This is a genomic window from Vicinamibacterales bacterium, assembly GCA_036496585.1.
Classification (GTDB): Bacteria; Acidobacteriota; Vicinamibacteria; order Vicinamibacterales; family 2-12-FULL-66-21; genus JAICSD01.
The window spans coordinates 1-45119 of the sequence record DASXLB010000051.1 but is presented as its reverse complement, the minus strand read 5'-3'; the positions used below and the strand labels follow the sequence as shown (position 1 = coordinate 45119).

Below are 45119 nucleotides of genomic sequence, written 5' to 3'. Positions count from 1 at the left end.
AAGCCGACGCAGAATGCGTACATCGAATCGTTCAATGGCCGGTTCCGCGATGAATGCTTGAACGAGAACTGGTTCACCAGCCTGGCGCACGCCCAGGTCGTCATCGAAACCTGGCGGCGTGAGTACAACGAAGAACGGCCGAAGAAGGGGCTCGGCGGGCTCACGCCCACCGCATACGCAAAGCAATTGACGGCGACGACGAAGACGGCGAAAGTAACCGCCGGACTCTAAGCGGATCCGCTACTGAAGGCGGGGAGACGTCAGCTGCGCTGGATCTATCCAGATTTCCCAGTACGAGCGACCGACAGACTCATCGAAGATCTCCGGCTGGATCCAGACGATATCGACCTCGATGTGTTGGCCGATGTAGCCTCACGAACCGGTCGCTCAATTCGTGATACAAAGTCAAACCCATTCCGCGGTGGAGTGAAGACCGCCGGCGACTTGGTCGCCTTCTTCTGCGCCCAACCGTCAGAGCGCTGACCGTCGCTTCTACCGTAACTGTGCCGACGGCGGATTGACGCTCCAACATCCGCGCGGTATCCTGTCTATCTCTAGCCGGTGCTCCAGAGCACCCATCCGCTTCGCGCACTTCCGCCTGCGGACTTCGTTCGCTCGTCGCTCTTGGGCCACGAACCGGACGCCCCACCCTGGTCGCCAGCAAACTCAGTCACGTCATTGCGCGTGACATCGTCGCGCGATGGATCGCGCGACGTGTGATGACGGCAGAAGCCTTCGTCAGCGCATTAACTGGGACGTCTCGGCAAATCCCGCGACGGCCTGAGCGCAACACCACAACAACCATTGCCAGATTGTGGAGTGCGTTGCGATGGACGAGATCTTTCCAGCCGGCGAAACCAACGACGAGATCTCGATGGAGCGGTGTCGCGAGCTGCTCGGCGAGGAAGCGATCGACTTGCGCGACGACGAGGTCGATCGAATCCGCCGCTGTGCCGACACCGTAGCTCAAGCCGTGATCGAGATGTTCCTCGACGAGAAGCGCCCGACGATTCACTAGCGCATGCGCACGAACTTGCGATCGCCGCACGGCGGGTCTATGCTGCCGGACATGGTCGGCGCGGTGATCTACGTGCGCGTCAGCACCAAGGAGCAGACCGAGAACCTGAGTCTGCCGACCCAGCTGAAGGCCTGCGAGGAGTACTGCCAGCGCCAGGGCTTCCACGTGCTCGCGCGATTCCGCGAGGAAGGGGAGAGCGCGAAGACCGCCGACCGCACCGAGCTGCAGAAGCTGCTGCAGTTCTGCCGCACGAACAAGGGGAATGTCCAGTTCGTTGTCGTCTTCAACCTGACGCGCTTTGCGCGAGACAAGTACGACCACTTCGCGCTACGCGCGCATCTGAAGTCTCTCGGGATCTCGCTGCGCTCTGCGACGGAACCGATCGACGACACGTCGACCGGCAAATGGATGGAAGGTGTGCTGGCCGCGTTCGCCCAGTTCGACAACGACGTGCGCTCCGAGCGAACGCGCGGCGGCATGAAGGCGGCCCTGGAGCTCGGACGCTGGACGTTTCTCGCTCCCCTTGGTTACTTCAACGCACACCGGACAACCGGGACAAGTCTGATTCCCGATCCGGAGCGCGCGCCGCTCATGCGAAGAGCCTTCCAGGATTTCGCGACGGGAAGGTTGACCAAGCACGAGGTACGCAAGAACGTCAACGCTCTCGGCCTAACGACGAGACGTGGCAAGCCGGTCCCGTCGCAGACATTCGACGCCATGCTGCGGAACCGCGCCTACATCGCGCAGATCGACGTGCCCGAGTTCGCAGTCTCAAGACGCGGCGACTTCGAACCGCTCATCACAGAGAGGATCTTCTTCCGCGTGCAAGGAATCCTCGATGGTCGCTACGAAGTGACCTCCCCGAAGCAGCGCAACGATCCGGACTTCCCGCTCCGCGGCTACGCCCGTTGCGAGACGTGCGGCAAACCGCTGACGGCGAGCTGGTCGAAAGGACGCAGCGACTACTACGCGTACTACCACTGTCGCGGCCGCTGTCGTGCGGTGAACATCACCAAGGCCAAACTCGAGGAGCTGTTCGTCGAGGAACTCGCGCGCCTGCAGCCAACAGCTGGCTTCATGCGCCTCGTCAAGGACCGGGTGATGCCCGCCTGGCGGGAACTGAAGACCGATGCCGCCCAACGGGTCGCTGAGATCGAGCGCCGGCAGAAAGCGATTCGCGAGAAGCTGGACCGTTTGGAAGCCGCGTTCCTCTACGAACGGTCGATCGACATCGACACGTACGACCGCCACCGCGACAAGCTGCGCGAGGAGCTCACGATCGCGCAGATGGACCGGCACTCTACCGAGCTCGAAGAAATGGACGTAGAAGGCATCCTGGCCTTCGCAGAACGCGTTCTACCGAGCGCGTCGAACCTCTGGGTCCAGTCGTCGTTCGCTCAGAAGCAGCGCCTGCAGCACGCGTTTTTTCCGGAGGGGATTCGTTTCGACGGGAAAAGGCTTGTTGGAACCGGCGTAACGCTGCCGGTTTTCAACTACTTGAGCGCTGTTTCGGGGTCGGAAAAAGAATTGGTGGACCTGACCGGGATCGAACCGGTGACCTCCTGAATGCCATTCAGGCGCGCTCCCAGCTGCGCTACAGGCCCATTTCGGGGAAAGTCGAACCCTCAGTGTACCCCAATTGACACCGGCACTGCCAGCCAATCGCGGTGGTACGCAGTGTGCTCTCAAGCGGCGCCACCGGGGCGCTAAGCGAGCAATTGCGGAGGAATCCGCTCCGCGGGCGCGCGGCGGTCTTCGGACACCTACGACATACCGGAGCCGGTCCGCGCCGGCAGCGAGGAGCGCAGCATGTTCGGTCACAGATTCTCACCCCGCGTTGGTCTGATCAGTGTCGCCACCTGTCTCGTGGCAACGGCGAGTCTGGCGCAGGCTCCGGCGGATGCTCCGAAGCCGAGCGCCGCTGCCTCCGCCGCCGCGAGCGCCAGTCCCGATCTGACGGCGAACCTGGCGAAGGAACTCGGCTCGACGCCGGAGCAGGCGGCCGGCGCGGCCGGCGCGCTCTTCGGCGTGGCGAAGACAAAGATGAGCGCGACTGACTTCGCGCAAGTATCGAAGGCGGTGCCCGGGATGCAGGCGCTGTTGAAGGCCGCACCCGCCGGCGGGAAAGGCGGCGGCAAGTCCGGAGCAGCGGCACTGGCGCAGATGGCCGGAACCGCCGGCGGACTCGCCAACGCCGCCACCGCATTCCAGTCGCTCGGCCTGAGCCCAGACATGGTGGGCAAGGCGATACCTGTACTCACCTCGTTCGTCACGAAATCGGGGGGCGCGGACGTCGGCAAGCTACTCGCCGGCGCCCTCAAGTAATTCGGATCCGCCGGAAGCACGCCTCCTCCGGAAAGCCGTGGCGGATCTCCGGTCCGCCGGAGGCGGCGCCCTCCCGCGGCCGTTCGCGCGCTGACGGACCCGATCCTCGGTGCGGTCCCCTGTCCAAACGGCTCCTCAGCGGGCGGACTCACAGCGAGCCGTCCGGCCGTCGAGTCCTCTCGGCGCCCTCGCTGCCGGTTTGACACGCGACGGCCGGGGCGCTAGTGTGATCGCGGGCGCGTAAAGGGCGCCCGCGGGTTCGCGCGAAGGGCCAAGCCCACCATCATCGCTGCTCAACAACGGCCACTGACCGCCGTGCCACCTGTCTGCGAACCACAGGGCCAAAGCATGGAGGTCGTATGCCAACGCGAGTACTGCCCGCCCGTCCGAATCTCGACAACCTGAAGAAGCAGGCGAAGTCGCTCCTCGACGCCGCACAGGCGCTGGACGCGACGGCGCTGCAGCGATTCACGGCGCTGCCATCACTCGTGGACCGCCCGGCCGCCGCAATCGACGCGGCGGCGCTGGCGCTGCACGACGCGCAGTCGGTCATCGCGCGGGAGTACGGCTTCGACTCGTGGAACGCGCTGCGCGAGGAAATCGAGGCGCGGACGCTGTCGCTCGACGCGGCCGTCGACGAATTCGTGCGTTGCGCGACCGACGAAGCAGCGGGGCGCGCCGACCGCCTGCTCGCGCTGCACCCCGGCATCACGATCGCGACCCTGCAGACCGCCATCGTCCTGGGCGACGCCGCCGCCGTCGACGCGCGGCTGACGCGGGATCCCGCTCTCGCCACGCAGGCGGGCGGCGTGCAGAAGTGGGAGCCGCTGCTCTACGTATGCCACACCGCAATGCACCGGGGCGAGCCCGCCCGGCTCGAGGCGCTCGTCGCCATCGCACGGCGCCTGCTGGACCTCGGCGCAAACCCGAATGCCGAATATCACTGGAACTGGCATCCCGAGCTGCCCCGCACCGCGCTCTGGGGTGCAGTCTGCGTCATCGGCCATCTGCCGCTCGCCGAACTGCTGCTCGACGCCGGGGCCAATCCGACCGACGGCGTGACGGCGCACATTGCCGCCGGAAGCGCCAACATCGCCGCGCTCGAATTGCTGCGCCGCTACGGCCTCGACCCCGACCGGAGTCCGCGCGGCGTGCCGCCTCTCGTATATTCGATGACCTGGGCGCGTCCGCCAGAGGGGGAATACTGGCTGCTCGACCACGGCGCCGATCCGAACCTCGCATGGGGCGAGGACGACGAAGCGCCACTGCACGTGGCGGCGCGCCGGTGGAACGCCGCGATGGCGGAACAGCTCATCGCGCACGGCGCCGATCTCGGACGCCGGCGAAAGGACGGCGCCACTCCGCACACCGTCGCCGCGCTCTACGGCAATGGCGAGGTGGCCGCGTGTCTGCTAAAGCACGGCGCGATCAGTGAGCTGTCGCCCCTCGAGCAGTTCCTCGCCGCCTGCGCGCGCGCTGATCGATCGGCCGCCGACGCGATGCTCGCGGCGGATCCGTCGCTGCCCCGGCAGCTCACTCCCATCCACCACCAGATGCTGCACCGACCCGCCGAAAGCGGTGACGCCGCAGCGCTCGACACGATGCTCGACTGCGGATTCGATGTGAACGCCCGCGACAAGGATCAGGTCACCCCGCTCCATCGCGCCGCGATGGGCGGACATCCCGACGCCGTTCGCGTGCTGCTGGCGCACGCCGCCGACGTGCACGCCGTGGACGGCATGTTTTCCGCGCCGCCGCTCGTCTGGGCCGTCGAGGGTCGGAGCCATAGCTCCGGGAACCACGATGACGGCTTCGTCGCCGCGGCCCGGCTGCTGATCGAGGCGGGTACGCCGCTCACATGGACGCCGCCGCCGGCCGCGCCGGACGTGGAGCGCACGCTCGACGGACTCGCGGCGCTGCTGCGCGACGCCGGGGTTACCGGATGATGCGCAGGTTCGTCGGCGCGCTCGGCACCGAGTTGAGCATGCCGAACGCGGCGACGCCGGTCGGCGTGCCGACGTAGACGTGGCCGTTCACGATCGTCGGGGTGATGAACTTGTTGCCGGCCCCGAAGCCGTCGCGGCCGCCGGCCGCCTGGGTGGAGTTGTACAACTCGAGTGCCAGATTCGCCGCGTCGTAGGCATGCAGGACCGCGGGATTCTTGTTCTCGACGGCCCAGACGATGGCGTTCACCGACCCGGACGCCGACACGCCAGGCGTGGTGCCCGGATACGCGAACGAGACCGCCGTGCTCGAGGACGCGGTCGCACCCACTCGAGCGTTGACGATCGGAAACGCCTTCAGCTTGGCGCCGCTGGCGCCGTAATAGAGGGTGTTGCTGAAGTAGGCGGGCATCGAGAAGACGGATCCGCCCAGCGCGCCGGCGATGTCCTGATAGTTCTGGTTCGCCGACGCATTCCATTTGCCCATCGCGTCGCGATCGACGACGTAGATGTGGCCGTCCTTGCCGGCACCGACCGCCAGATGGCGCGTGACGCCGTTGACGTCGACGAGATCCGGAAACACCATCGCGCCGCCGGAGCCGAGATCGGTGTCGGCGTTCGAGGCCGACACGGTGTCGAACGTCGCGAAATAGTCGGCGACAGACAGTCCGCCCGCCGTCGCCAGCTTGATGAAGGCGTTGCCGAAATCGCCGCTGCCCGGGAATCCGGCGCCGTTGAGGGTGGTGTCGAACGTGCCGTTGCCGTCGAGCACGTAGACATTGCCGAGCGGATCCGCCGCCGGGCCGGCGCCCGCCATCCACAAACCGCCTCGTGATCCGTTGGGGGTGAGGTTGAGGACAGCCGTTCCGGCCAGCGTGGCCGGATCGAAAGCCATCACCCAGCCGGTGTAGGGATCGATGTCGCAGTGGGACGTCCAGACGGTGACGATCCGTCCATTCACCTCGAGCAGGCCCGCGCGTTCTTCGTACTGCTTGGGATCGAAGGGGACCACTCCTCCAGAGCTGCCCGCGCCTGATCCCGGATACGTGGCCTGGACCGTCTGCGGGCCGCCGAACAGCTCCGTGCCGAGCACCACGTCGAGCGCGTGCAGCCGCTGGACGTAGCCGCCGGCCGACGTCTTCGACATCGCGATCACGTAGATTGCACCGTTGGGTCCCCGCGTCCGATCGATCACCGGCGTCGACGTGATGCCGATCTCCGGGGTCACCTGCGAGCAGCCGCGCGCATCACTGGTCGTCTCGCCAGCGCCGAGCAGCGACACGGACCACAACGTCGCGCCCGACGCGGTGTCGAAGGCATAGACCGAGTCGTGTTCGGTCGCGACGTAGATGACATTGCGGGCGCCGAGCCCTGGAATCGACACGCCGCTCAAATGAAGCGGCTGCGCGTCGACCTTGCCGTCGGTGTTGAAGAATGTCTGCTTGCCGAAGTTGGTCGCGTTCACCGTCGCCGGCGCCAGCGTGGTCTCGTTGAGGTTCCGGCCGGTACGTGCCACGTCGTTGTGATACGTGACCACGTCGGCGCCGCCGGCCGACATCATGTCGGGCCCGGATAGAACGAACACGGCAGCGATCGCCATCCACGCGAAGCTTCGGCGAAACTTGAACATGCCGACCGCGCACGCAAGCACCGGGCCGCGCGCCCCCAACCCGTTTTCCGGCCCGCGCAGGTCGCCGGCCGTCCACACCCTTACAGTTCTGAGTCGGGCGATCACGATGTTTAGTGTACGCTCTGCCCCAACCCGATGCGCATCACATATTCCATACTCCTGCTGTTCGGCTGGCTGCAGGCCGGCACGACGACGGTGAAAATTCTTCCTTACCCGCTGGCGCTCGAGGCGGCGCAGGCTGCGCTTGCGAGCTGTCAACCGGCCGGTCCGGCGGTCGTCGAAGTGATGGACACCGGGTCGAATCCCAAGGTGATCCTGGTCAGCGACGGCAGCCGCGCGAATTTGATCGAGTTCGCACGGCGGAAGGCCTACACGGTGATCAAGAAAGGTATGTCGTCCGGCCAGTTCGGAGCGCAGGTCGGACCGCAGGGACGTGGCGCGCCGCCGATCGAGGGGGACGCCAGTCTCATTACGTTTGCCGGCGGATTGCCGATCAGGATCGGCGACGAGATCGTGGCAGCGATTGCCGTGTCAGGGCCAAACGGGCCGGCGGCGGACGAAGCCTGCGCCACGGCGGGTGTGGAGAAGATCCGCGATCGCCTGAAGTAACGCGATCGGCTGAACCCGATGGACGAGCGGCGGCGACGGACGGGAGGAGTAATGCGAGCGATCCGGGCACCCGCACTTGGGGCCCGAGGCCACCGCCGCTCATCCTGGTTAGACTCCTCCGTCACTCCGGCCGTTTACTTCGTACGTGCTAGGCTCACCGCGTGATCGTCAGCAAGCCCCATCTGCAATTCTGGTTCGTCACCGGCAGCCAGCACCTCTACGGCGCGGACACACTGGACCGCGTCGCGCGCGACAGCCGCGCCATGGTGGACGGCCTGAATCGCGGCGGCGCGCTGCCCTATCCGCTGGTGTGGAAGCCTACGGTCACCACCGCCGATGACATTTCCGTGACGCTCGAAGCGGCCACGGCGGATCCGGGCTGCGGCGGGGTGATCACCTGGATGCACACCTTCTCCCCCGCCAAGATGTGGGTTCGCGGACTGTCGGCGCTCACCAAGCCGCTGCTGCAGTTTCACACCCAGTTCAACCGCGACCTCCCGTGGGCGGCGATCGACATGGACTTCATGAACCTCAATCAGAGCGCGCATGGAGACCGCGAGTACGCGCACATCACCGCGCGGCTCGGCCTGAAGCGGGCGATCGTCGCCGGCCACTGGGAGGATCCGGACACCGTCCGTCGCCTCGGCGTCTGGACGCGAGTCGCCGCGGCGGTGAGCGAAGGGCGCCGCGCCCGCTTCGCGCGGTTCGGCGACAACATGCGCGAGGTCGCAGTCACCGACGGCGACAAGGTGGCGGCGCAGATCCGCTTCGGCTGGAGCGTCAACGCCTACGGCGTCGGCGAACTCGCGCAGCGGGTCGCGCGTGTCTCCGCCGGCGAGGTCGACGCGCTCATCGACACCTACCGGAGGACGTACGCCATCGACACGGCGCTCCTCGACACGCCTCGACAGCTCGAGCGGCTGAAAGTGCAGGCACGCCTCGAACACGCGCTCCGTGGATTCCTCGAAGCTGGCGGCTATCTCGGCTTCACCACCAATTTCGAGGACTTGTTCGGCCTCGATCAGCTTCCCGGTCTCGCGGCGCAGCGGCTGATGGCCGACGGGTACGGGTTTGCGGGGGAAGGCGACTGGAAGACCGCGGCGCTCGTGCGCGCCATGAAACTGATGGCCGATGGCCTGCCCGGCGGCACCAGCTTCATGGAGGACTACACCTACCATCTCGAGACCGGCCGCCAGATGGTGCTCGGGTCGCACATGCTCGAGATCTGCCCGTCGATCGCCGCAGGGACGCCGCGCGTCGAGATTCATCCGCTGGGGATCGGCGGCAAGGACGACCCGGCGCGGCTGGTGTTCAACGCTGCCGCCGGCGAAGCCGTCAACGCCTCGCTGGTCGAGTTCGGCGATCGCTTCCGGCTGGTCGTCAACGAAGTGACGACGATCGACGCGCCGCACGCGATGCCAAAGCTGCCCGTCGCCCAGGCGGTGTGGATCCCGCATCCGGACTTCACCACCGGCCTCGAGGCGTGGCTCTGGGCGGGCGGGGCGCATCACACCGGCTACTCCACGCAGATCGGCGCCGAATACCTGCAGGTCTATGCCGACCTGCTCGGCATCGAGTTCGTGCGCATCGGGCGCGGCACCTCGCTCGAGCAGGTGCGCACCCAGATCGCGATCCAGGAACTGCTGGCTCGGCGTCAGAGCTAACGACCGGTTCGCGGTCATCGTCTAAGCGACGGGGGCTCGTGTGCGAACAATCACATCCGACATCCGTTGGGCGTTGCGGCTGATCCGCCGGCGGCCCGCACCTGCCGCGGCAATCATCCTGACGCTGGCCGGCGCGATCGCCGCCGTCACCACGACGATCGCGGTAGCGGCGGCCGTGCTCTGGCGGCCGCTGCCGTTCGCCCATGCCGATCGCCTGGTGTTTGCGTGGGAAAACACCGGGGCCAGCGGCGGGACGGAACCGGCCCGGGTCACCGGGTCCCGTTTCGGCGAGTGGGAACACGAGACGCGCGCCCTGTCGTCCGTCGCCGCGTTCGGCAGCGTCGGTTTTCTTGCCGAGGGAGCGAGCGGGCCGGCGATCGTCGACGGGGTCCGCGTCACGACCAACTATTTTTCGACGCTCGGCATCCGCCCGGCTCTCGGACGCGACTTCACGGCGGCCGATGGCGAGCCCGGCGCCACGCGCGTCGTGATCCTGTCATCCGGGCTGTGGCGCGATTGGTTCGGCGGCCGCGCCGACGTCATCGGCGCCGACGTCAGGCTCGCGCGCCTGCCCTTCACGATTGTCGGCGTGATGCCTGACGGCGTCTATCCCGCGTGGCCTGAGAACCCCGCCACCGTCACGCTCGAACCGGAGTCGCGGCGGCTGTGGGTGCCGATCGCACGGACGGCCGCGTTTGCCAGCAATTCGCGGGCGCACGTGCTCGGCGTCGTCGGGCGCCTCGCCGACGGCCGATCGATCGCCGACGCCGAGTCGGAGCTCACCGGGATGGCACACGCCTCGGACCCGGACGCGCACGGCGCCACACTGCGGCCGTTCCGCGATCAGTTCGTACGTGACGCGCGCCTCCCGCTCTTCGCGCTGCTGGGCGCGGCCGCGGCCGTGCTCCTGGTGGCGGCGGCCAACCTCACGGCGCTGCAGGGCTCCGGCATCGAGCAGCGCCGTACGGAACTCGGGGTGCGCGCCGCCCTCGGCGCCGGCCGCGCGAGGCTGGCGCGGCAACTGGTCACCGAGTCGGCGATGCTCGCCGCGGTGGCCGCCGCCGCCGGCCTTGCGATGTCGAAAGCGGCGCTCGCATACATCCCGTCGCTGCTGCCACCCTCGGTCCCGCTCCTGACCGCCCCCTCCCTCGATGCACGCACCCTGCTCTGTGTGTTCGCCGTGTCGGCGTTCGGCACGGTGATACTGGCGGCGTGGCCGTTCGTGCGGATGCGCCAATCGACGTCGCCGGCGCCGCGCGGCATGGCGCCGCTCGCCCGCAGCCGCTGGTTTCGAGTAGCGGTGGTCGCGCAGGTCGCCTTCACCATGGCGCTCGTATCGGCGGCAGCGCTCCTGCAGCAGTCACTGGACGCAGTTCGGCGGCAGCACGCCGGGTTCGCCGTCGACAACGTGCTGGTGGCCCGCGTGACGCTGGCCGGAACGGCTTACAACACGTCGACGGCGCGGGTGCTCACGGTCGAACGCGAGTTGACCGACGCGCTCGGCCACCTTCCTGGCGCCGCCGGCGCGGCGTTCGCCTACGACCATCCGCTCGAGGCGAGCTGGGTCGATGCCTTCACGCTCTCTGGTTCCGCCGCCAGCCGCGACGACGCCTCGAACGCCGCGCAGCTTCGCATCGTCAGCCCGTCATACTTTGCGACCATGGGCGTCACCCTCGTCAGCGGCCGCAGCTTTACCGAGCAGGACGACTATTCACACGACGGGGCCGCGCTGGTCAATGAGGCGTTCGCCGCGCGCCTGCAGGACGGTCCGGCCCTCGACCGCGTGCTGCGAACCGGATCCACCGCGGGAGCCCGGCCGGACGTCCGGCTGCCCGCGGCGTTCCGCATCGTCGGGATCGTCGGCAACGAACGGTTCAGGGGACTCGAGGCGCCGTCCGAGCCGGCCGTGTACATCAGCACGCGCCAGTTCCCCCAGCTGCAACTCGTGATGCTGCTGCGCACGGTCGCTGATCCAATGGGGCTGGCCGCGCCGGCCCGACGGACGATCCGGCGGATCGACGCCGGCCTGCCGGTCGACACCGTGTCGACGCTGTCGGCGATCCTGGCGGCACAGATGGTGACGCGACGGGCGACGACGCACGTGCTGAACGGCCTGGCCGCCGCGGCGGTGGCGCTGGCCGCGCTGGGCCTTTACGGGCTGCTCGCGCTGCTGGTGGCAAGCGGTATCCGGGACACCGGGATCCGCCTCGCGCTCGGATCGTCGCCGACGATCGAAGCGCGGCGGATCGTCCAGACTTGCCTCGGGTGGACGCTGCTCGGAGTCGCCGGCGGACTCGCGCTCGCGGTTCCGGCAGGGCGGCTCGTGCAGGCACTCCTCGTGGGCGTGTCGCCGGAAGACGGGCCGACGTTGGTACGAGCCGCAGCCGTGATCGCCGCGGCGGCGCTGGCGGCGGCGATGCTGCCCGCCTGGCGGGCGGCCCGCGTGGATCCGTCAGCGGCGCTCCGACAGGGGTGACTCAGGCCGCCTCGGCGCCTCGGCGCCTGTCGTCAGTGCGTCAGACCCGGCAGCAGACCGCCGATGCCGCGGCCGAGCAGACCGAAGCCGGTCGCGGCGACGAGGATCCCCATGACGCGCGTCACCACGTTGAGGCCAATCGGACCGAGGCGGGGCGCGATGCGGGCAGCCGAGCGGAACGCGATCCACATGATGAGCGCCGTCAGACCGCAGACGGCGGTAATGATCGCCAGGTCGCGCAGTGCCTTGAACGTCGTCGCTTCAACGATCACCGTCGTGATCGAGCCGGCGCCGACGGTGCCGGGGATGGCCAGCGGCACGATCGCCAGCGTCTTCCAGTGCGCTTCCGGCTCCTCCTCGGCCGAGGCTTCCTCGGCCGGTGTCAGCTTCAGTTCTTCGACCGACACCATGCGCAACCCATACTGCAGCAGGATCAGTCCCCCCGCGGCCTGCAGCATCGCTACGTTGATGCCGAGAACCTGCAGCACGAACCGTCCCGTCCACGCGCAGATGAGCAGGATGACGAGCACCGCGAACGCACTCTGGTTGGCCATCCGAGGCTGGATCGCTGGACCGAAGCGAGCCGACATCGAGGCGAACAGCACCGCGGAACTGATCGGATTCAGGATCGCCAGAAGCGTCGTTGAGAAGAGCACTACTTCGCGCAGGTGCACGGCGCCGCCATTCTAGTCTCATCCGAAAGGCGTCGCCGCACGCCCTATCGTGCGTCGCGCCCGATCAACCGCTGGTAGTCGTCGGGCGTGTCGATGTCGCGCATGATGCCCGGATCGGGGACCTCCAGGTTGTCGACGTCGAATGCGCGCACGACCGTCTTCGCACCGGCCGCCAGATCGGCGGCGCGCAGCGCGGGAAACACACTTCGCGAGAAGACGACCGGGTGGCCGTGACGGCCCCCGTGAGTGGCGCGGACGATTGGCGCGCGCGACAACGGCACTCGCGCGAGGAGAGCTGCAATCGTCGCGGCCGTGATGAGCGGCGTATCGACCAGGGCCACGAGGACGGCTTGGACTTCCGGGCCATCGAAGACGTCGAGGCCGGCCAGCAGAGACGAAAGCTGCCCCCTGTCAGGATTGCCATTGATGACGACCCGTCCAGGAGGGGCGGCGGCCACCTCCGCGACAATCGCGTCAGACCGGGGACGGACGACCACCGCGGTCGCCGTCACGCCACCCTCGCGCAGCGTGTCGAGAATGCAGCGAAGGAATGTTCGATCTCCGGTGCGCAAGAGCGCTTTGGGGGAGCCCATCCGGCTCGACGCGCCGGCGGCCAGGACGATGGCGGGGATCACCGAGTGGATGGTAGCCGTAAAGGGGTAAGACGCCCTAAGCCCTCGATTTTGTTGACTTTCGTGTAGGGATCTCCCTACACTGACGGCGTTTTGAGCTCAGCGTGTGGCCCGGGATGTTCCTGGGAGTTCGCACACCAGCGCTTCGGAGGACACGGGTTATGCCAACCGGGACGATTGCTCGGCTCCTGATTGACAAGGGCTTCGGCTTCATCCGCGACGAAGGAGGCATCGAGCACTTCTTTCATCGCAGCTCGGTCCGTGGGGCGGTGTTCGAGCTGCTGCGCGAAGGGCAGCGCGTGGAATTCACGCCGGAGGATTCCGGCAAGGGTCCCCGTGCCGGCGAAGTTCGTCTCATCGAGGACTGACGCGCGCACATCTCATGCCCGGTGCGGTGGATCGTTCACCGCACCCGGGTCCTTCCCGTTTCTCCTCTCAATCCACTGATTCGTGATGCAACCGGCCGTCCGCCGCCGCCTGGCGGGCCTTGCAGCGGCATTGCTCGCGTCCGGTGTGTGGGCGTTTCTCCACGCGGGGACGTACCTCCAGCACGAAGACGATCTTCGCCATGCAGACGCCATCTTCGTCCTGGCGGGGACGCGTTTCGAACGGGCGCTGGAGGGCTGGGATTTGTACCAGGAGGGGTACGCGCCCGCCATCCTCCTCAGCCCGGGGCAGGACGACGCGGCGGCGGCGATCGTCCGCGCGAAAGGGGTGCACGTCCCGGGTGAAGCCGAACCGGTCCGCGACGCGTTGATCGCGCTCGGCGCTCGACGCGACGCCGTCACGATCGCGGAGGGCGTGGTGGACAATACGGCGGCCGAGGCGCTCATGCTCGGTGAGACGGCGCGGCGCCGCGGCTGGCACGACGTGATCGTCGTCACATCGAAGTACCACACGCGGCGCGCCGGGTTCGCGATGCGGCGCGCGCTCGCGGGAACGGACCTGAGAATCATCATGCGCGCGAGTCGCTACGACGGATCCGACCCGGCGCACTGGTGGCGGCACCGGGGCGACGTCCGCTGGCTCATGCAGGAATGGCCGAAGCTGCTGGCCTATCGCCTCGGGCTGGCCAGCTGACGAGGACCTGGCGCGACGTGGCGGAAGCGCCTGAGAGTCGAACTCAGCCCTCCCGCTCAACGCGGGAGACAACCGGTTTTGAAGACCGGGAGGGCCACCGGGCCCCGTTCGCTTCCTCTTTATCCGAGGGGCTTCGCCCCTCGGACTCCCCTACACCGTCGCTCGCTCGCCGCTCCGCCGGCTCGCGCCGCTCCGGTGGCTCGCGTCGCTGCGCTCGCTCGCGATTTGGATCGCATCGGCCGCGCGATTTGGATCGCATCGCTGCGCTCGCTCGCCGATTGGATCGCGGCGCTGCGCTCGCTTGCCGATTGCCTCGCATCGTGCGCGTGATTATCCATCCAGGAGACGCAAAAAGGCATTGGTGTCTCCGAGATCGTCAAAAACGATGTCTGCTCCGGCCGAGCGGAGCTGCTCGACGGTATAGCTGCCGGTCGCGACGGCGACGGGGGTGGCGCCGGCGACGAGGGCGCACTCGATGTCGTTCGGCGTGTCTCCGACGACGAAGACGTCGGCGGGTCGGATGACGTCGACGTCGATCCCGTGGTCGCGGGCGCGCGCCGCGGCAATCGGCACCAGCTCGTTTCGATTGGCGGCGTCGCCGCCGAAGGCGCCCCACGCAAAGTACTTCCAAAGATCGAAGTGCTCCAGCTTGATGCGGGCCCCCTCGACGAAATTGCCGGTGAGGAGACCAGTCCGCACGTCGGCGCGCGCGGCGAGCGCGTCCAGCAGGGGGCGAATCCCGGGCATCACGTCGTTTACACCCTCGCCAGGGAACTGGATCTCCTCGGCAAGATGCGCGACGTAGCGGCCCCGCAGCTCGTCGAGCAAAGTGGCGTCGAGCGTGTGGCCGTGATTGCGGAGGATGTCGTCGAGAATGCTCCAGTCGGTGCGGCCGGCAAACGTGACCCCGGCCATCGCGTTCTCGGCGCGTACCAGATCCGCGCAGGCTCGATTCATCGCGCGCATGCCGGCGCGGCCGGTCAGCACGAGAGTCCCGTCGATGTCGAAGAGGATCAGATGCATTACTCGGTGAGGTCTGGAGCGTGAGACATCCCTTGATTCTACTTGCGGCGCATCGGGCGGCGTGGCCGACCGGCGAGGACGTTCACCACCCGAACAGACCTCGCCGGCGGGCCTGGAGCTCGCCGCTCGCGGCGTGCAGCACGAGCCGGCGCGACGCGGCGGCGGCGGCGAACCCGGCGTCTTCCGAGATAGCGAGCGTCGCGAGCGCACGCGCCCCGGCAACCCGGGCGACGGCTTCTCCGAACAGCCGTCCCTCGCTCTTCTCGAGCGTCGCGGTGGGGTGTTCCAGAATCAGCAGCACCGGATTCAGCATGACGGCGCGGACCAGGTGCGCGCGCATCTTTATCGCCTCTGACAGCGCGGCCAGCGGCTGATCGAGCCAGCGCTCGTCGATGCCAGCTTCGCGGGCGACCGAGGTCGCGCGGGCCGCCGCGTCGGCCGGCATTGGATCGATCTGCAGCGTCAGCGGCATCGCCAGGTTCTGCAGGAGGGTGACCGCATCGAGCAGGACGGCGCGGGGGCTGACGATGCCGAAGCGATCGAGCCAGGCGAGCCAGTCGTCGCCATCGGCAATCGCCGCCGTGCGGCGGCCGCCGACGCTCACTTCCCCTTCGTCCGGCACCGAGGCCCCGGTCACCAGATTGACGAGGACCTCTGCCGCGCCCGCGTCGAGCCCGGACAGCGAGACCCGCTCGCCGGGGTCGATCGAGAGTTGATTGATTCGCAGCGGGCGCAACGCGCTGTAGTGTTTGCGCACACCCGCGACGTGCAGGACCGCCGCCATTCAGCGGACGGCCCGCCGCCGCTCGGCCACAACGCGAAGCGCCTCGAAATCCGCCGGCGGCAGCACCACCGCCCCGAGCATCCCGGCGCGCCGGCCGACGTTACCGTGATAGTCCGACCCGCCGGTGACCGCGATGCCGAGCGCGGCGGCGAGCGCGCGGTACCGCGCTTCGGTGGCGGCGTCTTGATCGGAATGCCGCACCTCGATGGCGTCGAGTCCGCCGCCGACGAGCCCCGGAATCAGATCGTCGCGATCCGTCAGGCCCGGGTGCGCGAGCGACACGACGCCGCCGGCCTGGTGCACGACGTCCACCACCTCGGCCGGAGTGGCACCGCAGCGCGGCACGAACGCTGGAGCGCCCGGCGTGAGATAGCGCGTAAACGCCTCGTCGCGATCGGCGGCGTAGCCGCCGCGTACGAGCGCATCGGCCAGCTGCGGACGCCCGATGGTGCGGCCGCCGCCGGCGCCGCTGACGATAGCCTCGACGTCGACAGGACAGCCGAGCGCCGCCAGACGGTCGCCGATTTTACCGGCGCGTCGCAGGCGCTCCCTGCGCTGCCGATCGAGAAAGCCGCGGAGCGGCGCCGACTCGACGTCGATGAAGTAGCCGAGCATGTGCACGTCGCGGTCGTCCGCGACCGCGCTGATCTCGATGCCGGCAACCAGTTCGATGCCCGCGGCGCGCGCCGCCGCCCGCGCGGCGCATGAGCCGGCCGTCGTATCGTGATCGGTGATGGCGATGATGGTGAGGCCGGCGGCGCCGGCGCGCTCGACGAGCTCCGACGGCGACAGGCTGCCGTCGGAGGCGGTCGTGTGGAGATGGAGATCGATCAAGCGGAGCTTCCGCGTCGCGGAAGCTACACGCTGAACGACGAGCCGCAGCCGCAGGTCGACTTGGCGTTCGGGTTCTTGATGGTGAAGCCGCCGCCGGTGACGTTGTCGACGAAATCGACTTCCGCGCCGCGCAGGTAGCGCGCGCTGATCGGGTCGACCAGGAGCTTGACCCCGTTCGATTCGATGACGGAGTCGGTCGAGGCGTCCCCTTCGCCCTCGTCGATCATCAGGCCGTACTGGAATCCGGAGCAGCCGCCACCCTGGACGAAGACGCGCAGCCCCGCCTCGGTCTTGTGCTCCTCGCTGAGGAGCTCGCTGATCTTGGTCGCGGCAGATGGTGTCACGTTAATCATGATGCATAGATTATACACTGGGCCTATGGCAGATGCCCTCGCCTACGGACCCCCCCGCCGCACGGCGTCCGCGACCTGTTTGCGGGATAGAAGGCAGCTGGCAGTGGGCCGTCGCCGGTTACCGCCCACGGCTCACTACTGACGAGTTACTCGACCCGTTCCAGCCTCGCGTTCGGGCGTAGGCTCCGGCCGGCTTTGGCAAGGGGCCGGCCGTCCACCATGACAATGTCGGCGGTAAAATCGAAGCGGCCGGCAAAGAGCGACGAGCCGACGCCGTAGGAGTCGACCGGAACGCCCTCGCGTTCGAAACGGCGGATCTTGTCCGGATCGAAGCCGCCCGACACGGAGATCTGGACGCCGCGGAAGCCTTCGGCGTCAAGCGCGGCGCGGACGTTGCGCACCAGGCGCGGATTGACGCCGCGCGGATCGAAATCCCCCATGCCCGGCACGATCGAGCGATCGACCATAGCCTCCGAGGTGTCGAGGCGGACGCCGTGCAGGCGCTCGCCGAGCGCGCGTGCCACGGCCAGCGACGTGCCGACGCAGTCGTTGTCGAAATCGACGAGCGAGATGATCTGCACGTCAGGCGGCATCTGCTCGGCGACGGCCTTCGACGCCGCCACCGTGTCGCCGCCGAACGCGGCGATCAGCGCGTGCGGCACGGTGCCGATGCCCGACGAGCCCCACCATGACGCCTGCGCGTCGGTCGACACCCCGATCGCGCCGGCGATGTGCGCCGCGTAGCCGTCGCCGGTCTGCACCAGCCAATGGTCGAACCGCGCCGGGAAGAACATCACCGGCTTGGGCCACGCCGCCTCGACGACCAGCCGCGTGTTGGTGGACACGCGCGTGCGCCGCGCCAGCACGCCGAGGTAGAGCGTCTCGAGGTGCGCAAACGCCGCGTAGCGGCCGGTGATCAGGATGACGCTCTCGCGCGGCGAGATCCGATCGCCGTCGCGCAGCGCGCACACCTCCAAATCGCTCCACGCATGCCCGTCCGTCAGGCACAGCTTCAGGATCGCGATCGCCTCGTCGATGCCGCCGACCCAGGCCTCCTGCTTCTGGAACACCTGGATGGTGACGACGGGATCGCGGCCCGAGCCGATCAGCACGTCGCGCGTGCGGACGAAGTACTTGTCGGAGTAGTAGCCCGAGCGGAGACGATCGACCGGCAGCGCGAACCGCTCGGGCGGCACGCGCGCCGGCGGCCGCAGCGGCGGCGGCGGTGCGGGACGGTCGGTGATCGCGTCAGCCTCGGACGGAGGCAAGACGCGCGGCCGACGCGGCTTCCACATCTTTGTGCAGGCTGTTTCCGTGCGCGTCCATCGTGACGATGGCGGGAAAGTCGGTGACGTCGAGGTGCCACATGGCTTCCGGCGTGCCGAACTGCAGCAGCGAGACGCCTGCGACTCGATCGATGCAGCGCGCGTAGAACTGCGCCGCGCCACCGATGGCGTTGAGGTAGACCGCGCCCGACGCCTTCAGGCCGGCGAGCGTCTTCGGCCCCATCCCGCCCTTGCCGATGACCACGCGGACACCGTAGCGCTCGAGAATCTCCGCCTGGTACGGCTCCTCGCGGATGCTCGTCGTCGGTCCGGCGGCGGTGACCTTCCAGCCGTCCTCGCCGGTTGGCCTCGGCGCGCCCGCACGCTGTTCCTCCTTCATCACGACCGGTCCACAGTGATAGAGCACCGAGCCGCGCAGATCCACCGGCGGCTCATGGCTCATGAGATGGTGGTGCACCTGATCGCGGCCGGTGAACACGCGGCCCGAGATGAGCACGACGTCGCCGACCTCGAGCGCACGGACGTCTTCGTCGCGGATCGGCGCCTGCAGGCGAACTTCGCGCCCGGTGCGCGGAAAGCCGGCGGCCACCTGTTCGGGGGTCAGCAGCGGCTGCGACGGCCGGTCGCCGTCGCGATACAGCCACTCGGTGATCGCCCCGCTGTTGGCGTCGAGCACGACGCCGAGCCGGCGGAACGCCCAGCAGTCGTAGGCGACCGACACGAAAAAACTCGCCGGCAGGCGGTTGAGCGCGCCAATCTTGCAGCCGATGAGCGAGGTCGCGCCGCCGAAGCCCATCGGGCCGACCGCGAGCTGGTTCGCGGCGTCCATGACGGCGTCTTCCACCGCCGCGAGCCGCGGATCCGGATTGACGTCGTCGAGCGTGCGAAAGAGCTGTTCCTTGGCGTGGAGGTAGCCCGAGGTGCGGTCGCCGCCGACGCAGACGCCCACCGCGCCGGGCGCGCAGCCCTTCCCCTGGGCCTTCCACACCGCGTGCAGGACGGCCTTCCGCACCCCCTCGAGCGAACGATCGGCTCGGCCGAGGTGATCGAGATCGGCGGGCAGCGCGTACTGCGCGTTGGTGTTCTCGCAGCCGCCCCCTTTCAGGATCAGCTTCACCTCGATCGCCTCGCGCTCCCACTGCTCGACGTGGATGATCGGCGTGCCAGGGCCCAGGTTGTTGCCCGAGTTCTCGCCGGTGATCGAATCGACGGAGTTGGGACGGAGCTTGCCGAGCCTGGTCGCCTCGGCGACCGCTTCGCGAATCTGCTGCTTCATCCAGATCTGGTTGACCCCGACCGGCACCCGCACCTCGAACGTCGGCATGCCGGTATCCTGGCAGATCGGTCCTTCGCAGCTCGTCGCCGCGTCGATGTTCTGCGCGATGATCGTCAGCGCCTGGCCGGCGCGCGTCTCCGGAGCCTCGGACGAGAGCGCCAGCCCCATCGCCGTGCGCACATCGGGCGGCAGATCGGTCGAGGTACGGGCGATCAGACGCACCATGCTCTCGAGGAAGGACGGAAGCATACGCGCCAGTATAATTGAGGCAGATGGCCACGCGGATCGAGCGCGATCCTCTTGGCGAGCTGCCGGTGCCCGCCGAGGCGTACTACGGGGTGCAGACGCAGCGCGCCGTCGAGAATTTCCCGATCAGCGGCCTGACGGCGCCGGCGCCGCTCGTCACCGCGACGATTCTGGTCAAGCGGGCCTGCGCGCGGGCCAACGCGACCCTCGGCCGTCTCGACGCGACGATCGCCGACGCCATCGTCCGCGCCGCCGACGAGATCCTTGCCGGACAGCTCCGCGACCAGTTCGTCGTCGACGTCTACCAGGCGGGCGCCGGCACCTCACACAACATGAACGCGAACGAGGTGCTGGCCAACCGCGCGGCCGAGCTGCTCGGCGAGCCGAAGGGTACTTACCGCCGCGTCCATCCCAACGATCACGTCAACATGGGACAGTCGACGAACGACGTGTTCCCGACGTCGACGCGGCTGGCGCTGCTGCTGGTGCTGCCTGATGGACTCGGCGCTGCGGCGCGCCTCGCCGAGGCGCTCGAGGCCAAGTCACGCGAGTTCGCGCGATCGCTCAAGACGGGCCGCACGCACCTGCAGGATGCCGTGCCGATCACCTTCGGCCAGGAGTTCGGCGGCTACGCCGCCAACGTGCGCCACGCGGCCGGAGAACTGCAGCACGCCGGCGGCGCGCTGCACGAGCTCAATCTCGGGTCGACCGCCGTCGGCACCGGGCTCAACGCCGGCGACGATTTCACGAGCGCGGCGATCGATGACCTGTCGCGATCGGTATCGCTGCCGCTGACGCCGGCGCGCAACCGCTTCCGCGTCACGCAGAGCATGGGCGACGTGCTCGCCTATTCCGGCGCGCTGCGCCGGCTCGCCGTCGAGGTGGACAGGGTTGCCTCGGATCTGCGCCTGCTCAGCATGGGCCCGCGTGCCGGCATCGCCGAAGTGCAGCTGCCGGCCGTCCAGCCTGGGTCGTCGATCATGCCGGGCAAGGTCAATCCTTCGGTGCCCGAGATGGTCAACCAGGTCTGCCATCAGGTGTGGGGCTGCGACGCCGCGATCCTCGCCGCCACCGCAGCGGGGCAACTCGAGTTGAACGTGATGATGCCGGTGATCGCCTGGAACGCACTGCACGCGTCGTTGATTCTCCGCAACGCGATGCAGGTGTTCGCCGATCGCGCGGTGTCGGGCCTGCGCGCCGACGAGGCGCGCGCGCGCGAGCTGATGGATCGCAGCACGGCGGTCGCCACCGCCCTGAGCCCCTACATCGGATACGCCGCCACCGCCGAGATCGCCAAGGAAGCGGTCAAGACCGGGCGCTCGATCGCGGAGATCGTCCGTGAACGCCGGCTGCTGCCCGACGCGCAGCTCGACGACATCCTCTCGCCCGAAGCCATGACCTCGCCCGGCATCCCCGGACGCAGGCCTGCATGACCCGCGCGGTCGTCCTGACGCTCGTGTTGCTGTCGGCGGCTACGGCCGGCGCCCAGAAGACAGCGCAGCCCGACAAGCGGCCGCGACTGTTTCCGCCGACGGAGCTCGGTCTCCTGGAAGGTCCCGATCGCGACGCCTGGCAGCGTCCGGATCAGATCATGGACGCGCTGCAGATCGGTGAGAGCAGCGTGGTGGCAGACCTGGGCGCGGGCGGCGGGTGGTTCACCGTCCGCCTGGCGCAGCGGGTCAGGCCCAACGGGCTCGTCTACGCGGAAGACATCCAGCCGCAGATGATCCAGGCGATCGAACGGCGCGTGCAGCGCGAGGGCTTCGCGAAGAACGTCATCACGGTGCGCGGCACCGCCGACGATCCGCGGCTGCCCGGCGGCACGCTCGACGCCGTCCTCATCGTCGATGCCTATCACGAGATCGAGCGTCCGATCACGCTGCTCACCAACGTCCGCGCGTCGCTGAAGCCGACCGGCGTCGTCGCGATCATCAACTCGAAGAAGGACGGCGGCGGACCCGGCCCGACCATGGACGAGCGCATCGATCCGGAGACGGTGATCGCCGACGCCGCCGCGGCGGGGCTCGAGTTGCGCAAGCGCGAGAACTTCCTGCGCTATCAGTACATGCTGACGTTCGGCCCGGCGGCCTCGGCGCGATGAGAGGACTGCCGCCGTTCTTCGCCGACTACCATCGCCTGGTCGCCTCCGAACTGCAACGGCTGCTGCCGCCGGGCGGCGGCCGCGTCGATCAAGCGATGGCTTACACCGGACTGGCGCCGTCGAAACAGGTCCGCGCGGTGCTGGTGCTGCTCTCCGCCGAACTCTGCCGCGGCCGCGCCGATCGCGCCGTGCCGGCCGCCGCCGCCATCGAACTCGTTCACGCCTCGTCGCTCATCCTCGACGATCTACCGGCGATGGACGACGCCCCGCTGCGGCGCGGCAGGCGCGCCAATCACCTCGAGTTCGACGAAGCCACCGCCATCCTCGCCGCGACCGGCCTGCTCAACCTCGCTTACGCGACGCTGCCGCAGGCTTATCCGCCGCCGCTCGCCACTAACCTGACGGCGGTGCTGGCCGGCGCCGTCGGCACGGCGGGCCTGATCGGCGGGCAGGCGCTCGATCTCGAAGCGACCGATCAGGCGATCACCTTCGAAGTGCTCGAGCGGATCCACCGCGGCAAGACCGGCGCGCTGTTCGTCGCCGCCACGACCTGCGGCGCGCTGACCGCCAACGCCGCCGCCGACACGATGGCGGCACTCTCGGCCTACGCCAAAAACCTCGGACTGGCGTTTCAGATCGTCGACGACCTTCTCGACGTGGCGGGGTCGACCGCCGACACCGGCAAGGCGGTCCGCGCCGACGCCCGCAAGACGACGTTCGTGTCGTTCAGCGGCGTCGAGGGGGCGCGGCAGCTCGCGGCGGAGCTGTGCGGCGCGGCGGATCGAGCCCTGGCGCCGTTCGGCGCGCGCGCCGCGCGGCTGCACGAACTGTCCGCCTTCGTCGCGGCGCGGCGATTGTAGCGGCGCGCTGCCCCTCCTGGCTTCCAGCTACACTTACAGCCGCGGATGAACGACGAGCGGGTTGACGAGCTGCGCCAGCAGTTGAAGGCGCTCGGCTATCTCGATGCCGGCGTCGATCGCTTCGTGCTCGGCGGCACACGCGAGCGGCGTGGGCCGATCGCCGTCGCCGCGCGGACGAGCGTGCGCGTCGGGTTGCTGGGCGGAGCGTTGCTCGGACCGTCAGCGGCGCTCGGCCTGGGGGCGCGTCTGCCAGGCCTGCTTGGCGGCGCCCGCGATGCCGCCGTCCTCGCGCTCTATCTCGCGGTGTTCTTTCTCGCGACGATCGCCGCGGCCTCGTTCGTCGTGAGCCTGGCGGCCTCGTTCGCGCGCGCCGGGTCACGCGCGGCCGCCTGGATCGTCAGCGTGGGCGCGCTCGCGTATCTGACGCTCTGGTGGCGCAACGCGAACGCCGGATTCGGCTGGAGCGCTCCGGCGTGGACAGCGTTCGCCCTGCTGGTTGCGGTGGCGATCAGCCTGCTGGTCGGCCACGCCGTCCGGATCGCGACGCTGGCTGTATTCGCCGCACGCGCGACCGGCGCCGAGCTGCCGCCCGTGGCGACGCGATCGTGGCGGGTCATCGCCGCCGGCGGCGCCCTGGCGTTTGCCGGCGCCGCGGTGCTGCTCATGGCGACGACCTCGGCAGACGGCGCCGCGCCGGCCGCGGCTCCGCACCTGGCCGTCGTGTCGAAGGGTGCGACCGTCAAGGTTCTGGCCATCGACGGCATCGATCCAACGCTCGCCGACACGCGCGCCTGGGCGCGCCCGTGGGGATACCGCGGCGTCCGTTTCGCCGTCGATTACGGCGACACCGCGGATCCGGCGCGGACATGGACGACCGTCGCGACGGGCGAACTCCCGGACGTGCACGGGATCCACGCGATCGCGGGACGCCGCGTCGCCGGACTTCGCGGAATGCTCTCGCCTGAAGCGAGCGGCACCGGTCGAGTGCTGCAACAGGCGACCGACCTGATCCGCCTGACGCAGCCATCCATCGCCAGCCGCGCCGAACGCCGGGTGATGACGTTCTGGGAAGTCGCGGCGGCCGCCGGTTTGCGCGGCGCCGTCTTCAACTGGTGGGCGACCTGGCCGGCGACGGCGTCGAGCGGCATCGTCGTCTCGGATCGCGCGGTGCTGCGGCTCGAGCACGGCGGCGCGCCGGATGCCGAAATCTCGCCGGCGGCCGCGTATGCCGATCTCCGATCGCACTGGCCGCAGATCACCAGGGACGCGCAGACGCTCGCGGCACGCCGGTTCGCCGATCTTGCCGATCGTGACGTGGCCGCGATTCTCGTGCGCTCCGCGACGCTCGATGCGATCGTGCTGGGGATGGACACCGCGCTCGCGGAGAAGAACCGGGATCTCGACGTGGTCTACCTGCCCGGACTCGATATCGCGCAGCATGCGTTCTTCGGCGAGCGCGACCGGCCCGCCCCGTCAGCGTCGGCGTTGGCGGCGCGGCTCGCGGCGCTGCGGGCGTATCACGATTTCCTGGGGGAACTGGTCGGCCCGTGGCTGCGGCCGCTGAACACACAGATCGTCGTCATCATCACGGCACCAGGGCGCGTCGCTTCGAACGGCGCGGGACAGCTCACCGTCGGCACATGGAGGGCGCCGCCCGCCATGGACACTCTTTCGCCGCCGCGCAACATGGACGCCGTAGACGCGGAACCGCCGTTCGACGAGGTTCCCAATCCGGTCGGTTCCGTGGACATCGCCCCGACCGTACTCAATCTGCTGGGGATCCCGATCAGCCGCGAACTTCCCGGCATCGCCCTGCCGGCGTCGCCGCTGGCCCCGCCGACGGGACGCTTCGTGGCCACCTACGGCCGGCCGGCAACCGAAGATGCGGCGCGGGGTGGACGGCCGCTCGATCAGGAAACGATCGATCGCCTCCGAAGTCTCGGCTACATCAAGTAGGAGACTGGAGGTCGGGTTCCGGAGGCTGGGGTCCGCGCGGGTCGCGCGGCGCGAGAATCCGTCAGCGCAGGAATCGCCACGCCGCGGGCAGCACAGTCGCGGCGAGGAGGATCTTGATCACGTCGGCCGGCAGGAACGGCGTCAGCCCGGTGGCCACGGCCGCCGACACGCCGAGGTGGGGGACGCCAAACGCCAGCCAGCCCACGCCGCAGGCGAAGATCAGAGCCAGGCCGGCCGCCATCGCCAGCACCGACGTCAGATACCGGCGATCGAATCCGCGGCCGGCGAGCGCCCCGGCGACAAACGCCGCGAAGGGATAGCTCATGAGGAATCCGCCAGTTGGGCCGAGCAGGCGGAGGAATCCCTGCGGCAGCACAGGCGAGGCCGAGAATACGGGCAGACCCGCGATGCCGGCCATGAGATACAGGATCTGGCTGGCCATGCCGAGGCGCGGCCCGAGCGCGGCGCCAGCGAGCAGCACCACCATCGGCTGCAGTGTGAACGGCACCGGCGTAAACGGCAGCGGAATGCTGACCTGCGCGGCGGCGATCGTCGCGACCGTGGCAAAAACCACCGAAGCGCCTCGCAATGGCGTCGACAGGTCGGCGCGGCCGGCGATGGCCTCCAGCAGGGTCCCGTTGGCGAGAGACTCGACACGAGCGGACATGGACCAGAATTCTAGCGTATGCCTACAGCACTGACAATCGCCGGCAGCGACTCGGGCGGGGGGGCGGGCATCCAGGCGGATCTGAAGACATTCGCCGCGCACGGCGTCTACGGCACGAGCGCCATCACGGCCGTCACGGCCCAGAACACCCGCGGCGTGCGCGCCTGGGAGGCGGTGTCGACCGAGCTGGTCATCGCCCAGATCGAAGCGGTCGCCGCCGATCTCCCGCCGGCCGCCGTGAAGACCGGCATGCTGGCCAGTGCCGCCATCGTCGAGGCGGTGGCGGCTACGATCGCCGCCCTCGAGCTGCCCAAACTCGTCGTCGATCCGGTCATGGTCGCCAAGGGCGGAGACCGGCTGCTCGACGAGAGCGCGATCGCGACGATCCGCGTCGAGCTGCTGAAGGCCGCCGAAGTCGTCACGCCGAACGTGCCGGAGGCGGAGGTGCTCGCCGATATGCGGATCGGCGATGTCGCCGCCATGCATGCGGCCGCGCGGCGGATCCTCGCGCTGGGCCCGCGCGTCGTCGTCCTGAAGGGGGGCCATCTCGACGTCGGGCCCGAGGTCGTCGACGTGGTGTGCATGCGGCACGCGACGTTCGAGCTGCGGGGGCCGCGCCGCGCCACGCCGCACACGCACGGCACCGGCTGCACGCTCGCGTCGGCGATCGCGGCGCGTCTGGCCCGCGGCGACGACCCGGAAGCGGCGATCCGCGGCGCGCGCCACTACGTCGACGGGGCGATTCGACACGCGCCGGGTCTCGGGGGCGGACACGGGCCACTCGGACATTTCTGGGCGGGTATACTGAAGTGATGCAGTCCCGTCACTCGATGTCCGCGGCGCCGCTGGACGCGGCGGCGGTGACGGCGGCGGTGGCACGGGACGGCGACGGCGCGGTCGCGACGTTCGTCGGGCTGGTCCGCGATCACAACGCCGGACGGCAGGTGCTGTGGCTCGACTACGAGGCGTACGCGCCGCTCGCGCTGAAGGCGTTCGCGCGCATCGAGGCAGAGGCGGCCGGACGCTGGCCCGAGACACGCCTGGCGATCCACCACCGCACCGGGCGCGTCGCGATCGGCGAGGCCAGCGTCGTCATCGCGGCGGCGTCGCCGCACCGCGTCGAGGCGTTCGCCGCCTGCCGCTACGCGATCGAGCGCGTCAAGCAGATTGCGCCGATCTGGAAGCACGAGCACTTCGTCGGCGGCGAGGTGTGGATCGAGGGGGCGACGGCCGACGTCGCCGACGCGGGGGCGCAGGCGGCGGCGCTGGAGCGGGCGTGTTCGTGACGGTCCGCCTGTTTGCGCGGCTGCGCGAGCTGGCGAGCCGCGACGAGCTGCGGCTCGAAGTCGACGAGGGCAGCACCGCGCGCGACGTGTGGAGCGCGCTGACGCGCCAGTTCCCGCCGCTCGCCGACTACACCCCGGCGGTGTCGGTCGCGGTGAACGAGGAATACGCGCGGCTCTCCGCGAGCGTGCGCGACGGTGACGAGATCGCGTTCCTCCCGCCGGTCTCGGGAGGCTGAGGAATTCACGTGTTAGAGAAACTGACGTCGATCGAAGCGAAGTACGACCAGACGAGCGCGGAGCTGGCGACGCCGGCCGTGCAGGCCGACAATGCCAAGTTCCGCAGCCACTCGAAGGCGATCGCCGAGATGCAGCCGCTCGTCGATCGCTACCGCGAGTACAAGGCGATCGCGGCGGAGCTGGCCGACAACGAGGAGCTGCTCAAGGATCCCGACATGCGCGAGCTGGCGCAGGAGGAGATCGTCCGGCTCACGGCGCAGCGCGATACCGCGCTCGCCGACCTCAAGGTCCTCCTCGTGCCCAAGGATCCCAACGACGCCAAGAACGTCATCCTCGAGATTCGCGGCGGCACCGGCGGCGACGAGGCGGCACTCTTCGCCTCGGACCTGTTCCGCATGTATTCCCGGTTCGCGGAGCGCAACGGCTGGAAGGTCGAAGCGCTGTCGTTGAGCGAGAGCGGTGTCGGCGGCATCAAGGAAGTGATCGCGACCATTGCCGGCCGCGGCGTCTACAGCAAGCTGAAGTACGAGAGCGGCGTCCACCGCGTGCAGCGCGTGCCCGCCACCGAGGCGAGCGGCCGGATCCACACGTCGACCGCAACCGTCGCCGTGCTGCCGGAAGCGGAAGACGTGGACATCCAGATCAACGAAAAGGACCTGCGCGTCGACACCTTCTGCTCGAGCGGCCCCGGCGGGCAGAGCGTCAACACGACGTATTCGGCCGTCCGCATCACCCACCTTCCCACCGGCATGGTCGTCTCCCAGCAGGACGAGAAGTCGCAGATCAAGAACCGCGCGAAGGCGATGAAGGTGCTGCGCTCGCGGCTCTACGAGATGGAACTGCAGAAGCAGCAGGACGCGATCGCCAAGGATCGACGCTCGCAGGTCGGCAGCGGCGATCGCTCCGAGAAAATCCGCACCTACAACTTCAAGGACAACCGCGTCACCGATCACCGGATCGGCTTCACGATGCACCAGCTCGACGCCGCGCTCGACGGCGATCTCACCGAACTGATCGACGCGGCGACCACCCACTTCAACAGCGAAAAGCTGAAGGAAGCGACCGACTCTTCCGCGTAGATGATCGTCGAGCTGGTGAGGCGCGCGCGTGAGCGGCTGCTCGCCGGCGGGATTCCGGCCGACGAGGCGCCCGGCGACGCCGAGGTGCTCGCACGGCACGTCCTCGGGTGGGACCTGACCCAGTACGCCAGCCGCGGGCGCGATGCGGCGCCGGCAGACTTCCCCTCTCGCTACGACGCCCTCATCACCCGCCGCCTGGCGCGCGAACCCGTCTCGCAGATCGTCGGGCACCGGGAATTCTGGGGCCTCGACTTCGAGGTGACGCGTGACGTGCTGACGCCGCGCCCGGAGACCGAGCTGGTCGTCCAGGCGGCGCTGGATCTCCACCCGCCGGCCGAGCGGCCGACGGCTGCTCCGGTCATCGTCGAGGTCGGCACCGGCAGCGGATGCATCGCGGTGGCGCTGGCGAAAGAGCTGCCGCACGCCCATCTCATCGCCAGCGACGCCTCGCTGGCGGCGCTGACGGTGGCGCGCCGCAACGCCGCCCGTCATGGCGTCAGTGCGCGCATCGCGCTCCTGCACAGCTCGCAGATTCCGCGCGGATACGACGTCGAAATCGTCGTCTCGAATCCGCCCTACATTCCGCTCGGCGAACGGGCATCGCTGGCGCCGGAAGTACGTGACCACGAGCCGGAGCTGGCACTGTTTGGCGGCCAGGATGGCCTCGAGGTCTTGCGTGCATTGCTGCGAAACCTGCGGGGCGATGTCAGTGAGAACGGACGACTGATCGTCGAGGTGGGCTACGATCAGGCGGCGCGGGTCAAGGCGATCGCCAATCCGCGGTTCTGGGCGTTTGAGCGCGCCTATCGGGACCTGCAGGGCATCGAGCGCGTCCTCGTGTTCCGCGCCCTGCGTCCGCCGGATGGCGACTTCAGCGACGAAGGCGGATGGAGCGAACCATGAGCAGCGACTGCCTCTTCTGCAAGATCGTCGCGGGCACGATCCCCGCGCCAAAGGTCTACGAAGATGACGAGGTCATCGTCATCAGCGACATCAACCCGCAGGCGCCGCTGCACGCGCTGGTCATTCCGCGGCGCCACATCGCCACCTTGAACGCGCTCACCTCGGATGACGACGCGCTGGTCGGGGCGATGCACCGCGCCGCGGCCAGGGTCGCCCGCGACAAGGGATTCGCCGAGCGCGGCTTCCGCACCGTGTTTAACACGAACGCCGAAGCCGGCCAGACGGTGTTCCACATCCATCTGCACCTGCTGGCGGGCCGCGGCCTGACCTGGCCTCCCGGATAACGTGCAGATCCGCGAGCTGAAGACGCTCGACGAGTGCCGCCAGGTCGCCGCGCTCGAGCGGCAGGTCTGGGGTTACAGCGACAGCGAGGACGTCGTCCCGCCGCCGGTGCTGATCGTCTCGATCAAACGCGGCGGCATCCTGCTCGGCGGCTTCGACGCCGCGAACGCGCTGCAGGGGTTCGTCTACTCGCTACCCGGCATCAAGGACGGGCGACCGATGCAGTGGTCGCACATGCTCGGCGTGACCGCCGAGGCGCGCAACAGCGGACTGGGACGGGAATTGAAGCTCGCGCAGCGCCGGCGCACGCTGGCGATGGGCCTCGATCTCATCGAGTGGACGTTCGACCCGCTGCAGGCGCTCAATGCCCACTTCAATTTCGCCCGGCTCGGCGTGGTCGTCGAGGAATACGAAGAGAACGTCTACGGCGACTCGAGCAGCCCGCTTCACCGCGGGTCGCCAACCGATCGCTTCGTGGCCGAGTGGCGCCTGCAGGAGCCGCACGTCGAGCGGCGAATCGCGGCCCGCGGCATCGGTCTGGTTCGCGACGCCTCGGTCGCCGCGGCCCCGCTCGTCAACCGCGCCGTCCCCTCCGGCGGGCGCCTGGCGCCCGGCGAGGCCGACTTGACGTGCGGCGAACGCCGGCTGCTGGTCGAGATCCCCGGGCACTACGACGAGATGCTCGTGGACGAACCGGCACTCGCGCTCGACTGGCGGCTCGAGACCCGGCGCCTCTTCCTGCACTACCTGGCGCGCGGCTACCGGGTCGTCGACTTCTTTCTCGCGTCGGATCGATCGCGCGGCCAGTACCTGCTGGCGATCGACAACAGCCGGAAGGGGTAGCCGGAAGCCGGCCGCTACAACAGCGGCGGCAACTCGCGCAGCGAGCGGATCACCGGTACATCAGGCGGTGCGCCGGCCGACAATCCAGAACGCACGACGAGCACCCCGCTCATGCCGAGGGCAAGCGCACCCGCAATGTCGTGCGACACGCTGTCGCCGACCATCACGGCCTCGGCCGCGGCGACGCCGGCACGCCGAAGGCCTGCTTCGAAAATGCTCGGGTGCGGCTTCATGTAGCCGTGCTCGGAGGACGAGATCGCGACATCGAACAGACCATCGAGGCCGAAATGACGCTCGAAAGTGGCGAGCGATCGCTGCGTGTTGGAGATGAGCCCGATGCCGTAGCCGCTCGCCCGCAAGTCCCGCAGCACGTCCGGCACTTCCTCATAGAGCGTGAAGTGATGGCAGACGCCCCACGCCTCGTAGAGGTCGGTCGCCGCGCGAATCACGCCCGCCCCGCGGCCGCCCATCCCTTCGATGATCCGCGCCGTGTAGTCGATGAAGATGCCCGGATCGTACTCGTGGCCCTCGCTGTGGAGCGGGGCCGACGCTGCCGCCACCGCTCCATCGAAGAGCGCCGCGTCGACCGGCACGCCGTGGCGCGCGCAGGCGTCGGCGTAGCCGCCTCCCTGAAACGCGGGGCCGGGATAAATGAGCGTGAAGTCGACGTCGAAGAACACCGTGCGCGTTTTCATCCGGCCGGGCCGACCCACCGAGTCACTCGCCACGGGGTGAGGCGGGACCCGCCACGGCGACACAGGCCCGCGACGGATCGAGAACGGCGGCGGCTGCCGCGTTGACGTCGTCGAGCGTCACCCGCCGCAGCAGGTCGGGCAGACGCCGGTCGTAGTCGAGTCCCAGTTCGAAGAACTCGCTGGTCTGCAGGAAGACGGCGATCGCCGCATTGTTTTCGAGCATGCGGGGAATGGACCCGATCAGGTACTGGCGGGTCTCGAGCAGCTCGCGCTCGGTCGCGCCGTCGCGCGCCAGCGCGCCAACCTCGGCGTCGATGGCCTCGAGCGCGCGCCCGACGTTCGCCGGATCGACACCGGCGCGAATAACCAGGGGCCCAGGACCGAGACTCGGGTCGAACGAGCTGAACGCGTAGTACGCCATCCCCTGCCGCTCACGGATGTTCTCGGCCAGCCGGCCGCCAAGGCCGAACTGCCCGAGGATCGTGTTCATCATCCAATGCGCGCAGTAGGCGGGATCGAGGCGATTGACGGCGACGAAACCGTAGGCGATGTCGGACTGCGACTTCTCGGGCATCTCGACCGCCAGGCGCGCGCCGAACGAGGGGTGGGGCGTTGGGACGCCGCGCTCCCCGCCAGCAACAGCGGTCCAGTCCGCGAACACCGCGGCGACGCGATCGACCGCTTCCGACGCCCGTACGTCGCCGACGACGACGGCCGACAGCGTCGCGGGAGCGAAGCGCAAGGCGGCCTGCGCCAGCAGTTCGTCGCGCGTCAGCGCCTCGACAGCGGAGATGGTCCCCTTGGCCGGCCGGCCATAAGGATGGCCCGCAGGATAGAGCAGCGCCTGCAGCGCCTCGCTGGCCCGCACGCCGGGATTGTCCTGATCCTGGCGAATCGCGGTGATCGTTTCGACCCGCCGTTTCTCGATCTCCTCGGGCGGAAACGAGGGGTGCCGCACGATGTCGGCGAGGATGTCGACCACCGGTCCGAAGTCCTCGCTGAGGCACGTGCACGACAGCGCCGTCACGTGCCGGTTGGTGGTGACCCTGAGCGCGACGCCGCGATCGTCGAGGCCATCGGCAATGTCGCTGGCCGATCGGGAGGTCGTGCCGCGGTCGATGACGCGCCCGAGGAACCAGGCCAGTCCGGGTCTCGTGTCGGGCTCATAGAGACTGCCGGCGCGAAAGGCGAGACTAATCGTCACGGCGGGTGAAAATGCCGTTTCCTGCACGGTCGCCACCACGCCGTTGTCGAGCCGCTGCCGCAGCGGCGCCAGCCCGCGCGCGACCGTGGAACTCACGCGTGGCGCTCCAGCGGACGGAACCACCCGACGGTTCGGCGGTCCGCGGCCAGTCGCCGCGCCGCAACCCCGGCGACCTGTTCCGTGGTGACGGCGGCGAGCCGGTCGGCGACGGCGGAGAGGTAGCCGGGGCCAACGACCGTCTCGAAGTAGCCAATCTGGTGGGCAACGTTGGTCACGCTGTCGTTCTCGAACACCAGCCTGGCGCGGAGCTGGCGCTTGGCGCGCGCGACCTCCGCTTCGGTCAGGCCGCCGGTCCGCACGCGCTCGAACTCGGCATCGGCGGCGGCCTCGACGGCTGCCGGCGACACGCCGGCCGCGATCGTCAGCGACACGGAGTAGAGAAACGGCTCGCTGGTGGCGATGAGCGAACCGGCCACGGCCGAGGCGAGGCCGCGCTCGACGAGCGCGTCATACAGCCGCGCCTTGCGCTGTGGCGGCGTTCCGCGAAAACTCGTCCACAGGTTCAGCCCCTTGGCGCCGGTCAGCGCGGCGTCGAGCACCAGCATCGGAAAGAAGTCCTCGTCGGTGGCGGCCGGCGCATGCCACGCGTACTTCAGGTAGGCGGTGGTGCCTTCGCGCTCGATCAGCACGCGGCGCTCACCGACCTGCCGCGGCTCGGCGGGACGGCGCCGGCGCACCGGCGCGCCCGCCGCAATCGGCCCGAAATGCCGCTCGGCGCCCCTGAGCACCTCGTCGGTGTCGACATCGCCGACGACCACCAGCGTGGCGTTGGCCGGCGTGTAGTGGCGGCGATAGTGATCGTAGAGGTCGTCGCGGGTCATCGCGCGCAGATCGTCGATCCACCCGATGGTCGGATGCCGGTACGGGTGCGCGCGAAAGGCGGAGGCGGTCACTTCGGTGTCGAGCAGCTGATCGGGATCGTTCTCGCCCCCCTGCAGCTCGGAGATGATGACCGTCCGCTCGGATTCGCATTCGGCCGGATCGTAGAGCCCGTTGTGCATGCGCTCGGCCTCGATGAACAGCAGCGTATCGAGCGCATCCCGGCCGGCGGTCTCCAGATACGTGGTCTGGTCGATCCACGTATAGCCGTTCCAGGTCCCGCCGAAGCGTTCGACGATGCCCTTCATCTCGTCGCGCGGGATGTTGACCGTCCCCTTGAAGTTCATGTGCTCGACCCAGTGCGAGACGCCGGTGAGGCCGGGCCGCTCGTCCCCGGAGCCGACCCGGTACCAGCACCACACCGACACCAGCGGCGCGGTGTGCAGCTCCTGGGTGAGGACCGTCAGCCCGTTATCGAGGTGAGCCGTACGCACAGGCCCATTATATTGGCCGCGTTTCGTCCCCTCGCGCGGCGGCGGAGCCATCCCTGGCGAATTCTGTACAATTGAGAGATATCCATGGCCGACTGGAAAGACACGCTCAACCTGCCCCGGACGGGGTTCCCGATGAAGGCGAACCTGCCGACGGCCGAACCGGAGATGCTCGAGCGGTGGGCAGGCATCGATCTGTATGGGCAGATCCGGAAGGCCAGGCGCGGCGCCCCCCGCTTCGTGCTGCACGACGGACCGCCGTATGCCAACGGACAGATCCATCTCGGCACCGCCCTCAACAAGATCCTGAAGGACTTCGTCGTCAAGTCGCGGACCATGGCGGGATTCGACTCGCCGTACGTGCCGGGCTACGACTGCCACGGCCTGCCGATCGAGCTCAAGGTCGATCGCGAGCTGGGCTCGAAGAAGCGCGAGATGAGCATGGCCGACTTCCGCCGTGCCTGCCGCGCCTACGCCGAGCGGTTCATCGGGGTGATGACGAAGGAGTTCCAGCGCCTCGCCATCTTCGGCGACTGGGACCACCCGTACCTGACCATGAACTTCAAGTACCAGGCGGCGATCGCCCGGGCGCTGGGCCGGTTCGTGGAGAAGGGGCTGGTCTACAAAGGGAAGAAGCCGGTGCACTGGTGCATCCACTGCCGCACCGCGCTCGCGGAAGCCGAAGTGGAGTACGAGGCGCACTCGTCGCCGTCGATCTACGTGGAGTTCCCGCTCTCGCCCGACAGCAGCGGAGAAATCGCCCGCCGCATTCCGGAACTGAGCGGCCGCGACGTCTCGGTGCTGATCTGGACGACGACCCCCTGGACGATCCCGTCGAACCTGGCGATCGCGTTCCACCCCGATTTCGACTACGCCGCCTACGAGGTCGGCAACCGTGCGGTGATCGTGGCCGAGGCGCTCGCCACACGGGTGGCCGACGCCGCAGGCACGACGTTCGGCGCTCCCGTCGCGCGCTTCAAGGGGGCGCTGCTCGAGCACATCCGGTTCCAGCATCCGCTGTACCCGCGCGTGTCGCTCGGCGTGCTGGCCGACTACGTGACCCTCGACACCGGCACCGGCGCCGTGCACACCGCGCCCGGCCACGGCGCCGACGACTTCATCACCGGCGTCCGCTATGGCCTCGACATCTATGCCCCGGTCGGACCGGGCGGACACTTTCTCGACACCGTCGACATGTTCGCCGGACAGCGCGTGTTCGACGCCAATCCGCACGTCGAAGCCGCGCTGAAAGAGCGCTCGCGGCTCTGGCACCGCGCCGATTTCGAGCACCAGTACCCGCACTGCTGGCGCTGCCACAACCCGGTGATCTTTCTCGCGACGTCGCAGTGGTTCATCCGAATGGACGGCGAGCCGGCCATCGAGACGTCGAGCGGACGAAAGACGCTGCGGGCGGCGGGACTCGAGGCGGTCGATCGCGACGTGAAGTGGATTCCAGCCTGGGGCCGGGATCGGCTCTACAACATGCTCGCCAACCGGCCGGACTGGTGCATTTCGCGGCAGCGCGCCTGGGGCGTGCCGATTCCCGCGGTCGACTGCGCGGCCTGCGGCGAGGCCGTCCTCACGCCGGCGCTCGTCGATCGCGCGGCATCCGTGTTCGACGAATACGGGGCCGATGCCTGGTACGAGCGACCGATCGAGGAATTCCTCCCCGCCGGACTGGCCTGTCCGTCCTGCGGCGGCACGTCGTTCGAACGGGAGCGCGACATCCTCGACGTCTGGTTCGATTCCGGATCGAGCCACGAGGCCGTCCTCCCCTTCTACCCGGATCTGCGCTGGCCGGCCGAGATGTACCTGGAAGGCAGCGACCAGCACCGCGGCTGGTTCCAGAGTTCGCTGCTGGTCGGCCTGGGCACGCGCGGGCGGCCGCCGTTCAGCGAAGTGCTGACGCACGGGTTCCTGATTGACGTCGATGGCCGCAAGATGTCGAAGTCGGTCGGCAACGTCATCCTGCCGCAGGACGTCATCAAGGAGAGCGGCGCCGAGATCCTGCGGCTGTGGGTGGCGATGAGCGATTTCCGCGAGGAGCTGCGCGTCGGCAAGCAGATTCTCGCGCGCGTCATCGAGGCCTACCGCAAGTTCCGCAACACCCTGCGCTATCTCGCCTCGAACCTGTACGATTTCGATCCGGCGGCCGATCGCGTGCCGGCTGCGGATCTCGCAGAGGTCGATCGCTACATCCTCTCGAAGTACGGCGCCATGGCCGACGCCGTGGTGCGGGCCTATCGGACCTACGACTACCCGACCATCTTCCAGACGCTGAACCAGTTCCTGACCGTCGACTTGAGCGCGTTCTACGCGGATGTCTCGAAGGACCGCCTCTACACCCTCGCGGCGGGCTCGCGCGAACGCCGATCCGCGCAGACGGCGATGTCCCTGATGGCCGACGGACTGGCGCGGCTGCTGGCGCCGATCCTGCCGGTGACGGCGGACGAACTGTGGAAGCACCTGCCGCCTGCGGCGAACCGCGAACCGAGCGTCCACCTGACGCTGTTTCCGCCTGACGGCGCGGCGCTGGTGCAGGCGGAGGTCGACGAGCGATGGGATCGGCTGCGGGCCATCCGCGACGAGGTGAACCGTGCGCTGGAGGCGGCCCGGCAGGAGAAGGCCATCGGGACGTCGCTGCAGGCCCACGTCCGCCTGAGCGCGGGCGGCCAGGCGGCGGCGCTGCTGTCGCGACACGACGCAGACCTGCCGATGCTTTTCATCGTGTCGCAGATCACCCTGCAGACGAGCACCTCCGACGAGGTCAGCGTCTCGATCGTCCGCGCCGACGGGCAGAAATGCGATCGGTGCTGGCGGACGGTGACTGACGTGGCGAAGGACGGTCAGTTCACCGGCCTCTGCAGCCGCTGCGTCGAGGCGCTGACGACTGGTGACGGCAAGGTGCTCGCGTGATCCCGCCGGCCGACGATCGCGCCCCGGCCCTGGAGCTGCCGCAGCGTCCGCCGCTGATGCGCCTCGCCGAACTGTCGGCGATTGGCACCGTCGTCGTCGTGGATCAACTGAGCAAGTTCCTGGTGCGCTCGACCATCCCGCTCTACGCGAAGCGGACGATCATCCCGCGGCTGCTCGATTTCACGCACGTGCAGAACACCGGCGCCGCGTTCGGCGTACTCAATGCGGCGGACTTTCCCTACAAGTCGGCGCTGATGATCGGTATCGCGGCGCTGGCGCTCGTGGCGATTTCCCTCTACGCCCGCCAGCTCGGCTCGCACGAGAAGCTGTCGCGCTACGGCCTCGCGCTCATTCTCGGCGGCGCGTTCGGCAATCTGATCGACCGCGCCATCGCCGGACACGTCGTCGACTTCGTGGACGTCTACTGGGGCGACGCCCACTTCTGGGCGTTCAACGTCGCCGACGCGGCGATTACCGTCGGCGCCATCCTGGTGCTGATCGAGATGGTCGGGTTCGGACGGCGGCATGCACCGCAGGCAGCGTGATGACGACGATACGCGTCGAGGTGCCGCCCGATCAGGACGGCGCGCGCCTGGATGCGTTCCTGGCGTCGGCGATTCCTGATCGATCGCGCTCGCAGATCCAGAAACTCATCAAGGATGGCCGCGTCGCCGGGCCGCCCGGCACGTTCCGCGCGAGCACGCCCGTGCGGTGCGGTCAGGCGTACGAGGTCGAGGTGCCGGCGCTCACCGAGCCGAAAGCGCTGCCCGAGGACATCCCGCTGCCCATCCTGTACGAAGACGCGGATGTCGTGGTCGTGGACAAACCCGCCGGGATGGTCGTGCATCCCGCGGCCGGACATCCCGACGGCACACTGGTCAACGCGCTGCTCCACCATGTCGACGATTTGAGCGGCGTCGGAGGCGAACTGCGTCCCGGAATCGTGCATCGGCTCGATCGCGGGACCTCAGGGGTGATGATCGCGGCGAAGCACGACGCCGCCCACCAGGAGCTGGCGCGGCAGTTCCACGACCGCGAGATCGACAAGGAATACGTCGCGCTGGTGTGGGGTGTCGTGCAGCAGGGCCGCCGCATCGACGCGCCGATCGGCCGGGATCCCGGCGACCGGCAGAAGATGTCGACGCGCGCCCGACGCGCGAGGAGCGCGGTGACCCGGGTGACCAGGGCCGAGCACCTCCGCGGCGCCTCACTGCTGCAGCTCGTGATCGCCACGGGACGGACGCATCAGATCCGGGTTCACCTGAGCGTCATCGGCCATCCCGTCGTGGGGGACGCGACCTATGGCGGCGTCCATCGCCGGGTCCCGCACGACCTGCGAGCCGTCCAGCGTTTGAACCGGCCGTTCCTGCACGCGGCGCGCATCGCCTTCACCCACCCTGGCGACGGCCGGCGCATGGAATTCACGGCACCCCTGCCCGACGACCTGCGCTCCGTCCTCGACGAAATCCGGGAGCGGCAGGCTCCCGCCGAGGAACAGACGTAGCCGTGCACCCGACCTCTTCGATCCAGGAGCGAGCATGGGCGATGCAGAGACGCTGAATTCCGAACGCGTGTTCAGTGGCAAGGTCTTCGACGTCGATCGCAATCAGGTCACGATGCCGAACGGCCGCACCGTGACGCTCGACGTGGTGCGGCATCCCGCGTCGGTCGTCATCGCACCGGTGCCGGAGCCCGGCAGGATCATCCTCATCCGGCAGTTCCGGTATCCGGTGAACCGCTTCCTGTGGGAGCTGCCGGCGGGCAGCATCGATGCCGGCGAACGCCCGGAGCAAGCGGCGCGCCGCGAGTGCCACGAAGAGATCGGGCTCGTCCCCCAGACGGTGGTCCGCCTGACCGCGCTCTATCCGACGCCGGGCTACTGCGACGAAGAGATGATCTTCTTTCGCGCGTCGGCTCTGGAGAAGAGCGACGAGCCGGCGCACGCCGACGAAGACGAAGACATCGAGGTCCGTACGTTCGAGTTGCGCGACGTCCGCGACATGGTGCGCCGCGGCGAGATCGTCGACATGAAGACGATCGTCGCGCTGTCGCTGCTGTAGCGGGCCGGCTCTACGCCGCGTTCGCGGCGTCGAGCATCACCTCGATGGTGGCGACGTGGATGTCGACGGTGTCGGCGGGCTCGGCCGCGTATCCGCCCGCCAGCACGGTCACGAGCGGCGTCCGCGCGCGACGGGCAGCGGCCACGACGAGGCGGTCGCGCTGCCGCAACCCCTCCTTGGTCAGCGCGAGTCCGCCGAGTCGATCGTGCTCGTACGGATCGGCGCCGGCCAGATACACCACCAGATCCGGACGGCTCGCCATCACCTGGGGCAGCGCAGCGGCAAGGCGGCCGAGATAGGCGCGGTCGCCGCTGCCGTCGGCGAGCCCGATGTCGAGGTCGCTCCGCGGCTTGAACAGCGGGTAGTTGTGCTGCTGGTGCATCGAGAAGGTGAACACGCCGGCGTCGCGCTCGAAGATCATGGCGGTGCCGTTGCCGTGGTGCACGTCGAGATCGACAATCGCGGCGCGCCGGATCTCCGACGAACCCTGCAGTGTCCGAACGGCCACGGCCACGTCGTTGACGGGGCAGAAGCCTTCGCCGTGATTGGCGAAGGCGTGATGCAGTCCGCCGCCCAGGTGAGCCGCCAGCCCCCCGGAGAGCGCGGCGCGGGCCGCATCGAGCGTGCCGCCCGCCATCAGGCGAAACACGTCGGCCATGCCGGCGCGCCAGGGAAGCTCGAGCGTCGCGATCTCGGCCGGCGTCAGCTGTTCGTCGCGCAGCCGCTGCAGGTACTCGCCGGTGTGGGCGAGCGCCAGCTGTTCCCACGACGCCGCCGCCGGTTCGGCGAGGGCGACGCGGGAGGCGATGCGGCCGGCAACGAGACGGTATTTCGTCGTCGGCCAGATGTGGCCGGGAAGCGAGAGTTCGTAGGCCGGCGAATAGACGACCGTCACACCGGCTGCGCGTCGGGAGCGACGGGCATCGGCACACGGGTCTGCGCGGCGCTCGGCTGCAGCGCGATCGCAAGCACTTCGACGATGTCGGCCACGTAGTGGATCGTCAGCTCGCGGCGGAGCTCCTCGCCGAGGTCTTCCTTGACGTTCTTCTCGTTCTGCCGCGGCAGGATCAACTCGGTAATCCCGTGGCGGCGCGCCGCCAGCACTTTCTCCTTGACCCCGCCGACCGGCAGGACCCGGCCCGACAGCGAAATCTCTCCGGTCATGGCGAGATCGCCCCGCACCCGGCGGCCGGTGAGCTGCGACGCCAGCGCGCTGACCATGGTGACACCCGCCGAGGGGCCGTCCTTCGGCACCGCGCCGGATGGGACGTGCAGGTGGATTTCCGAATCCTTGTAGAAGGCGGGATCGACGCCGTACTGCTGGGCGTGCGCGCGGAACCACGACAGCGCGGTACGGGCCGACTCCTTCATCACGTCGCCGAGGTGGCCGGTGAGGGTCAGCAGGCCGCCCCCCTGCATTCTCGACGCCTCGACGAACAGCACTTCGCCGCCGGCCGGCGTCCAGGCGAGGCCGACGGCCACGCCGGGGTCCTTGGTGCGGTCTTCGATTTCCTCGTCGAGGAAGCTCGGCGCGCCGAGCATCTGGACGACCAGGTCGGGGGTGATCGACACGTTCGCCTCGTCTCCCTCGGCGCGGCGGCGCGCGACCTTGCGGCAGAGCGCCCCGATCTCGCGTTCGAGGTTACGGACGCCGGCCTCGCGGGTATAGCCGCGGATGACGCTGGCGATCGCCTCGCGCGTGAACTCCAGTTGCTCGGGGGTGAGCCCGTGGTTCTTGACCTGCTTGCCGATGAGGTGCTCGAACGCGATGGCGAGCTTCTCTTCCTCGGTGTAGCCGGCCAACTCCAGCACTTCCATGCGGTCGCGGAGCGCCGGTGGAATCGGATCGAGCACGTTCGCGGTGGTCAGAAAAAGCACTTCCGAGAGATCGAACGGGACGTCGAGGTAATGGTCGCGGAAGGTGTTGTTCTGCTCGGGGTCGAGCACTTCGAGCAGGGCCGAGGCCGGGTCGCCGCGGAAGTCGGAGCCGAGCTTGTCGATCTCGTCGAGGATGAACACCGGGTTCTTCGACTCGGCGCGCCGGATGCCCTGGATGATCTGGCCGGGCAGCGCACCGATGTAGGTGCGGCGGTGCCCGCGGATCTCGGCCTCGTCGCGCATGCCGCCGAGCGACACCCGGACGAACTTGCGGCCGAGCGAGTTGGCGATCGAGCGCGCGAGCGACGTCTTGCCGACGCCGGGAGGCCCGAGGAAGCAGAGGATCGGCCCCTTGACGTCAGGATTGAGCTTGCGGACGGCGAGGTACTCGAGCACGCGATCCTTGACCTTGTCGAGGCCGGAGTGGTCGGCGTCGAGCACCTGCTTGGTGCGCACCAGATTGATCGCGTCGTCGGTGCGTTTGGCCCACGGCAACGCCACGAGCCAGTCGACGTAGGTCCGCGACACGGTGTATTCGGCGGCGGCGACCGGCATCTTCGACAGACGCTCGAGCTCGCGCAGCGCTTCCTTCTTCACCGGGTCCGGCATGCCGACCGCTTCGATCTTGGCGCGCAGATCCTCGATTTCCTTGGCCTGCTCGTCTCCCTCGCCGAGCTCCTTCTGGATCGCCTTCATCTGCTCGCGCAGGAAGTACTCGCGCTGGTTCTTACCGACCTCCGACTGCACCTGCGACTGGATCTTGGAGCCGAGCTCGAGCACTTCGAGCTCCTTGATGAGGATCCGGTTGAGCGCATCCATCCGGGCGCGCACGTCGAGGGTGGAGAGGATCTCCTGCTTGATCGGCGTGCCGATGGTGGCCAGGCTCGACGCGATGAAATCAGCCAGCTTGCCGGGATCGGTGATGTTCGCCGCCAGGGTCTGGAGGTCGTCGGAGAGCAGAGGGGAGAGCGACACCACCTGCTGGAAGTTGCTCTTGATATTGCGCTGCAGCGCGTCGATTTCGAGATGGTCCTCGTCCCGCAGGATGTCGGGGGCGAGGGTGACCTCGGCGCGCAGATACGGGCGCGACTGGCCGACACGGCCCAGTTGCACGCGCGCCAGCCCCTGGACAATCAGCCGGAGGCTGCCGTCGGGCAGCTTGAACATCTTGTGGATGTGGGTGACGGTCCCGACCGGATAGAGGTCGTCCTGCAGCGGTTCTTCGAGCGCCGCCTCGCGCTGCGTGAACACGCCGATCAGCTGGCCGGCGGTGTTGGCCTCCTCGACGAGGCGCACCGAGGCCTCGCGCGCCACCGCGAGCGGCATGAACGAATTGGGGAAGAGAACCGTGTCGCGAAGCGGCAGAACCGGCAGATCGGGGGGAATCTGGGGCGGGCGGTCGAGCTCGGAACTTTCCTCGGCTGGCCGCCCCTGATCGGTCTCACTCATATCGAATGATCGGGTGATCAAATAATCGGAAATCGGGTGATCGCAACGTCAGCTTACCCGAGTACGCGATCACCCGATCGCCCAATCACCCGATTGGGGTTCAACCCTGCATGTCGATGAACAGCGAGGCGGCGCCCCGGCGCTGCGCCATCAGGCGATCGCGCTGCTGCTTGACTTCGCGGGCTTCCTCGCAGTCCTTGCAGCGGACCGCGAACGGGAGCGCCCGCAGCCGCTTCTCGCTGACTTCGTCGCCGCACTCGAAACAGTAGCCGTAGGTGGCCTCTTCGAGACGCCGGAGCGCCTCGTCGATCTTGTGCAGCGTCTCGGCCTTCATCTGAATCAGTGCGAATTCGATTTCGTCCTGAATATCCAGCTCAGAGCTCTCGGCTGCGTCGAGCACGCCCTGGACGGCGCCGTTGGCACCCTCCGCGCGGACGTCTCGCATCCGGCCCTGCACCTCGCTCATGATTTCCCGGCGGCGCTCTTCGAGGATCCCCTTCAGTTCGCTATACCGAACAGGGTCCATCGCCTGTCGCCCCTGTGCCTTTGCCGCGTTATGACCGCTCATATGACCGACTCCTTTCCGTCCCGGCTCGACTCCCCGCTTCCTCAAGTCGCGAGCCCCTATGCAATGAATACGCCATCTATGAAGCCCTGCAGTCTACCGTATTTTGTTGAGCTGTTGCAACTGGGCTCCGGCGTTTGTTGGGGGTTTAGACGCGCGACAGGGCAATTTCGGTTCTTGCTCGCGTCCGAATTCGTGGACGCGACCGTTCGCTACTGGAGAAAGCGCCGGCCGATCGAGGCATTCGGGTAAATGCCCCGGCTGGCGAGCTGCCGGGCCGCCAAGCTGCTCCCGGTCCGGAGCCAACGCTCGTATATCCGGAGGACATCACGGCCGCGGGACTGCCCGGTTTGCTCGCTGACGTCGGTCAGCACGTCCATGAAGGGGACGAATCGGCGTCCGAGCTCCGCGTAGACCTCGCCCAGGGCGTCTTCTTCGCGCCTGGCGAGCGAGGCATAGGCATACTCCCCCATGCTGACGTAGTAGTCGACGTCGACGAACCGGCGGTGCAGGCTGTCGGAGTAGAAACCGGAGACGAACAGGGAAAAATCTGCCAGGTTGCGCAGCCGCGCGCGCCGCTCCAGACCGTCGACTTCGAGCGCCCGCGCCAGCCTCAGGGCGAGCGGCTGTCCGTGATCGTCGTTGAAGGGGATGCGAGTCTCCGGACTGACGAACCGGCAGAGCAGCTCCACCAGGTAGTACGACGTGAGGCCTCCGGCCGCCAGGTGCTGGCGCGCCAGGGCACCTTCGATGTGGTCCCTGAAGAACTCCGCCGGGCTCTGCTCTCTCAGGAGCGGTCGGTCCATCACGCCTTCCTCCCCTCACTGCAGCAAAGCAGGTACCTTCGAGAAACCAGCGTTTCTGCTCGGTTTTCCGGGTTGTCGCCAGACGATTGGCGGCGACGCCTGACACTTTTCGACGACGGATGGTATAATGGCGGTTTGCGACGGAGTGGAAGAAGACACCATGGCGAAGCGCTGCGAAGTCTGTAACAAGGGGCCGGTCGTCGGCCGCAAGATCAGTCACGCCCACAACGTGTCCGCGCGCCGGTTCGAGCCGAACCTGCAGCGGGTGCGGGCGATGATCAACGGTGGCGTCCGCCGGCTGCGCGTCTGCACCCGTTGCCTGCGGTCGGGCAAGGTCGTCAAGGCGGCGTAGATTTCGAATGGCGAGGACTGCTCGTCGGTGTCGCTGATGCGCGAAGCCATCTCCACACCTGACGCACCTGCCGCCATCGGGCCGTATTCGCAGGCCATCAGGGCCGGGAATCTGCTCTTCCTATCAGGCCAGATCCCGCTCGATCCGAAGACGGGCCAGCTCGTCGACGGCGGGATCGAGGCACAGACCCGTCAGGTGTTCCGCAACATCGAGGCGATTCTCAAGGCAGCCGGAGCCTCCTTCGACCACGTCGTCTCGGCGTCGGTGTTCCTCGCCGACATGAACCAGTTCGGCACCGTCAACGAAATCTACGCCACGCACTTCTCGTCGCCTGCCCCCGCCAGAGCGACCGTGCAGGTCGCCCGCCTCCCGAAAGACAGCCTGGTCGAGATCCAGGTCACCGCGGCCCTCTGAGTCGCGCCGCCAACTCCTCGAACTCGATCGCCGTTCGTTTTTCGTTCGTAATCTGAGTTGTAGGTCTCGAAGCGTCCTACCGCGACGCGCGTTCCACGTCCACCACACCGTCGACGCTGCGCAGCGACTTCATCACCCGCTGCAGGTGCTTGACGTCGCTGATCTCGACCGTCATGTCGATCCGTCCCCGTTGATCGGCGTCGGAGGTCGCCTCGACGTTGCGGATATTGGTGTTGATGCCGGCGATCTTCGACGTCACGTCGGCAAGGATCCCCTTGCGGTCCTCGACGTGCAGGCTGAGGCGTACCGTGTACGGCGCGACGTCGGTCCCCTTGTCCCACTCGACGTCGATCTTTCGATCCGGGTCGTACAGCAGGTTCGTCACGTTGGGGCACGCCGCCGAGTGCACCGAAACGCCCTTGCCGCGCGTGATGTAGCCGACGATCTTCTCGCCGCGGATCGGGTTGCAGCAGCGGGCGCGGAACACCATGAGATCGTCGAAGCCGCGGACCTTGATCTTGTCTTCCGCCGGCCCGAGCACGCGGCGGACGACGTTGGCCACCTGCGCGATCGGCCCCGACGACTCGGGGGCCTCCTTCAGCTGTTCCTGCGGCACGAGCTTCGCCAGCACGCTCTTGATCGCCAGCTTGCCGTAACCGAGTGCGACGAACAGCTCCTCCGCCTTGGAGAAGCCGTACTCGCTCAGCGCCGGCGCGAGGGTGTCGCCGTCGAGCAGGCCCTTGGGGCTCAGCCCGTAGCGCCGTGCTTCCTTCTCGAACACCTTCTTCCCGAGATCGAGGCTGCGCGACTTCTCCTCGGCATGGATGTAGTGCTTGATCTTGTTGCGGGCGCGGGACGTCGTCACGAAATTGAGCCAGTCGCGGCTCGGGTTGTGTCCGGGCGCCGTGATCACCTGCACGATGTCGCCGTTACGCAGCCGGGTGCGCAGCGGCACCATCTTGCCGTTGACCCGCGAGCCGACGCACTGGTGGCCGACATCGGTGTGAATCGCGTAGGCGAAGTCGACCGGCGTCGCGTCGCGCGGCAGGGCCTTCACTTCGCCGGCCGGCGTGAAGATGTAGACCTCCTCGGGGTACAGCTCGATCTTGAGGTTCTGCAGGAACTCCTGCGGGTCGCGGACCTCCTGCTGGAACTCGAGGAGCTGCCGCAGCCACACGAAGTACTGCTCGTCGCGGCCGGCCCCCTGCCGTCCTTCCTTGTACTTCCAGTGCGCGGCGATCCCTTCCTCGGCGACGCGGTGCATCTCGGCGGTGCGGATCTGG

At 68.4% G+C, this 45119-nt stretch carries 45 protein-coding genes and 2 tRNA genes; 25 read left to right on the top strand and 22 right to left on the bottom strand.

Annotation, left to right across the window (positions count from 1 at the left end; genetic code table 11):
- A partial coding sequence (locus VGI12_16710; protein ID HEY2434319.1) for a transposase occupies positions 1-231 on the top strand: 231 nt, incomplete at its 5' end.
- A gap of 439 nt (positions 232-670) precedes the next feature.
- Here VGI12_16710 and VGI12_16705 read toward each other — a convergent pair.
- The 3 genes from VGI12_16705 to VGI12_16695 form a co-directional block, all read right to left on the bottom strand.
- Complete coding sequence (locus tag VGI12_16705) at positions 671-1339, bottom strand: hypothetical protein (protein HEY2434318.1); 669 nt, start codon at positions 1337-1339, stop codon at positions 671-673.
- 450 nt (positions 1340-1789) lie between these two features.
- Positions 1790-2317, bottom strand: a complete 528-nt coding sequence (locus VGI12_16700) for a hypothetical protein (GenBank protein HEY2434317.1) — start codon at positions 2315-2317, stop codon at positions 1790-1792.
- A 229-nt stretch (positions 2318-2546) separates the two neighbouring features.
- A tRNA-Ala gene (locus VGI12_16695) sits at positions 2547-2622 on the bottom strand.
- A 205-nt stretch (positions 2623-2827) separates the two neighbouring features.
- Here VGI12_16695 and VGI12_16690 point away from each other — a divergent pair.
- Positions 2828-3343 (top strand): DUF2780 domain-containing protein, encoded by a 516-nt coding sequence (locus VGI12_16690; protein ID HEY2434316.1) that lies wholly within the window; start codon positions 2828-2830, stop codon positions 3341-3343.
- A gap of 359 nt (positions 3344-3702) precedes the next feature.
- Positions 3703-5289: an ankyrin repeat domain-containing protein gene (locus VGI12_16685; protein HEY2434315.1), complete on the top strand. Its 1587-nt coding sequence runs from the start codon at positions 3703-3705 to the stop codon at positions 5287-5289.
- Here the strand turns inward: VGI12_16685 and VGI12_16680 are convergent.
- On the bottom strand, positions 5279-7021 hold the full coding sequence (locus tag VGI12_16680; protein HEY2434314.1) for a hypothetical protein: 1743 nt from the start codon (positions 7019-7021) through the stop codon (positions 5279-5281). The genes VGI12_16685 and VGI12_16680 overlap by 11 nt on opposite strands.
- A gap of 30 nt (positions 7022-7051) precedes the next feature.
- On the opposite strand from VGI12_16680, the gene VGI12_16675 reads away from it, so the two are divergent.
- The 3 genes from VGI12_16675 to VGI12_16665 all read left to right on the top strand — a co-directional run bounded on the left by VGI12_16675 (position 7052) and on the right by VGI12_16665 (position 11665).
- Positions 7052-7525 carry a heme-binding protein gene (locus VGI12_16675; GenBank protein HEY2434313.1) on the top strand — a complete coding sequence of 158 codons (474 nt, stop codon included), beginning with the start codon at positions 7052-7054 and terminating at the stop codon, positions 7523-7525.
- A 161-nt stretch (positions 7526-7686) separates the two neighbouring features.
- Positions 7687-9189 (top strand): L-arabinose isomerase, encoded by a 1503-nt coding sequence (gene araA / locus VGI12_16670; GenBank protein ID HEY2434312.1) that lies wholly within the window; start codon positions 7687-7689, stop codon positions 9187-9189.
- 40 nt (positions 9190-9229) lie between these two features.
- A complete protein-coding gene (locus VGI12_16665) occupies positions 9230-11665 on the top strand; it encodes an ABC transporter permease (protein ID HEY2434311.1) in 2436 nt (811 codons plus the stop codon).
- A gap of 32 nt (positions 11666-11697) precedes the next feature.
- Here VGI12_16665 and VGI12_16660 read toward each other — a convergent pair whose 3' ends face one another.
- Complete coding sequence (locus tag VGI12_16660) at positions 11698-12321, bottom strand: MarC family protein (protein HEY2434310.1); 624 nt, start codon at positions 12319-12321, stop codon at positions 11698-11700.
- Positions 12322-12383: 62 nt separating this feature from the next.
- Complete coding sequence (locus VGI12_16655) at positions 12384-12974, bottom strand: nucleotidyltransferase family protein (GenBank protein HEY2434309.1); 591 nt, start codon at positions 12972-12974, stop codon at positions 12384-12386.
- A 158-nt stretch (positions 12975-13132) separates the two neighbouring features.
- Here VGI12_16655 and VGI12_16650 point away from each other — a divergent pair, with 158 nt between their 5' ends.
- On the top strand, positions 13133-13339 hold the full coding sequence (locus tag VGI12_16650; protein ID HEY2434308.1) for a cold shock domain-containing protein: 207 nt from the start codon (positions 13133-13135) through the stop codon (positions 13337-13339).
- Positions 13340-13424: 85 nt separating this feature from the next.
- Positions 13425-14051: a YdcF family protein gene (locus VGI12_16645; GenBank protein HEY2434307.1), complete on the top strand. Its 627-nt coding sequence runs from the start codon at positions 13425-13427 to the stop codon at positions 14049-14051.
- Between the two features lie 18 nt (positions 14052-14069).
- Here the strand turns inward: VGI12_16645 and VGI12_16640 are convergent.
- From VGI12_16640 to VGI12_16610, 7 genes are all read right to left on the bottom strand, one after another.
- Positions 14070-14167: transfer RNA gene (locus tag VGI12_16640), tRNA-Sec, on the bottom strand.
- Between the two features lie 214 nt (positions 14168-14381).
- The gene (locus VGI12_16635) at positions 14382-15074 is read right to left on the bottom strand and encodes an HAD family hydrolase (protein HEY2434306.1); all 693 of its coding nucleotides are present in this window, start codon (positions 15072-15074) and stop codon (positions 14382-14384) included.
- Between the two features lie 82 nt (positions 15075-15156).
- Positions 15157-15858 carry an ATP-binding cassette domain-containing protein gene (locus VGI12_16630; GenBank protein HEY2434305.1) on the bottom strand — a complete coding sequence of 234 codons (702 nt, stop codon included), beginning with the start codon at positions 15856-15858 and terminating at the stop codon, positions 15157-15159.
- Entirely contained in the window at positions 15859-16692 is an 834-nt protein-coding gene (locus VGI12_16625; protein HEY2434304.1) for a PHP domain-containing protein, read from the bottom strand.
- Positions 16693-16715: 23 nt separating this feature from the next.
- Positions 16716-17045 (bottom strand): iron-sulfur cluster insertion protein ErpA, encoded by a 330-nt coding sequence (gene erpA, locus VGI12_16620; protein HEY2434303.1) that lies wholly within the window; start codon positions 17043-17045, stop codon positions 16716-16718.
- Positions 17046-17191: 146 nt separating this feature from the next.
- Positions 17192-18313, bottom strand: coding sequence for a hypothetical protein (locus tag VGI12_16615; protein ID HEY2434302.1), 1122 nt, complete (start codon positions 18311-18313; stop codon positions 17192-17194).
- Positions 18294-19856 carry a FumA C-terminus/TtdB family hydratase beta subunit gene (locus VGI12_16610; GenBank protein ID HEY2434301.1) on the bottom strand — a complete coding sequence of 521 codons (1563 nt, stop codon included), beginning with the start codon at positions 19854-19856 and terminating at the stop codon, positions 18294-18296. Before VGI12_16610 ends, VGI12_16615 begins: the two co-directional genes overlap by 20 nt.
- 23 nt (positions 19857-19879) lie before the next feature.
- On the opposite strand from VGI12_16610, the gene VGI12_16605 reads away from it, so the two are divergent.
- Genes VGI12_16605 through VGI12_16590 form a run of 4 tightly spaced genes read left to right on the top strand, consistent with a single transcriptional unit; the run spans position 19880 to position 24770 of the window.
- On the top strand, positions 19880-21286 hold the full coding sequence (locus VGI12_16605; protein HEY2434300.1) for an aspartate ammonia-lyase: 1407 nt from the start codon (positions 19880-19882) through the stop codon (positions 21284-21286).
- A complete protein-coding gene (locus tag VGI12_16600) occupies positions 21283-21954 on the top strand; it encodes a class I SAM-dependent methyltransferase (protein ID HEY2434299.1) in 672 nt (223 codons plus the stop codon). Before VGI12_16605 ends, VGI12_16600 begins: the two co-directional genes overlap by 4 nt.
- The gene (locus VGI12_16595) at positions 21951-22814 is read left to right on the top strand and encodes a polyprenyl synthetase family protein (protein ID HEY2434298.1); all 864 of its coding nucleotides are present in this window, start codon (positions 21951-21953) and stop codon (positions 22812-22814) included. The genes VGI12_16600 and VGI12_16595 overlap by 4 nt, the downstream gene beginning before the upstream one ends.
- Before the next feature lie 45 nt (positions 22815-22859).
- Positions 22860-24770: an alkaline phosphatase family protein gene (locus VGI12_16590; protein HEY2434297.1), complete on the top strand. Its 1911-nt coding sequence runs from the start codon at positions 22860-22862 to the stop codon at positions 24768-24770.
- 61 nt (positions 24771-24831) lie between these two features.
- On the opposite strand, the gene VGI12_16585 is transcribed toward VGI12_16590, so the two are convergent.
- Entirely contained in the window at positions 24832-25437 is a 606-nt protein-coding gene (locus VGI12_16585; protein ID HEY2434296.1) for a biotin transporter BioY, read from the bottom strand.
- Between the two features lie 18 nt (positions 25438-25455).
- On the opposite strand from VGI12_16585, the gene thiD reads away from it, so the two are divergent.
- The 7 genes from thiD to VGI12_16550 are packed head-to-tail and all read left to right on the top strand — an operon-like array spanning position 25456 to position 30127.
- Positions 25456-26250: a bifunctional hydroxymethylpyrimidine kinase/phosphomethylpyrimidine kinase gene (gene thiD / locus VGI12_16580; protein ID HEY2434295.1), complete on the top strand. Its 795-nt coding sequence runs from the start codon at positions 25456-25458 to the stop codon at positions 26248-26250.
- A complete protein-coding gene (locus VGI12_16575) occupies positions 26250-26723 on the top strand; it encodes a molybdenum cofactor biosynthesis protein MoaE (GenBank protein HEY2434294.1) in 474 nt (157 codons plus the stop codon). The genes thiD and VGI12_16575 overlap by 1 nt, the downstream gene beginning before the upstream one ends.
- Entirely contained in the window at positions 26714-26959 is a 246-nt protein-coding gene (gene moaD / locus VGI12_16570) for a molybdopterin converting factor subunit 1 (GenBank protein ID HEY2434293.1), read from the top strand. The genes VGI12_16575 and moaD overlap by 10 nt, the downstream gene beginning before the upstream one ends.
- A 9-nt stretch (positions 26960-26968) precedes the next feature.
- Positions 26969-28039: a peptide chain release factor 1 gene (gene prfA, locus VGI12_16565; GenBank protein HEY2434292.1), complete on the top strand. Its 1071-nt coding sequence runs from the start codon at positions 26969-26971 to the stop codon at positions 28037-28039.
- Positions 28040-28942, top strand: a complete 903-nt coding sequence (prmC, locus tag VGI12_16560; protein ID HEY2434291.1) for a peptide chain release factor N(5)-glutamine methyltransferase — start codon at positions 28040-28042, stop codon at positions 28940-28942. It abuts the gene before it with no gap.
- Positions 28939-29286 carry a histidine triad nucleotide-binding protein gene (locus tag VGI12_16555; protein ID HEY2434290.1) on the top strand — a complete coding sequence of 116 codons (348 nt, stop codon included), beginning with the start codon at positions 28939-28941 and terminating at the stop codon, positions 29284-29286. The genes prmC and VGI12_16555 overlap by 4 nt, the downstream gene beginning before the upstream one ends.
- 1 nt (position 29287) lies before the next feature.
- Entirely contained in the window at positions 29288-30127 is an 840-nt protein-coding gene (locus VGI12_16550) for a hypothetical protein (protein HEY2434289.1), read from the top strand.
- Positions 30128-30141: 14 nt separating this feature from the next.
- Here the strand turns inward: VGI12_16550 and VGI12_16545 are convergent, their stop codons facing one another.
- The 3 genes from VGI12_16545 to VGI12_16535 are packed head-to-tail and all read right to left on the bottom strand — an operon-like array spanning position 30142 to position 33399.
- Positions 30142-30822: an HAD family hydrolase gene (locus tag VGI12_16545; protein HEY2434288.1), complete on the bottom strand. Its 681-nt coding sequence runs from the start codon at positions 30820-30822 to the stop codon at positions 30142-30144.
- Between the two features lie 22 nt (positions 30823-30844).
- Positions 30845-32122, bottom strand: coding sequence for a pitrilysin family protein (locus VGI12_16540; GenBank protein ID HEY2434287.1), 1278 nt, complete (start codon positions 32120-32122; stop codon positions 30845-30847).
- Positions 32119-33399 carry a pitrilysin family protein gene (locus VGI12_16535; protein HEY2434286.1) on the bottom strand — a complete coding sequence of 427 codons (1281 nt, stop codon included), beginning with the start codon at positions 33397-33399 and terminating at the stop codon, positions 32119-32121. The genes VGI12_16540 and VGI12_16535 overlap by 4 nt, the downstream gene beginning before the upstream one ends.
- A gap of 84 nt (positions 33400-33483) precedes the next feature.
- Here VGI12_16535 and ileS point away from each other — a divergent pair, with 84 nt between their 5' ends.
- From ileS to VGI12_16515, 4 genes are read left to right on the top strand one after another with little or no spacing between them, the layout of a single operon-like run.
- Positions 33484-36312, top strand: a complete 2829-nt coding sequence (ileS, locus tag VGI12_16530; protein HEY2434285.1) for an isoleucine--tRNA ligase — start codon at positions 33484-33486, stop codon at positions 36310-36312.
- Complete coding sequence (gene lspA, locus VGI12_16525; GenBank protein ID HEY2434284.1) at positions 36309-36857, top strand: signal peptidase II; 549 nt, start codon at positions 36309-36311, stop codon at positions 36855-36857. Before ileS ends, lspA begins: the two co-directional genes overlap by 4 nt.
- On the top strand, positions 36857-37816 hold the full coding sequence (locus VGI12_16520) for an RluA family pseudouridine synthase (GenBank protein ID HEY2434283.1): 960 nt from the start codon (positions 36857-36859) through the stop codon (positions 37814-37816). The genes lspA and VGI12_16520 overlap by 1 nt, the downstream gene beginning before the upstream one ends.
- Positions 37817-37850: 34 nt before the next feature.
- On the top strand, positions 37851-38372 hold the full coding sequence (locus VGI12_16515) for an NUDIX hydrolase (GenBank protein ID HEY2434282.1): 522 nt from the start codon (positions 37851-37853) through the stop codon (positions 38370-38372).
- 10 nt (positions 38373-38382) lie between these two features.
- On the opposite strand, the gene VGI12_16510 is transcribed toward VGI12_16515, so the two are convergent.
- The 4 genes from VGI12_16510 to VGI12_16495 all read right to left on the bottom strand — a co-directional run bounded on the left by VGI12_16510 (position 38383) and on the right by VGI12_16495 (position 43070).
- Entirely contained in the window at positions 38383-39267 is an 885-nt protein-coding gene (locus tag VGI12_16510; GenBank protein ID HEY2434281.1) for a histone deacetylase, read from the bottom strand.
- Positions 39264-41699, bottom strand: coding sequence for an endopeptidase La (lon, locus tag VGI12_16505; GenBank protein ID HEY2434280.1), 2436 nt, complete (start codon positions 41697-41699; stop codon positions 39264-39266). The genes VGI12_16510 and lon overlap by 4 nt, the downstream gene beginning before the upstream one ends.
- A 100-nt stretch (positions 41700-41799) precedes the next feature.
- Positions 41800-42267, bottom strand: coding sequence for a TraR/DksA family transcriptional regulator (locus VGI12_16500; GenBank protein ID HEY2434279.1), 468 nt, complete (start codon positions 42265-42267; stop codon positions 41800-41802).
- 209 nt (positions 42268-42476) lie between these two features.
- Positions 42477-43070 (bottom strand): hypothetical protein, encoded by a 594-nt coding sequence (locus VGI12_16495; GenBank protein HEY2434278.1) that lies wholly within the window; start codon positions 43068-43070, stop codon positions 42477-42479.
- A 160-nt stretch (positions 43071-43230) separates the two neighbouring features.
- Between VGI12_16495 and rpmB the strand changes: the two genes are divergently transcribed.
- Positions 43231-43422: a 50S ribosomal protein L28 gene (gene rpmB, locus VGI12_16490; protein HEY2434277.1), complete on the top strand. Its 192-nt coding sequence runs from the start codon at positions 43231-43233 to the stop codon at positions 43420-43422.
- 36 nt (positions 43423-43458) lie between these two features.
- Positions 43459-43836, top strand: a complete 378-nt coding sequence (locus tag VGI12_16485; GenBank protein ID HEY2434276.1) for a RidA family protein — start codon at positions 43459-43461, stop codon at positions 43834-43836.
- 76 nt (positions 43837-43912) lie between these two features.
- Here the strand turns inward: VGI12_16485 and VGI12_16480 are convergent.
- Positions 43913-45119: TGS domain-containing protein (locus VGI12_16480; GenBank protein ID HEY2434275.1), on the bottom strand; the 1207-nt coding region annotated here is incomplete at its 5' end.

What these genes read in the sequence shown, in the direction of transcription:
- VGI12_16605 (HEY2434300.1), top strand. Translation starts at nt 19,880, where the DNA reads ATGGCCACGCGGATCGAGCGCGATCCTCTTGGCGAGCTGCCGGTGCCC.
- VGI12_16685 (HEY2434315.1), top strand. Translation starts at nt 3,703, where the DNA reads ATGCCAACGCGAGTACTGCCCGCCCGTCCGAATCTCGACAACCTGAAG.
- prmC (HEY2434291.1), top strand. Translation starts at nt 28,040, where the DNA reads ATGATCGTCGAGCTGGTGAGGCGCGCGCGTGAGCGGCTGCTCGCCGGC.
- VGI12_16485 (HEY2434276.1), top strand. Translation starts at nt 43,459, where the DNA reads ATGCGCGAAGCCATCTCCACACCTGACGCACCTGCCGCCATCGGGCCG.
- VGI12_16585 (HEY2434296.1), bottom strand. Translation starts at nt 25,437, where the DNA reads ATGTCCGCTCGTGTCGAGTCTCTCGCCAACGGGACCCTGCTGGAGGCC.
- VGI12_16610 (HEY2434301.1), bottom strand. Translation starts at nt 19,856, where the DNA reads ATGCTTCCGTCCTTCCTCGAGAGCATGGTGCGTCTGATCGCCCGTACC.
- VGI12_16500 (HEY2434279.1), bottom strand. Translation starts at nt 42,267, where the DNA reads ATGAGCGGTCATAACGCGGCAAAGGCACAGGGGCGACAGGCGATGGAC.
- rpmB (HEY2434277.1), top strand. Translation starts at nt 43,231, where the DNA reads ATGGCGAAGCGCTGCGAAGTCTGTAACAAGGGGCCGGTCGTCGGCCGC.
- VGI12_16575 (HEY2434294.1), top strand. Translation starts at nt 26,250, where the DNA reads ATGCAGTCCCGTCACTCGATGTCCGCGGCGCCGCTGGACGCGGCGGCG.
- VGI12_16690 (HEY2434316.1), top strand. Translation starts at nt 2,828, where the DNA reads ATGTTCGGTCACAGATTCTCACCCCGCGTTGGTCTGATCAGTGTCGCC.
- lon (HEY2434280.1), bottom strand. Translation starts at nt 41,699, where the DNA reads ATGAGTGAGACCGATCAGGGGCGGCCAGCCGAGGAAAGTTCCGAGCTC.
- VGI12_16650 (HEY2434308.1), top strand. Translation starts at nt 13,133, where the DNA reads ATGCCAACCGGGACGATTGCTCGGCTCCTGATTGACAAGGGCTTCGGC.
- ileS (HEY2434285.1), top strand. Translation starts at nt 33,484, where the DNA reads ATGGCCGACTGGAAAGACACGCTCAACCTGCCCCGGACGGGGTTCCCG.
- VGI12_16675 (HEY2434313.1), top strand. Translation starts at nt 7,052, where the DNA reads ATGCGCATCACATATTCCATACTCCTGCTGTTCGGCTGGCTGCAGGCC.
- VGI12_16600 (HEY2434299.1), top strand. Translation starts at nt 21,283, where the DNA reads ATGACCCGCGCGGTCGTCCTGACGCTCGTGTTGCTGTCGGCGGCTACG.
- thiD (HEY2434295.1), top strand. Translation starts at nt 25,456, where the DNA reads ATGCCTACAGCACTGACAATCGCCGGCAGCGACTCGGGCGGGGGGGCG.
- VGI12_16590 (HEY2434297.1), top strand. Translation starts at nt 22,860, where the DNA reads ATGAACGACGAGCGGGTTGACGAGCTGCGCCAGCAGTTGAAGGCGCTC.
- VGI12_16645 (HEY2434307.1), top strand. Translation starts at nt 13,425, where the DNA reads ATGCAACCGGCCGTCCGCCGCCGCCTGGCGGGCCTTGCAGCGGCATTG.
- VGI12_16595 (HEY2434298.1), top strand. Translation starts at nt 21,951, where the DNA reads ATGAGAGGACTGCCGCCGTTCTTCGCCGACTACCATCGCCTGGTCGCC.
- VGI12_16555 (HEY2434290.1), top strand. Translation starts at nt 28,939, where the DNA reads ATGAGCAGCGACTGCCTCTTCTGCAAGATCGTCGCGGGCACGATCCCC.
- VGI12_16635 (HEY2434306.1), bottom strand. Translation starts at nt 15,074, where the DNA reads ATGCATCTGATCCTCTTCGACATCGACGGGACTCTCGTGCTGACCGGC.
- VGI12_16495 (HEY2434278.1), bottom strand. Translation starts at nt 43,070, where the DNA reads ATGGACCGACCGCTCCTGAGAGAGCAGAGCCCGGCGGAGTTCTTCAGG.
- VGI12_16630 (HEY2434305.1), bottom strand. Translation starts at nt 15,858, where the DNA reads ATGGCGGCGGTCCTGCACGTCGCGGGTGTGCGCAAACACTACAGCGCG.
- VGI12_16515 (HEY2434282.1), top strand. Translation starts at nt 37,851, where the DNA reads ATGGGCGATGCAGAGACGCTGAATTCCGAACGCGTGTTCAGTGGCAAG.
- VGI12_16545 (HEY2434288.1), bottom strand. Translation starts at nt 30,822, where the DNA reads ATGAAAACGCGCACGGTGTTCTTCGACGTCGACTTCACGCTCATTTAT.
- VGI12_16520 (HEY2434283.1), top strand. Translation starts at nt 36,857, where the DNA reads ATGACGACGATACGCGTCGAGGTGCCGCCCGATCAGGACGGCGCGCGC.
- erpA (HEY2434303.1), bottom strand. Translation starts at nt 17,045, where the DNA reads ATGATTAACGTGACACCATCTGCCGCGACCAAGATCAGCGAGCTCCTC.